The sequence below is a fragment of the Aeromonas sp. HMWF017 genome (genome assembly GCF_003061465.1).
In the GTDB taxonomy this organism is placed as follows: Bacteria; Pseudomonadota; Gammaproteobacteria; order Enterobacterales; family Aeromonadaceae; genus Aeromonas; species Aeromonas veronii.
On the sequence record NZ_QAJD01000105.1, the window covers coordinates 71,606 to 118,261 of the forward strand.

The 46,656-nt window shown below is 58.2% G+C and carries 33 protein-coding genes; 21 read left to right on the forward strand and 12 right to left on the reverse strand.

Annotation, left to right across the window (positions count from 1 at the left end):
• Nucleotides 1–1,799 (reverse strand): alpha-mannosidase (locus DBR30_RS10590; protein WP_258224391.1); only part of this gene is annotated, 1,799 nt, incomplete at its 3' end.
• Between the two features lie 87 nt (nucleotides 1,800–1,886).
• Complete coding sequence (gene mngA / locus DBR30_RS10595) at nucleotides 1,887–3,833, reverse strand: PTS 2-O-a-mannosyl-D-glycerate transporter subunit IIABC (RefSeq protein WP_108539607.1); 1,947 nt, start codon at nucleotides 3,831–3,833, stop codon at nucleotides 1,887–1,889.
• A 247-nt stretch (nucleotides 3,834–4,080) separates the two neighbouring features.
• On the opposite strand from mngA, the gene DBR30_RS10600 reads away from it, so the two are divergent.
• Entirely contained in the window at nucleotides 4,081–4,800 is a 720-nt protein-coding gene (locus DBR30_RS10600) for a GntR family transcriptional regulator (RefSeq protein ID WP_108539604.1), read from the forward strand.
• 127 nt (nucleotides 4,801–4,927) lie between these two features.
• On the opposite strand, the gene xseA is transcribed toward DBR30_RS10600, so the two are convergent.
• Nucleotides 4,928–6,307: an exodeoxyribonuclease VII large subunit gene (gene xseA / locus DBR30_RS10605; RefSeq protein WP_108588339.1), complete on the reverse strand. Its 1,380-nt coding sequence runs from the start codon at nucleotides 6,305–6,307 to the stop codon at nucleotides 4,928–4,930.
• 309 nt (nucleotides 6,308–6,616) lie between these two features.
• On the opposite strand from xseA, the gene DBR30_RS10610 reads away from it, so the two are divergent.
• The 7 genes from DBR30_RS10610 to DBR30_RS10645 all read left to right on the forward strand — a co-directional run bounded on the left by DBR30_RS10610 (nucleotide 6,617) and on the right by DBR30_RS10645 (nucleotide 16,979).
• Nucleotides 6,617–7,168, forward strand: a complete 552-nt coding sequence (locus DBR30_RS10610; protein WP_108539601.1) for a cytochrome b — start codon at nucleotides 6,617–6,619, stop codon at nucleotides 7,166–7,168.
• Nucleotides 7,169–7,612: 444 nt separating this feature from the next.
• Nucleotides 7,613–9,076, forward strand: coding sequence for an IMP dehydrogenase (guaB, locus tag DBR30_RS10615; protein ID WP_005360033.1), 1,464 nt, complete (start codon nucleotides 7,613–7,615; stop codon nucleotides 9,074–9,076).
• Between the two features lie 84 nt (nucleotides 9,077–9,160).
• Nucleotides 9,161–10,750: a glutamine-hydrolyzing GMP synthase gene (guaA, locus tag DBR30_RS10620; RefSeq protein ID WP_019445882.1), complete on the forward strand. Its 1,590-nt coding sequence runs from the start codon at nucleotides 9,161–9,163 to the stop codon at nucleotides 10,748–10,750.
• Between the two features lie 379 nt (nucleotides 10,751–11,129).
• Complete coding sequence (locus DBR30_RS10625) at nucleotides 11,130–11,402, forward strand: hypothetical protein (protein WP_042657913.1); 273 nt, start codon at nucleotides 11,130–11,132, stop codon at nucleotides 11,400–11,402.
• Nucleotides 11,403–12,035: 633 nt separating this feature from the next.
• Entirely contained in the window at nucleotides 12,036–14,357 is a 2,322-nt protein-coding gene (locus tag DBR30_RS10635; RefSeq protein ID WP_108539595.1) for a restriction endonuclease, read from the forward strand.
• Between the two features lie 296 nt (nucleotides 14,358–14,653).
• Nucleotides 14,654–16,048: a leucine-rich repeat-containing protein kinase family protein gene (locus DBR30_RS10640; RefSeq protein WP_108539592.1), complete on the forward strand. Its 1,395-nt coding sequence runs from the start codon at nucleotides 14,654–14,656 to the stop codon at nucleotides 16,046–16,048.
• 283 nt (nucleotides 16,049–16,331) lie between these two features.
• Nucleotides 16,332–16,979 (forward strand): thiopurine S-methyltransferase, encoded by a 648-nt coding sequence (locus DBR30_RS10645; RefSeq protein ID WP_005337003.1) that lies wholly within the window; start codon nucleotides 16,332–16,334, stop codon nucleotides 16,977–16,979.
• A gap of 319 nt (nucleotides 16,980–17,298) precedes the next feature.
• Here DBR30_RS10645 and DBR30_RS10650 read toward each other — a convergent pair whose 3' ends face one another.
• On the reverse strand, nucleotides 17,299–20,085 hold the full coding sequence (locus tag DBR30_RS10650; protein WP_108539589.1) for an insulinase family protein: 2,787 nt from the start codon (nucleotides 20,083–20,085) through the stop codon (nucleotides 17,299–17,301).
• Between the two features lie 162 nt (nucleotides 20,086–20,247).
• On the opposite strand from DBR30_RS10650, the gene sixA reads away from it, so the two are divergent.
• The 3 genes from sixA (at nucleotide 20,248) to DBR30_RS10665 (ending at nucleotide 22,137) form a co-directional block, all read left to right on the forward strand.
• A complete protein-coding gene (gene sixA / locus DBR30_RS10655; RefSeq protein WP_005336999.1) occupies nucleotides 20,248–20,715 on the forward strand; it encodes a phosphohistidine phosphatase SixA in 468 nt (155 codons plus the stop codon).
• 133 nt (nucleotides 20,716–20,848) lie between these two features.
• Nucleotides 20,849–21,055 (forward strand): DUF1107 domain-containing protein, encoded by a 207-nt coding sequence (locus DBR30_RS10660; RefSeq protein WP_005336998.1) that lies wholly within the window; start codon nucleotides 20,849–20,851, stop codon nucleotides 21,053–21,055.
• Between the two features lie 164 nt (nucleotides 21,056–21,219).
• Entirely contained in the window at nucleotides 21,220–22,137 is a 918-nt protein-coding gene (locus DBR30_RS10665) for a DMT family transporter (protein ID WP_108539586.1), read from the forward strand.
• Between the two features lie 103 nt (nucleotides 22,138–22,240).
• Here the strand turns inward: DBR30_RS10665 and DBR30_RS10670 are convergent, their stop codons facing one another.
• Entirely contained in the window at nucleotides 22,241–23,857 is a 1,617-nt protein-coding gene (locus DBR30_RS10670) for a peptide ABC transporter substrate-binding protein (RefSeq protein WP_108539583.1), read from the reverse strand.
• A gap of 382 nt (nucleotides 23,858–24,239) precedes the next feature.
• On the opposite strand from DBR30_RS10670, the gene fbp reads away from it, so the two are divergent.
• On the forward strand, nucleotides 24,240–25,274 hold the full coding sequence (fbp, locus tag DBR30_RS10675) for a class 1 fructose-bisphosphatase (RefSeq protein WP_005336993.1): 1,035 nt from the start codon (nucleotides 24,240–24,242) through the stop codon (nucleotides 25,272–25,274).
• A gap of 100 nt (nucleotides 25,275–25,374) precedes the next feature.
• Here the strand turns inward: fbp and mfd are convergent, their stop codons facing one another.
• Both mfd and DBR30_RS10685 read right to left on the reverse strand, forming a co-directional pair.
• Nucleotides 25,375–28,857 carry a transcription-repair coupling factor gene (mfd, locus tag DBR30_RS10680; protein WP_181363545.1) on the reverse strand — a complete coding sequence of 1,161 codons (3,483 nt, stop codon included), beginning with the start codon at nucleotides 28,855–28,857 and terminating at the stop codon, nucleotides 25,375–25,377.
• A gap of 34 nt (nucleotides 28,858–28,891) precedes the next feature.
• The gene (locus DBR30_RS10685; protein ID WP_064336238.1) at nucleotides 28,892–29,467 is read right to left on the reverse strand and encodes a hypothetical protein; all 576 of its coding nucleotides are present in this window, start codon (nucleotides 29,465–29,467) and stop codon (nucleotides 28,892–28,894) included.
• Nucleotides 29,468–29,543: 76 nt separating this feature from the next.
• Between DBR30_RS10685 and DBR30_RS10690 the strand changes: the two genes are divergently transcribed.
• The 3 genes from DBR30_RS10690 to lolE all read left to right on the forward strand — a co-directional run bounded on the left by DBR30_RS10690 (nucleotide 29,544) and on the right by lolE (nucleotide 32,807).
• On the forward strand, nucleotides 29,544–30,779 hold the full coding sequence (locus tag DBR30_RS10690) for a lipoprotein-releasing ABC transporter permease subunit (RefSeq protein WP_108539577.1): 1,236 nt from the start codon (nucleotides 29,544–29,546) through the stop codon (nucleotides 30,777–30,779).
• Between the two features lie 88 nt (nucleotides 30,780–30,867).
• Nucleotides 30,868–31,566: a lipoprotein-releasing ABC transporter ATP-binding protein LolD gene (lolD, locus tag DBR30_RS10695; protein ID WP_181363543.1), complete on the forward strand. Its 699-nt coding sequence runs from the start codon at nucleotides 30,868–30,870 to the stop codon at nucleotides 31,564–31,566.
• Nucleotides 31,566–32,807 (forward strand): lipoprotein-releasing ABC transporter permease subunit LolE, encoded by a 1,242-nt coding sequence (gene lolE, locus DBR30_RS10700; RefSeq protein WP_108539571.1) that lies wholly within the window; start codon nucleotides 31,566–31,568, stop codon nucleotides 32,805–32,807. Before lolD ends, lolE begins: the two co-directional genes overlap by 1 nt.
• 88 nt (nucleotides 32,808–32,895) lie before the next feature.
• Here lolE and yfbR read toward each other — a convergent pair whose 3' ends face one another.
• Nucleotides 32,896–33,486, reverse strand: coding sequence for a 5'-deoxynucleotidase (gene yfbR / locus DBR30_RS10705; RefSeq protein WP_047436789.1), 591 nt, complete (start codon nucleotides 33,484–33,486; stop codon nucleotides 32,896–32,898).
• 92 nt (nucleotides 33,487–33,578) lie between these two features.
• Nucleotides 33,579–34,013, reverse strand: coding sequence for a YccF domain-containing protein (locus DBR30_RS10710; protein WP_005336982.1), 435 nt, complete (start codon nucleotides 34,011–34,013; stop codon nucleotides 33,579–33,581).
• Between the two features lie 441 nt (nucleotides 34,014–34,454).
• Here DBR30_RS10710 and tig point away from each other — a divergent pair, with 441 nt between their 5' ends.
• The 6 genes from tig (at nucleotide 34,455) to ppiD (ending at nucleotide 42,893) form a co-directional block, all read left to right on the forward strand.
• Nucleotides 34,455–35,765 carry a trigger factor gene (gene tig / locus DBR30_RS10720; RefSeq protein WP_108539568.1) on the forward strand — a complete coding sequence of 437 codons (1,311 nt, stop codon included), beginning with the start codon at nucleotides 34,455–34,457 and terminating at the stop codon, nucleotides 35,763–35,765.
• Between the two features lie 86 nt (nucleotides 35,766–35,851).
• Nucleotides 35,852–36,475, forward strand: coding sequence for an ATP-dependent Clp endopeptidase proteolytic subunit ClpP (clpP, locus tag DBR30_RS10725; RefSeq protein WP_005336979.1), 624 nt, complete (start codon nucleotides 35,852–35,854; stop codon nucleotides 36,473–36,475).
• Nucleotides 36,476–36,545: 70 nt separating this feature from the next.
• Complete coding sequence (gene clpX / locus DBR30_RS10730) at nucleotides 36,546–37,820, forward strand: ATP-dependent protease ATP-binding subunit ClpX (protein ID WP_005336977.1); 1,275 nt, start codon at nucleotides 36,546–36,548, stop codon at nucleotides 37,818–37,820.
• A 141-nt stretch (nucleotides 37,821–37,961) separates the two neighbouring features.
• A complete protein-coding gene (gene lon / locus DBR30_RS10735; protein WP_108539565.1) occupies nucleotides 37,962–40,316 on the forward strand; it encodes an endopeptidase La in 2,355 nt (784 codons plus the stop codon).
• A gap of 240 nt (nucleotides 40,317–40,556) precedes the next feature.
• On the forward strand, nucleotides 40,557–40,829 hold the full coding sequence (hupB, locus tag DBR30_RS10740; protein WP_005315375.1) for a nucleoid-associated protein HU-beta: 273 nt from the start codon (nucleotides 40,557–40,559) through the stop codon (nucleotides 40,827–40,829).
• A 150-nt stretch (nucleotides 40,830–40,979) separates the two neighbouring features.
• Complete coding sequence (ppiD, locus tag DBR30_RS10745) at nucleotides 40,980–42,893, forward strand: peptidylprolyl isomerase (RefSeq protein WP_181363544.1); 1,914 nt, start codon at nucleotides 40,980–40,982, stop codon at nucleotides 42,891–42,893.
• Nucleotides 42,894–43,130: 237 nt separating this feature from the next.
• Here ppiD and DBR30_RS10750 read toward each other — a convergent pair whose 3' ends face one another.
• From DBR30_RS10750 to DBR30_RS22050, 3 genes are all read right to left on the reverse strand, one after another.
• Nucleotides 43,131–44,723 (reverse strand): ABC-F family ATPase, encoded by a 1,593-nt coding sequence (locus tag DBR30_RS10750; RefSeq protein ID WP_005336974.1) that lies wholly within the window; start codon nucleotides 44,721–44,723, stop codon nucleotides 43,131–43,133.
• A gap of 165 nt (nucleotides 44,724–44,888) precedes the next feature.
• Nucleotides 44,889–46,541, reverse strand: a complete 1,653-nt coding sequence (locus DBR30_RS10755; RefSeq protein ID WP_108541797.1) for a cation acetate symporter — start codon at nucleotides 46,539–46,541, stop codon at nucleotides 44,889–44,891.
• Nucleotides 46,538–46,656 (reverse strand): DUF485 domain-containing protein (locus DBR30_RS22050; protein WP_258224392.1); only part of this gene is annotated, 119 nt, incomplete at its 5' end. The genes DBR30_RS22050 and DBR30_RS10755, both read right to left, overlap by 4 nt.

Consider the following 46,656-nt stretch of genomic DNA (forward strand, 5'->3'; position numbering starts at 1 on the left):
AGCGTGATGCGGCAGGTGACATCAAGGTGGCCGCTGCACTGGCGGTTGGCCCGCTCGGCTAGGTTGGCAGGCAAGGCCATGCGAAGCTTGAGGGTGGCGATGCTCTGCCACGCCTGATGGGTGACCTCGCGGGTCACGGCAAACTCGGTGGAGTAGCGCAGCCACTCGTCCCGCGATGGCGAGTAGTCATACTCGTCGCCATCATCGGAGCCCTCTTCGAGAGTAAGCACCTGATCAAAGGTGGTGCCGCGCAGCTTGTCCAGGATCTGCAGGGTGCCGTTGGCGTTGAGGGCGATGCGGTAAAAATCGTTCTCCAGCAGCTCGCCGCTGGCAGTCACCGGCTGCTCCAGTCCCGGCTGGTTGCCCTCGATATGCAGAGTGCAGTAACCCATGGCCGGCAGCGGATGGCAGAGCTGGATGTCGTACTCCATAAAGGGGTCGTAGTTGCCGTAGTGCACGATCTGTCTGTCCACCAGACCCGGGTCAATCTCCCGTCTGGCGCGGATAAAGTAGGGGACCGATTGGCCCGCTTCATCGCGCAGGGCAAAGGATTGGGCGCGAATGCGGATGCTGGTGTTGATCACCTCCTGACGGGCAAAAGGCATCAGGTTGAACAGGCAGAGTTTGTCGGCCACCTGTACCCCGTCTTCGCACAGCGCCACCGGCATGTTGTCGACAATCTTGCGCATGTAGAAGCGGATCAGGTTCTCGGCCATGTCATCGGCCAGAATGAAGCGGGTCATCACCTCCTGATGCACCTTGTCGCTGCAGCAGCAGCCGATGCTGTCATGGGCGTGGTTCTTCATGATCTCCTTCCACATCTTCTCAAGCAGACCATGGTGGTACTCGAAGCCGAGCGCCCAGGCGATGCTTGCCAGCGGCTCGAGGATGTTGACGATCTTGTTCTCGATTGCGGCGTGGGCCAGCTTGATGTCCATCCGGGTGGAGGAGATGGTGCGGTGTACCCGCATGTATTTGCCGTCGTTGAACTCCCCCTTGAGGGTGGCCAGCTGGTCGCGGCACGCCTCGATGCGCTCGAAGACCTGCTCGAAGCGGCTCATGTGGAATTCACGCTGGGGGTAGATCTCGCGCAGCTTGTCTATGATGGCGAAGATGTTCTGTTGCAGCGGCATCTGGTCGTGGCCGTTGGGCAGCAGGATATCTTGGGTGACAGAGGCCTTCTCCAGTACCTCGAAGTAGGATTCGAGCCGCTTGCGCAGGCCCGCTTCATCTTCCGGCAGGTACTTGCCGATGGCGTAGCCGAGCGGCAGCACCTGGGCGGTCACCTCGCTGCCATCATTGCTCTGCCAGAGGAACTCGGTCTTGTCGGTGCCGTGGCGCTCGGAGCAGCCGCGCCAGAACATGGCTCGATCTATCCCGAAGCCGTTGAAGATGTGGGGCAGCTGGGAGGACATGCCGAACGAATCGGGCAGGTAACCGATCTTCATCGGCTCGCCAAGGCTAAGGCAGTCGCGCATCCCGTAGAGCAGGTTGCGCAGGATGGACTCGCCGCTCACCTGCATGGTGTCGGTCTGGGTGTACCAGGGGCCGATGATGAGCTTGCCCGCTTCCACCAGCGCCTTCACCCGGGCCTTGTTCTCGGGCTGGATGGCAAAGTAATCCTCCAGTACCGCGGTCTGGCCGTCGAGCACGTAGAACTTGTAGTCAGGGTCGGATTCAAGACGCGCCAGGATCTCCGCCATGTTGTTGACCAGCAGGATGCGGGACTCCTCGGTGGTGAAGTACCACTCCCGATCCCAGTGCATGTGCGGCGTGATGTGAACTCGTGAAACTGTCATGACAATGATCCTTTGCTGACGCACGGCGGCCCTTGCCTGCCGTGCGGAAAAAATAGTCTGTTGAAAAAGCGGTAGTGAAGATGAGCCTTACTCTGCGGCGACCACCTGATAGGTGCCGCGCTGCATGGCGTGACGGCGCCAGCCGATCAGCACCACAGTGGAGATGAGGGTGCCCAACAGTGCCGCACCGAGCCAGACGGCGGCTGCCATCAGGGCGCCGTGTCCGCCATCGTGGAGCAGGAAGAGGGAGAAGATGCCGGCCCCCGGGGTGGAGAGACCAATCCCCATGGCTCCCACCATGGCGCCGGTGACCACCGAGCCTGCGAGGAAGGAGCCGATCACCCGGATTGGATCTTCGATGGCCATCGGAATGGCACCCTCGGTGATCCCTGCCAGCCCCAGCAGCCAGGTGGACTTGCCGGTCTCGATCTCGAAGGTCTGGAACAGGCGCGGCGCCAGCAGGGTGGAGAAGGTGACGGTAAAGGCCGAGACCATCTTGACCGCGCCGAAGATGGCGTAGGGGCCGTAGACCCCGTTGGCCATGGCGCCGAGGCAGAAGGCGTAGGCCGCCTTGTTGACCGGGCCACCCAGGTCAAACGAGCACATAAAGCCGAGCAGGGCGCCCAGTACCAGCGCATTGGTGCCGGAGAGGCCATTGAGCCACTCGGTGAGGCTGTTGTTGAGCCAGGCTACCGGCTGGCCGATGACAAACAGCATCAGGCTGCCCGCCACCAGAGTGCCGATCACCGGATAGAGGTAAAAGGTAAGAAAGCCGTTGAAGTTGGGGCTAAGGCGTACATGCTGCTTGACCCAGCGCATCAGGTAACCGGCGATAAGACCGCCTACCACCCCGCCGAGAAAACCGGAGCCAATCATGTTGGCGGCCAGTCCCGCCGCAAAGCCCGGGCCCAGCGCCGGTTTGTCTGCCAGCGAATAGGCGGTATAGGCCGCCAGCACCGGCACCATCAGGGTGCCCAGCATGCCGCCGCCCAGCTTGCGGTACATCCAGAGCCAGGAGTTCTCGGTATCAAACAGATGCTGCAGGCCGAAGATCTGGGCCAGCAGCACAGAGACGGCGAGCACGGTACCGCCCGCCACGATCAGCGGCACGGCAAAGGAGATACCACTCAGCAGCGCCTGCTTGAGCTCGGTCTTGAGGCTCACCTTCTTGACGGTTGGCGCGTCGCTCTGGCTGAGGTTTGGTTTCGGGGCTGTGCGACCACTCTTGGCCGCTTCCAGCGCCTCATTGAGGATCCGCTCGGCATGGCGGATGGGCTCGGCCACCGGCGTCTCGATACGGGGGATGCCAGCGAAACGCTCCTGCTCCTTGATGGCCACCTCGGCGGCGAAGATGCAGGCCACCGCAGCATCGAGCGCCTCTTGCGGCAAGCGATCCTCGATGCCGTTGGCACCCTGCTTCTCGACCAGTACCCGAATACCCAGCTTGCGCCCCGCCTTTTCCAGATACTCGGCGGCCATATAGGTGTGGGCGATCCCCGCCGGGCAGGCGGTGACACAGACCACAGTGGGTTTATTTGTATTTAAATTGTCTTCTTTTTCTGGTTGCTTGCCGCCATCCCCTTCACCATCGAGCAGTGCCATCAACTGTTCGGCACTTTGAGCCGCCAGCACCGCCTCGCGGGTATTGTCATCCACCAGGGCGGTGGTGAGGGTGGTGAGCAGCTGCATATGGGTGGAGCCCGCCTGATCGGTCGGGATCGCCAGCATGAAGATCAGGTTGACCGGCTCGGGGCCGTCGATCCCCTCCCAGCCCAGCTCTTCGCTCAGGGTAGCGACGGCAAAGGCCGCTTCGCGCACCGCATCGCACTTGCCGTGGGGCACCGCCAGCCCTTCGCCAAGGGCGGTGGGGCCCTGTGCCTCGCGGGCCATGACCGCGGCCAGAAAGGCGGCCTTGTCGTGCAGCTTGCCGGCCTGATCGAGCCGATCAGCCAGGGCATGAATGGCCGCATCCCGATCGGCAAACCGGGTTTGCAGCGTGATGAGATGGGGGCCGGTAAGACTGGTCAGATTCATGATGATCCTCTGTCAGGTTGGCTTGCCAGCAAGCCGTCATGGTGAAAGTGACAGCGATGCTAACAAACCGGCCGACTGATTTTTGTGAGTGGTATCATACAATTCGTTATTTGTATTGTTTTTGTATTGTTTGGTCAAGGTGATTTGTTAGGTCAAATGAGGCTGAGCCGTTTTGTCTGCCGGGTAACTGGGGTAGAATGGCGCCTCTTCCATTTATCATGGTGCAGAGCCGACGAGGTGGCCTTTCGTGTCGAAAAAACCCATGTATCGCCAGATAGCCGACACCATCCAGCAGTGGATTGCGCAAGGGGAGCTGGCCCCCGGCGATGCCCTGCCCACCGAAGCCGAGTTGCGCGAGCAGTTCGGGGTGAGCCGGGTGACGGTGCGTCAGGCCCTCAAGCAGCTGACCGAACTCAACGTCATCGAGAGCATTCAGGGCAGCGGCAGCTACGTGCGGCAGGAGAAGGTGAACTACGACATCTATCAGCTCACCAGCCTCTACGAGAAGGTGACTGATCCGGCGGCCGAGACTCACAGCGACATTCTTGCCTTCGAGGTGATCAAGGCGAGCAGCGAGCTGGCCGAGCGGCTCAATCTGCTGGAAGGGGCGCTGGTCTACTACGTCAAGCGGGTGCGCTTTATTCGCCAGATCGCGGTAACGCTGGAGGAGACCTGGATGCCGCTCGCCCTCTTCCCCGACCTCAGCTATGCGGTGATGCAGGGCTCCAAGTACCACTACATCGAAGAGGTGAAGCAGCTGGTGATCGACCGCAGCGAGCAGGAGGTCATTCCGGTGCTCCCCTCGGCGCAGGTGGTGGAGGCGCTCGGTATCGACCCCGCCAAGCCCATTATCGAGAAGGTCTCCCGCGGCTTCCTGCAAGATGGCACAGTGTTCGAGTTCAGTCGCAATTTCTTCAAGAGCGATGACTACAAGTTCACCCTGGTCGCGCGCCGCGCCAAGGGTTGAGCGGTCGCCAGCTCCCGCGATAAAAAGGCCACCACCGTGTTTGCGGTGGTGGCCTTTTTGTTTGGTTGATTAACGGGCCAGCAGCCGGGCTGGATAGCCCGTTGGCTAACAGTTTGACTCGGCTGATCTACTGCGCAGAGTCCTTGACGATCCCCTCGACCCGCACCTGCAGGCTCCCTTGCGCCAGGGTGGTGATGAGCTGATCGCCACTGTTGACCTGATCGGCGCGGCTAATGACCTCGCCGCGCGGGGTGCGAGTGATGGAGTAGCCACGACCCAGGGTGGCGAGCGGGCTCACCCCGTCGAGGCGGGCGGTGAGCATGGCGAGGCGGTGGCTCGCCAGATCCTGGCGCTTGGCAATCAGGGCATGAAGCCGCTCCTCGGCCAGCTGGTGGCGGCGCTTGCCGGCGGCCAGCAAGCGCTCCGGGCTCTTGCCCTGCAGGCGCAGTTCTAGATTGGCGAGCCGCCGCTCTCCCTGATGCAGCCGCTGGCGAAGCAGCTGCTGCAAACGGGCAGAAAGTTCGTCTAGGCGCTGGGACTGCTGTTCCAGCCGCCGCTTTGGATCCTGATGGTCGAGCCGCTTTTGCAGCAGGATGAAATCGTGGCGGGCAGCGGTCTGCTGGCGACTCATCGCCTGCAGCAGTCGCTGCTTGAGGTGGGCGAGGCGCTGGATACGGGCCTGATTGTCCGGCGCCACCAGCTCGGCGGCGGCCGACGGGGTAGGGGCGCGCAAGTCGGCGGCAAAGTCGCTGATGGTGACATCCACCTCATGGCCCACCGCGCTGATAACCGGGATGGTGGAGTGGGCAATGGCGCGCGCCACCGCCTCTTCGTTAAAGCACCAGAGATCTTCGAGCGAGCCGCCGCCGCGGCCAACGATCAGCACATCCACCTCGGCGCGCTGGTTCGCTTTGGCGATCGCCGCGACGATCTGGCTGATGGCTGCGCTGCCTTGTACCTGAGTCGGGTAGATAAAGACCGGCAGATCCGGTGCTCGCCGTTTAAGCACGGTCAGCATATCGTGCAAAGCCGCGCCGGTGGCGGAGGTGATGAGGCCCACCGCGCGCGGTTCGCGGGGCAGCGGCCGCTTGCGGCTCTCGTCAAACAGCCCCTCGGCGCCGAGGCGGCGTTTGAGCTCTTCAAAACGCAGCGCCAACACGCCGTCGCCAGCGGGCTGCATCGACTCGATGATCAGCTGGTAGTCGCCGCGCGGCTCATAGAGGGAGACCCGCGCCTGCACCAGTACCTGCATGCCATCCTGCGGGCGGAAGGCCACCCGCCGGTTGTTGCCCTTGAACATGGCGCAGCGTACCTGCGCCGACATGTCCTTAAGCGAGAAGTACCAGTGGCCGGAGCTTGGCATCGCCAGATTGGAGAGCTCGCCGGTCAGCCACACCAGCCCCAGATCCTGCTCCAGGATCATGCGCACGGCGCTGTTGAGGCGGGTGACGGTAAAGACCTGCTGCTCGCGGCCGTTCGCCGCACTGGATGGGGTAAATCGGTTCAAAGGCGTACCTGTGGTCTGCTCCGGCAGCGCCGGGATAAAACGATAGCCGCTATCTTAACCCGAAACTGGGGGAGTGCGCTAAACAGGAGGTGCCTGCAGATCCCGGCACGCGAGCACAAAGGGATGAGTGGCCGGTCAGGGCCAGCAGCAGAAAAGCAAGATTGGAAACGCAGCCATTTATCCGGACAGGCAGTATGTCTCCCGACAAAAGCCCTCGCTATTGCCCGCATCGGGCCACTTTTTGCCGTTGATATTCAGGGTTCCGCGACCTTGACCACCTTTTACCCACCCCCCTGTTTGGAGTAGCTCATGAATTCCTCGATCCCGTTAAGTTTGACGACCCGCTTGCTGCACTGGTCGGTCGCCTTGCTGATGATTGGCTTGACCCTGCTGGGTTATCTGATGGTGAAATTTGAAATATGGGATCTCTACGCCCTGCATAAATCCCTGGGAGTCATTGCACTGGTCTTGATCCTGCCACGCGCCATTATCCGCCTTGGCAAAGGGTGGCCGACGCCAGTTCGCCAATATCCCGCTTACGAGGCATTGGCTGCCAAGGCGATACATTGGGGATTGCTTGTTTCAACCCTGCTTATTCCGGTTTCAGGTCTCTGCTATTCCGGCGCGGCCGGGCGTGGCGTTGCCCTGTTTGGCTGGTTTATTATCCCGATGAATCCAGATATCAATGATCCTGCCAATGTTATTCCATACAGTGAATCCATTCGGGATATTGCCCATGCCGTCCATGTTTACTTGCCCTATATCATGCTGGCCCTGTTGCTGGTGCATATTGTCGGGGCGTTGAAACATCATCTTCTGGATAAAGATAATACCTTACTGCGGATGGTGGGGCGAAAATAATAAAGAGAGGCAACCCTTGTTGTGCCGGGAAATATATATTGGCAGCGGGCGAAATTTATTATCCAGACCGAGCAAAGGACATTGAGAAGAGAATGATACCGGTGCGAGTGGTCGCCGCGAGGGCAAGAGACAATACAAGGACACAAGATAAGGGGAGGGTGGTCAGAGGCCGCTTGCCCCCTGAGCCCCTGTCGATCATCTCGTTGCATGGAGGTTGGGCTGCGTCGGCACCTACCGGTTTTGCATAAATCACCGGTTAGCCAACTCTTTTGCCCCGAAATGGCGCTTTTCGTACTGATAATCTTGGTTTTTTGGCGTTTTGGCCGCCTAAAAGAGGGCTATGCCATAAAAAATTCAAAAAACTTCTTTACCAGTGACCAATGCGTGAGTAAACTTCGTCGGCAATATTTTACACCCCCACTTCCTCAACGGTGAGATATTGCCATGCTCAGGATTGCCAAAGAAGCGTTAACCTTCGACGATGTACTGTTGGTTCCCGCCCACTCCGAAGTTCTTCCCAATACTGCCGATCTGCGTACCAAGCTGACCTCCGCCATCAGCTTGAACATTCCGATGATCTCCGCTGCCATGGACACAGTGACCGAAGCCCGTCTGGCTATCGCACTGGCCCAGGAAGGCGGTATCGGCTTTATCCACAAGAACATGTCCATCGAGCAGCAGGCTGCTGAAGTGCGGAAGGTCAAGAAGTACGAGAGCGGCGTGGTCACTGACCCTGTCACCGTGCGCCCTGACATGACCATCGCCCAAATCAAGGAGCTGAGCCACAAGAACGGCTTCGCCGGTTACCCCGTGGTGACTGACGGCAATCAGCTGGTCGGTATCATCACCGGCCGTGATGTGCGCTTCGTGATTGACCTCTCCCAGACCGTTGAACAGATCATGACCCAGAAAGATCGTCTGGTCACCGTGCGTGAAGGGGCCCCTCGTGAAGAGGTGGTTGCCCTGATGCAAAAGCACCGTATCGAAAAAGTGCTGGTGGTGAACGCCGACTTCAAACTCAAGGGCATGATCACCGTTAAAGATTTCCAGAAAGCCGAGCGCAAGCCGCACGCCTGTAAAGATGACAAGGGTCGTCTGCGGGTCGGTGCTGCGGTCGGTGCCGGTGCCGGTAACGAAGAGCGCGTTGCTGCGCTGGTGGAAGCCGGTGTTGACGTGCTGCTGATCGACTCCTCCCACGGCCACTCTCAGGGCGTACTGGATCGCATCAAGGCTACTCGCGACGCCTATCCGGATCTGCAGATTATCGGTGGCAACGTGGCGACCGCCGCGGGCGCCAAGGCGCTGGCTGCTGCCGGTGTCAACGCCGTCAAGGTCGGTATCGGCCCGGGCTCCATCTGTACTACCCGTATCGTGACCGGCGTGGGCGTGCCCCAGATCACCGCCATCTCCGACGCCGTTGACGCGCTGGAAGGCACCGGTATTCCGGTGATTGCCGATGGTGGTATCCGCTTCTCCGGCGACATCGCCAAGGCCATTGCCGCGGGCGCCAGCTGCGTCATGGTAGGTTCCATGTTCGCCGGTACTGAAGAAGCGCCGGGCGAGATCGAGCTCTATCAGGGTCGCTCCTTCAAATCCTACCGTGGTATGGGTTCCTTGGGCGCCATGTCCAAAGGCTCCAGCGACCGCTACTTCCAGACCGACAATGCCGCCGACAAGCTGGTGCCGGAAGGGATCGAAGGCCGCGTGCCGTACAAGGGTCGCCTCAAAGAGATCATCCACCAGCAGATGGGCGGCCTGCGCTCCTCCATGGGCCTGACCGGCAGCGCCACCATCGACGACATGCGCACCAAAGCTGAATTCGTGCGCATCTCCGGCGCCGGGATGAAAGAGTCCCACGTCCACGATGTGACCATTACCAAAGAAGCCCCCAACTATCGGATGGGCTGATAAAACGGGGCCCTGCGCCCCGTTTTTCCACCCTTTTTTTATCCCGTGCCCTTTGTGACAACATCAGCCTGATGCAGGAATAAAATGACTAAAGACATTCACCAGCACCGTATCCTTATCCTCGACTTCGGTTCCCAGTACACCCAGCTGATCGCCCGCCGCGTGCGCGAAATCGGCGTCTACTGCGAACTGTGGGCCTGGGACGTAACCGAAGAGCAGATCCGCGAATTCAATCCGAGCGGCATCATCCTCTCCGGCGGCCCCGAGTCCGTCACCGAAGCGGGCAGCCCGCGTGCCCCCGAGTATGTGTTCAACGCCGGTGTCCCTGTGTTCGGCATCTGCTATGGCATGCAGACCATGGCCGAGCAGCTGGGTGGCAAGGTGCAATCCTCTACCGAGCGTGAATTCGGTTACGCCAAGGTGGAAGTGCTGGGCGAAGCTGGCAAGAGCAGCGCCCTCTTGCGCAATATCGAAGATGCCATCGCCGACAACGGCAACGCCCTGCTGGATGTCTGGATGAGCCACGGTGACAAGGTCACCACCATTCCGGCCGACTTCACCACCATCGCCCAAACCCCGACCTGCCCCCACGCGGCCATGGCGTGTGAGGCCAAGCGCTTCTACGGCGTGCAGTTCCACCCGGAAGTGACCCACACCCGTCAGGGTGCCCGCATGCTGGAGCACTTCGTCAAAGACATCTGCGGCTGCGAATGCCTCTGGACCCCGGCCACCATCATCGACGACGCCGTCGCCCGTATCCGCGAGCAGGTGGGTGACGATGAAGTGATCCTCGGCCTCTCCGGCGGTGTCGACTCCTCCGTGGTTGCCATGCTGGTGCACCGCGCCATCGGCGATCGCCTCACCTGCGTCTTCGTGGACAACGGTCTGCTGCGTCTGAACGAAGGCGAGCAGGTGATGGAGATGTTTGGTGACCACTTTGGTCTCAACATCATCAAGGTTGAAGCCGAAGAGCGCTTCCTCTCTGCCCTGGCCGGTGTTGACGAGCCGGAAGCCAAGCGCAAGATCATCGGCCGCGTCTTCGTCGAAGTGTTTGATGATGAAGCGAAAAAGCTGAAAAATGCCAAGTGGCTGGCACAAGGCACCATCTATCCGGACGTTATCGAATCCGCTGCCAGCAAGACCGGCAAGGCCCACGTTATCAAGTCTCACCACAACGTCGGCGGCCTGCCGGAAGAGATGAAAATGGGTCTGGTCGAGCCGCTGCGCGAGCTGTTCAAAGATGAAGTGCGCCGCGTCGGCCTCGAGCTGGGTCTGCCCTACGACATGCTCTACCGTCACCCGTTCCCGGGCCCGGGTCTGGGCGTGCGCGTCCTTGGCGAAGTGAAGAAAGAGTACTGCGATATTCTGCGCCGCGCCGATGCGGTCTTTATCGAAGAGCTGCGCAAAGCCGACCTCTACAACCAGGTCAGCCAGGCGTTCGCCGTGTTCCTGCCGGTGCGCTCCGTTGGCGTGATGGGCGATGGTCGCAAATATGACTGGGTCATTGCGCTTCGCGCCGTCGAAACCATCGACTTTATGACCGCCCACTGGGCTCACCTGCCGTACGACTTCCTCGGTCACGTATCGAACCGCATCATCAACGAGATCAACGGTATCTCCCGCGTGGTGTACGACGTCTCCGGCAAGCCGCCCGCAACCATCGAATGGGAATAAGCGGCTCGCGCCCTTCTGCCCTTAGAGCATAAAAATGCAAAAAGACGCCCTTGAGGCGTCTTTTCTTTTCTCAATCGTTTGCGCCACATATCTTCTTTTTTCGAGCAGCTTTTTCGCCACCTTGCCCCTGTCATATGTGACAGGGGCATTTTTGCCATCCCGCACTAGGCTCTCTCATGCCAATTGAGCCCGCTGTCAACAGCGGCTTGTGGCAAGGGGGAGGGCTGATCCAGTTGCAGATAGCTGCGCAAATTTGCTCATCGTCATCGCGCCAACCGGCAGTGATGACACCCCGGTGGAGACCGGAAACCACTTGAATCAACGGGGCGCAGCCCGAACGGCCAAACGAGTCGGGATCATAGAGCACGGAGAGTTCGATATGTCAGAACAAGCAGTGTTGGTGGGTGGATGGACCGCATATCACAAGCTGACCGCCGAGGATCAGGCGGTATTTGATCAGGCGCTGAAAGGATTTGTCGGGGTGCAGTATGTACCCTTTGAAGTCGCCACCCAGGTGGTGGCTGGCACCAACTACCGCTTCAAGTGCAAGAGCACTGTACCGCTTGCCAAACCGATCCATGGCGAAGCCGTGGTACAGATCTTCAAATCACTGGACGGGGATGCCCATATCACCTCCATCACCCCGATCTGATAGGATTGCGGGCAGGGCGGGGAGGGGTAACGCTCACAACCGGTTTACCGCCAACCTCACTAATAAGAAAGACGCCCGAGGGCGTCTTTTCTTTCCACACCCAAGCACTAATGCCCCCCTGTTTTTATTTGCTCGTTCTAGCCAAAAAATGTAACTAATTTGTTGATCTTGAATGTGAAATTTCAATTTTCACTCTTCCCTATGCCGGTTTAGTTGTTAACATAACCACTTAGTAGCTATCTTGTCGAAGCCACGAATTTACTAGGCCAGAGTAAGGCCACAGGTGATGTGTCTACAGAATGAGAGTTGTAATTAAGGGGCAGTAGGTATGTCTGATGAGAGGATTAAACGAGTGGCTATACGTAACCAAAGATGGTGATTTTCCTAAGTTCTGCAGGAGTGATGCCTTCTCGATGCAGGATTCATTGCCAACCTTAATGAAGTCGGTTTGCCTTCAATCACCGTTGAGAGGTACAGCCCATGGGTGACCAAAGTGCAGATAAACATCGTTATTAAGGGTGAAGACCGTCGTAATCAGTTCAAGGCAGAGACCATCAATTTTGATGTCTTGGTAGCCGTAATCGTTGAGTTTAGAACTTCCGTTGGAGGACGTATTTTAATTGGCACAGCAGCATGAATTATGACTTCAGAAATCTATCCCCCGTAGATTTTGAAGATCTCGTTAGGGATCTTATTGGGGCAGAAGAGGGGCTTCGCTTCGAAGCATTTTGTGCGGGACCAGATAGTGGTATTGATGGCCGACACTCAAATGCCAATGGGAATGTAATTCTACAGGCGAAGCATTATGAGGGTTCACCGTTCAGTAAGCTGGCGGCCACCATGAAGCGTGAACGTTTGTCGATCAATAAGCTCAGTCCTTCTCGATATATTCTAGCGACCACTTGTAAATTCACTCCTGCCAGCAAGGGGAAGCTTTCTACGATCATAGGTTCAAGCTTGAAGTCCGAATCGGATATTTTTGGGCCAGAAGACATCAATGCCCTGCTTAGGAAGTATCCTGATATTCTCAAGTCGCATATCAAATTGTGGCTATCAGGTACGGCTATTCTGGAGCAAGTCATACGTGCGGCAGCATATACCTTTGCTTCATGTACGAGAGAAGAGATCGAGCAGAAAGTTCGGGTGTATGCATCAAATCCTAGTTTCGACGAGTCACTGGTTACGCTAGAAAAATATCGACTTCTTATCATTTCTGGGCCACCGGGTGTTGGCAAAACGACTTTGGCTGAAATGCTTTGCTACACCTTCCTAAGTGAACAGTGGGAGCTAGTTCCCATTCGTAGTCTGGAGGATGGCTTCGCCGCTATCACCGACAGCAAAAAACAGGTCTTTTTCTTTGATGACTTCCTTGGGAAGGTTGCACTCGATCGGCAAGCTTTATCTCATAAAGACTCCGATCTGGCACGTTTCATGAACCGTGTTCGTCGCTCACCGAATGCTCTTTTTATTCTGACGACGAGGGGCTATATATTTGAGGAGGCTCGAAGAGTCTCTGAATATCTCGGTGATCCGAACCTCGATGTAACTAAGTATGTACTAGATGTTGGCATTTATACCCGCCGTATAAAGGCTCGGATTTTATACAATCATCTTTTTGTGTCAGCGACACCGTTATCGCATATTAGTGCTTTGTTGGAAAGCAATAAACTAGCTGAGATTGTTGATCACAAAAACTATAATCCACGAGTCATTGAAGCTATGACCGATATATTACGTATCGGTGATATCGAACCCGCAAATTATCCCATGGCTTTTATAGGTGCCTTGAACAATCCCAGCCAGATTTGGGATACAGCCTTCCGCACGCACATTGATGATCGATGCAGGCACTTGCTGATAACGATGTTTTTCCTCACAGAATATGGAGTACCTCTCGCAACTCTTCGTTCATCTTACGATCATCTGCATAACGTAATGAGCGTCGCTTATGGTCAAGCTCACGGGCCTAAAGATTTCGAAGAAGCTCTTCGAATTTTGGAAGGTAGCTTCATCAGCATCGTTAATATCGGTGTACCGAGAGTCTTTTTTATCAATCCTTCACTCAAGGATTATCTTTCAACCTACCTGCAGGACCCCGGTCTTCTTGTTCGCCTTGTGCCCGCTGCGGCTTCAATTGATTGGCTGTCGCGACTTTGGGACTTCGTACATCCACATGGGCTCAGCGAAGGAGACCAAGCGAATATTGCCATAGCTTGTTTAGGTATGCTGGAGATGATAGAAACGCGTCAACACTGGCGTCCGAAAGCTGGGTATCCTCAAACTCTCGAATACAACGATGCCGCAAACTCCAAGCGGCTTCGAATTCTTATGGATTGGTGGCTGCTCACGAATGAACAGCGGTTTGCAGATAGCCTCATGAATATTGCCCGAAACCCTCAAAATGGCTTTGGAGCATGGTCGGATGGGGAGGCTCTGCTCGACCTCTTTTGTTGGTTGAGTGATAGAGGGGGTGACCGAGCGTTCATTTATAAAGCCGAATTACTAGAACTCATTGAAAAGGCGCTTATGGACACTATACGTTGGAGTTCAAGTGATATGCTCACCACGTTTGTCGATATGGTGGATGCAGCAAGTGGGATGCCTGTTAGCATTACTCTTGCCTTGCAGGACGCGGTTCTCGAAGAGTTCAAGGATAATGCAAGCCGTATTCGTGACGATGATAGTGAGTCCTCTCTGTCAGATAGGATTGATGCTCTGAAAAAGTTCGCACCACGCTTTGGAGTACCGGATAAGGTGTTGCATAGCGCGATTTCAGCTATAGAGGAGCGTATAGGAGAGATTGAAGACCTGAGTTGTCAGAGCACCTCTCCGAATTTCTCGTCTACGAACAAGCATGAAAGTGACACGTTTGATGACATTGCTCTTCGAGATCTTTTCGCTCCTCTCCTTGAGCGCTATGCAAAACTCATTTCGTACTTTTGGCTATTGCCGTAGCCGTAGCCGTAGCCGTAGCCGTAGGGTGCAATGAAATTGCACCGCTAATTTGGCGTCCAATCCCTCGTGCAAAAGCCGCGCTGCAAACGGTGCAATGCACTTATTGTACCCTACGTCTCTTCGTCAATTTGCTGAGGTGGTGTGGCTGAGCCCCGAGCTTCGCCAAAGCAACAAAAGGGGCGATCTGAGCCCCGAATTCTTTATAATGCCCCCCTTTAAAACCGCCGGACCCGGGTTCGGCGCGCGCTGGTGGCTGGCTAGGTCATCAGGCAGATCATCAGGATTGAGAAACGGTTATGCATACTCTGGAACAGCTGCGCGCAGGTGAACTGTGCGGTGCCCGCCATCTGAAGCTTTGTGAAAACCTGACGGAGTTCCCCACCGAGATTTTGAGCCTGAAAGAGACGCTGGAGGTGCTGGATCTCACCGGCAACCAGCTGAGCGCGCTCCCTGACGAGCTGGCCGGATTTGGCAAACTGCGCATCATCTTCTGCTCCGAAAACCGCTTTACCGAGCTGCCCGAGGTGCTAGGGCGCTGCCCGGCGCTTACTATGGTGGGCTTTAAGGCCAACCAGATCGTCACAGTTTCGGCCAAAGCGCTGCCTGCGGGTTTGCGCTGGTTGATCCTGACCGACAATGCGGTGGAACAGTTGCCGGATGAATTGGGCCAGTGCGATGCCCTGCAAAAGCTGATGCTGGCGGGCAACTGCCTGCGCGAGCTGCCGGTGAGCCTTGCCAACTGCCGCAATCTGGAGCTGCTGCGCATCGCCGCCAACCGCATCGAACGCTTCCCCGAGTGGCTGCTGGCGCTGCCGCTCCTTTCCTGGCTTGCCTACTCAGGCAACCCCTTTAGCGAAGGGGAGGAGGCGCGGGCCATCGATGATGCCCATGTCACGCCTCTTGCCTGGGAGACGCTGGCGCTGGGCGAGCTGCTGGGGCAGGGAGCATCCGGCGTTATCCATCGCGCCACTATTTTTGATGACATGGTTGGTGACATGGCTGATGAGAGCGCCGATGAGGTGATTCAGGCGAGCGACAGAGCTGATGCCAGTCAGGTGGCGGTCAAGCTGTTCAAGGGGGCGGTGACCAGCGATGGGCTGCCCCGCTGCGAGATGGCGGCATCGCTGGCGGCGGGCACTCATCCCAACCTTATCAAGGTGATAGGCAAGGTGGCGGATCACCCCTCCGGTATTCCGGCGCTGGTGATGGAGCTGATCGACCCGGCCTTTGCCAATCTGGCCGGGCCGCCGAGCCTGGACTCCTGCACCCGGGATATCTATCCCGAGGGGCTGCGCCTCTGTGTGCCGGATGCGCTGGCGATGGCCCACGGCATCGCCTCGGTGGCGGGCCATCTGCACCGCGCGGGCATCATGCACGGGGATCTCTACGGTCACAATATCCTGTTTGCCCGTGGGTCTGACGCACCGGCTCGCGCCCTGCTGGGGGATTTTGGCGCGGCTTCCTTATATGACCGCTGCGACCGCGAGCGGGCCGTGGGCCTTGAGCGACTGGAAGTGCGCGCCTTTGGTTGCCTGCTGGAGGAGCTGTTGGCCCATTGCGATACGCAAGACTCACCGCTTGATGGGTTGCATCAGCTCAAAGCGGCCTGCCTCTCGGAACTCCCCGCCGATCGTCCCGATTTTGCTTATATCGAGCGCCAGCTGGCGGCCGCTCGCGCCACACTGTCGTGATCTTTCTGGTGTTGGCAGGCACGAGTTGGCCTGCCAACGTCATTCCTTTTATTCATTCATCGCCATACACCCATGACGTTTTTGCATGGGTTGGTATGCCACTGCCCGTCATAAACGTACCCAATAGCGCCGATTGCGACAGCGAGGCGCAGGGCAAGGTGACGTCCCATCATTCGCCCGATAACACGCTGAGACTTCGCGGCAAAAAGGGGAGGGCAGAGGGTTGCGCGGTGCCGGTTAAGTTGTGATATTGAGGCATCTTTAGTACAGAAGGGTAATAACGATGGAAGCTGCGTTTTGGCATCAGCGTTGGGAAGAGAACCGTATTGGCTTTCATCAGGCGGACTTCAACCACTGGCTGCAATCCTGGTGGTCAGCCCAGCAAGCGGACGAGCCGGTGCTGGTTCCCCTGTGCGGCAAGTCCCGCGACATGCTCTGGCTGAGCGCTCAGGGCCATCCGGTCGACGGTTTCGAGCTATCGAGCCTTGCCGTCAGTCAGTTCTTCAGTGAAAACCAGCTCGCCGCGACCGTCAGCGAAGTGGGCCCTTATCAGTGCCATCAGGTGGACAGCCTGCGCATTTTTCAGGGGGATTTTTTCGCCGCCCCCAGTCTAGGTCGCCGTTACCGGCTGGTCTATGACCGCGCGGCTTTGATCGCCCTGCCGACCGCGATGCGCCGCCAGTATGCAGCCCTGATCAGTTCGCTGGTCGAGACCGGTGGCCAGATCCTGCTGGTGACCCTCGAATATCAGCCTGAGCAGCAGAGTCAGCCCCCCTTCTCGGTGGGTGAGATGGAGGTGCGAGCCCTGTTCGAGCGCGATTTTCGTATCGAGGTGCTGGGGCGCGCTGCTGAGGTGGATCACCCGCGGGTGCTGTCGGGTCAGCTCTCCTACTTCGATGAGGTGGCCTACCGGTTGGTTCGCCGTGGCTAACGGCAGGCAAAGGGTGATCTGCGCCGACAAATCGTCGGGCTACGCGCTCTTCGCTACCTCCTTTGACGTAGATCAACGTGATTGGCGGGGGGAGTGCCTAATATGAGGCTGTTTCTCAATCACTGTTGGCATTGCAAAGCGAGTATCGGGTCTTTCCCGCTTGCTGATCAGCAACTCAGTGTCTGATTTTCACGCTCATGTTCACTTTTGGCGGCTTTGGTCGCAATTGTTATGGTTTTTCCAGCCGACCCTGATGGGTCGGCTTTTTATTGCCTGCGATTTACCGTGGGCAGGAAAAACGGGGGAGTGCGAGGCCTGATCAGGCCTCGAAGGTGGCGGCATTGAGCCGAAATGCCCGTGGATCGTCGATAAACTGGCCGGTGATCCGCTCGTCATGTTCGTGCCCCTGACCATAGCTGCAGAGGATCAGCCGATCGGAGGTGCGCGAACGCAGTTGGGTGATAAAGCGCACCAGATCGGCGCGGCTCAACTTGCCCACCTCGTCGCAGACCCGCTCCCGCTGATCGAAACCCAGATCCTTGTTGCCGATGCTGACCCACAGCCGCTGGCCGCGACTGCGCAGATTGGCATCCCGCTCGCTCAGCTGGGCTTGCAGTCCCGCCTTGCTCTCCTGCCACTGCTGTTCGGTGAATTCGAGCATGGCGAGCGGGAAGAGGTCGATAAACTCCTCCACCGCATCGAGCAGGATCTGCGGCCCCGCCACCGGTGACTGGATATAGAAGATCAGGCCCGGATGGCGATTGAGGGGCAGGTTACCGGCGCCCACCACATACCCCAGTTGCTGACGGGTACGCAGCTCGTGGAAGAAGGTGGAGGACATGATGTGGTTCGCCAGAGTGAAGCAGGCGAGATCCCGCGCCCGGGTGGTGCGGGACTGGTAGTAGACCAGCAGTGCCGAGTCCTCGTGATCGCAACCCTGCTCGCGAATAAGGGTGCCCCTGTCCTGAATGGAGATGAGCGGGCGGCGTGTCTCGCCACTCGGCTTGCTGCTGGTGCCATTGATATCGCTCAGGTGGCGCTCCATCAGAGCGGCAAGCTCCAGCGCTTCGGCGGCAGTCCAGTCGCCATGTACCAGCGCCTCGACATGCACCTCGCCAAACAGTTGGGCCACGAAGCCGGGCATCTCCTCCAGCTCTACCGTGCGCAGGTGGCGCAGCAACTGCTCGAACGGCGGGTTGTTGGGTTGCAGCAAACTGGTGAGCTGGTTGAAGAGCTGGGAGATGGGGCGCGCCTTGGACTGGTTGTCCCAGTTGCGGATGAGCTGCTCCTTGATCTCGGCAAAGCGACCCGGATCCGGATACCCCAGGGTGCGGTTGCCGAGGATCATGTCGAGCAACAGCGGCTGCTTGTCGGCAAAGCCGCTCAGGTTGATGGTAAAGCCCCCCTGATGGGCATAGATCTGGTAACCCAGCCCCGCCAGCTCCGCCGGATAGGTGAGGGCGTTGAGGTGGTCTGCCAACAGCTCCACGGCGAGGCGCGCCATGGCGATATTGCGCGGATTTTTGACCGCATGTTCGCTGTCGATGGAGATATAGAGATTGCCCTTTGGCACGCTAAACAGGTGCTCATGGAGGTGCCAGAGGCGAAAACCGGGGCGATCGATAAGGCAGGCGGGCATGTCGGCGGCAAGCTCGGGCGTGCGAGGATCGAGTCGGCTGCTGATAAAGGGGTTGGGCTTGGGCAGCGCCAGCGCCGAGTCCGGCTCGCTCTGTTGCCAGCGAATTTTCTCGGCCTCGGTAATGGTCGCCACGCTGTAGGGGGTCTGATACCAGCGGGCCAGCCGATCGGTTGCCACTTCCGGCGCAGTGATGGTGATGCGCAGGTTGTGCGGGGTGAGCTTGGCGAGGAAGCGGCGGATCAGCCCCTCGTCATATTCGCGCATCATGTAGTCGCCGTAGAGCAGATCCTCAGGTTTGTAGCTAAAGAGGTTGAGCACTAGCCCCGACACCGTATCGAGGGGGCGGCCACGCTCTTGAAAGCGGAACGCCGACTCGAGTACGGTCCGTTTTTCGTCGTAGCGCCAGCTATGCAGCCCTTCGCTGCCAATCAGTTTCAGATAGCCAAACAGGGCGGCAAGGATGTCGTCCACATGCTCAAGGCCCAGAGGGGTCAGGCCGAAGTTGACGCCAAAATCCTTGAAGTTGGCGCCGCTGATGCCGCCGCCCGCCGAGAGCTGGTTGACCCAGCCTTTCGCCTTGAGCAGGGAGAGCAGGCTGCCATCCCCCTCGTAGCCAATCAGATGGCTCAGGAAGGTGAGCGGCTTTTTGTCGTAAAACTCGTCCACATTGGGCAGGGGGAAGCTCAGCGACAGCTTGCGGGTCTCCTTGACCGGATTGATGTGGATGCGCACGCCGAGATCATCGAGCCGATAGAGTGGCATGGTGAGGGCCGGGGTTCCCAAATTGCGATTCAAAATGGGAGCAAAATAGCGACAGCACCACTGCAACTGGGTATCGATGGATTGTGGCGAGATCATCACCAGCGCCATGCGATCCGCGCTGTAGTGGCTTTCGTAAAAACGGATAAGGTCGGAGCGCAGATCCCGCCCCGGCAGATCGGCCAGGGTATCGAGGTTGCCTACCGAGAATTTGGAGAAGGGGTGCGCCGGGTTGACCGTCTCTTTGTGCACCTGATAGCTGCGGCGCATGTCGTCCTGCAGCTTGAGGCGATACTCGGAGTCGACCGCGTTGCGCTCCTTGTCCACCCACTTCGGATCAAAGGTGGGGCAGATAAAGAACTGGGAGAAGCGATCCAACCCAGCTTCGAAGAAGCCGTTGTCGATCTCGAAGAAGAAGTTGGTGAATTCGGTGCCGGTCCAGGCGTTGTTGCTGCCGCCATGACGGCTCATAAATTGCTGGTACTCACCAGGCTTGGGGTAGGTGCAGGTGCCGAGAAACAGCATGTGCTCCAGAAAATGGGCCATTCCCTGCCGGTCGGCGGGATCGTCAAAATGGCCGGTATTGACTGCCAGAGAAGCGGCGGATTTGTCGGTGTCGGGATCACAAATCAACAAGACCCTGAGCCGGTTGGCCAGCTCCAGAAAATGGTATTGCCGATGGTCATTGGGACTGGCATATGGGCTCATTGGCGTGTGACTCACGTTGGATTTATTTGAATTTAAACATGATTATCGACCCCGCTATCCCGTCAGGCAAACCCTTTTCTGAGAGGTAGCGCAATTGTTTCCACACCCGTGGCGGGGTAAGATCCCCCGGCTATCAAAACAGGCCCGTTGGGCGAGGTTGTAATGAAGATCTATATCATGCGTCATGGCCAGGCTGGCATGAATGCGAAAACAGATGAACAGCGTCCATTGACCGAGCAGGGTATTGAAGAGTCTATCCAGATGGCCCGCTGGCTGGCGCCTCAGCTGATTGGCCCGCTGGATCGGGTGATCCACAGCAACTATCTGCGGGCACGCCAAACCTGGCAAGCCATATGCAGTGAATTGCCTGACGCAGCAGCCGTTGAAGAGAGTGGCGACATTACCCCTTACGGTGATCCCGCTTTTGTGGCCAGCTACCTCACCACTTTGGCTGAACAACATGACCAGATCCTGATGGTCAGCCATCTGCCGCTGGTGGGTTATCTGGTGCAAAGCCTCTGCCCGGCCGCAGGAGCACCCATGTTCGCCACCTCGGGGATCGCCTGTATCGAGTGGCTTGATGGCAAAGGAGCCTTGCTCTGGCTCGAAGGGCCGCATACAATAGGCTAAAAGTTAATAAAAAGTTATAGATTGAATTTTTTGGGAAGAGATGGGCGATTTTTCCGGATTTTTATAAATACTTTACGGAATTAATTCGCAGAAGCTGCTGTCATACGGATACAACTGCAAGAGGTTGCAAACGATGAGAGTGTTCAAGAAGTACCTGCCACTGATGGTGGCAAAGCATGTCAAAACCTTCTTTAAAGGTCGGATTTACATCCATGGTCGGGGGCGGTTTGATTTCCAATCTGGTTTGTTGCTGATGCCGAATCCGGCGGATATTCCCCACCGCCAGACAGTCACCGAGGTCAATGAGCTGATCTCAAGACTGCACATGGATGCCGCGTGATGCGCTTCTGAACCTGTTTCTGCACTGATATGCCCGCACTTTTGCGGGCATATTTGTTTCTGGCGACTGGCGTTCACCATTTGGCTGTTCAGGCCCACACCTTTGTTTCTCTCCCATCGCCCCCTATACTGGCCCGCTGTTGTCTCTTCGGTCTGGATCCTCTCATGCCCCTTGCCTTTCTGTTTCCCTTCTCCTGCATTGCCATCTGGGCTGGCAATGGCATCGTCAGCAAACTGGCGGTTGGTGTGTTGTCCCCGGCAGCCTTGGCCTGGTCGCGCTGGGTGGTGGCTGCGCTGGTATTAAGTCCGTTTCTGGCCCGTCGGGTATGGCGTGCGCGTGCCCGCATTCGTGCCGGCCTTTGGCAGATCGCCATGCTGGCTTCGCTGGGCATGGTGCTCAACCAGACTTTTGGTTACTACGCGGCGCAAACGCTGGGAGCCACCGAGATGGGGTTGATGATGGGACTGACGCCGCTGCTGACCGTGTTGTTCAGCATCTGGCTGCTGCGCGAGCGGCCCACCTGGGGCGCCGTGCTGGGGGCGCTGCTTTCCATCCTTGGCTTGTCTATCTTGCTGGGGCAGGGGGATCCGACCCGGCTGTTTACCCAAGGCATTCATATCGGCTCTGTCTATATGCTGATTTCGGCCGGTACTTATGCCCTTTACAGCGTGCTGCTCAAGAAGTGGGATCTGGGGCTCGACAACTGGTCGTTGCTCTACGGTCAGGTGATCTGCAGTGTGGTGATCCTGACCCCCTTCTTTTTGCTGGTGGATGGCCAGTGGCCAGATGGGCGGGCCCTGTGGCTGATCCTCTATGCCGGGATCCCCACTTCGGCGCTCTCACCCTGGCTCTGGATGCAGGGTATCGCCCTGCTCGGTGCCAACCGTACCGCCATCTTTATGAACCTGCTGCCGGTGATGACGGCTGGCCTTGCCATCACCCTGCTGGGTGAGCGGTTGACCAACTATCACCTGATCGGGGGTGGGCTGACCCTGCTGGGTGTTTTGCTGGCACAGTTGCTGGTGCGTCCGGTGGTGATGGGTCGTCGCCGGGTGGTGCTGGCTCCTTGTCCCGAAGAGTAATCTTGCGTGAAAGCGTAGAGGGGCCAAGTGGCCTGCTTGGCCTTCAATGAAAAGCGCCTGCAGCAATGCAGGCGCTTTTTTATGGTTACATCTTCCTAGCCGGTTACTGGGCAACCAGATAGAGCTCCTTGCTGTAGACCACATCCTGCGGGTTAAGGTGGGGGTAGCCTTTCACGAAAGGCTTGAGCAACCTGGATTTGACCGAGAAATAGATGGGGGCGATGGGGGCATCCGCATCAATGAGTGCCTCTGCCTGTTGATACAGGGCATTGCGTTCAGCGGGATCCAGCGAGTCGTGGGCCTTGGCCAGCAGGGCGTCGTACTCCTTGTTGAACCACTTGCCGCTGTTGGCACTGCTGCTGGAGGTCATGATATCGAGGAAGGTGGAGGCGTCGTTATAATCCCCGTTCCAGCCATAGCGGCTAACGCCAAAATCCCCCTCGTTCAGTGCCGAGACCATGGTCTTCCACTCCATGTTGTTGAGGGTGGCAGTGACCCCCAGGTTGTGTTTCCACATGGAGGAGACGGCCAGCGCAATCTTTTTGTGGCTCTCGTTGGTGTTGTAGAGAATGTCCACTGTGAGTGGCTTGTCCGGGCCATAACCTGCTTCGGTCAGCAGGGCTTTGGCCTGCTTGATCCGCTCCTCTTTGCTCTGCAGCTGGCTAGCCGGTTTTTTCAATTCAAAACCGTCCACAATGGGGGGCGTGAAGCTATATGCGGCAATTTGTCCCTGTCCCAGGATCTTGTCGGTGATGGTCTCCCGGTCGATGGCGAGCGAGAGCGCCTTGCGTACTTTCGGGTCATCGAACGGTTTGCGCTGGGTATTGAAGACATAGTAATAGCTGGCCAGCGTGGGGACGCTGACCAGTTCTTCCGGGCTCTGGCTCTTGAGCTGTTTGTACTGCTCCAGCGGATAAGTGGTGTAGTGCAGTTCACCGGTGCGATAGCGGTTGTAGGCGGCGGTTTCCGAGACGATCTCCAGATAGACCACCTTGTTCAGGACGGTATGCTGGTTGTTCCAGTAGTGGGTATTGCGCTCGGCACTCAGCCGCTCGTTGGGGGTCCACTCCTTGAGTACAAAGGCACCGTTGGAGACGATATTGCCCGGTTTGACCCAATCCTTGCCGTATTTTTCAATGGTGGCCTTGGGGGCCGGGAACGTGGTGTAGTGGGCCAGCGTCTTCAGGAAGAAGGGGACCGGATTTTTCAGGGTGACCTGCAGGGTGTGGTCATCGAGCGCCTTGATCCCGAGCTCTGACGGGCTCTTCTTGCCCTGTGTCACCTCGCTTGCATTGACCACACCGGTCAACTCGATAAACCAGGCGTAGTTGGAGGCCGTCTTGGGGTCGGCCGCCCGTTGCCAGCCGTAGACATAATCGGCGGCGGTGACTGGTTCACCGTTTGACCACTTGGCCTCGGGCCTCAGCTTGAAGGTGTAGACGGTACCTGTCTTGTCGACCTCGTAGCTGACGGCGCCTGCTGGTTTAATCTTGCCGGTATTATCCAGCTCATAGAGCCCTTCAAACAGATCGTTGACGATGGCACTACCGGCGGTCTCTTCTACCAGCTGGGGGTCGATGGTGGTGGGTTCGGTGCCGATATTGGTCACGTAGATTTGTTGGGCATCCGGCCGCAGCTTGGTACCGGCAGGCACCTGGGCAGCCCAGGCGGGAAGGGCAAACAGTCCGGCTACCATGCCGGCAATGAGAGTCTTGTTCATTGATAATCCTTGAGTTTTATTTGCTTCCAAAGCGAAATCAGTGTGCTGGATTGGCGATCGGATCTCAAGAGGCAATGGCTGAGGTAATGGCAGGCCCATCAGACTCCATTTTTAATGGCTCAAGGCCAGTCAGCTCATGGCTTGTCGCAGGTTATTGCCACGAATTAAGGGTCCGAAAGTTATCGATTGAAACCGAATAAAACGCGCCTTTTACCATAACGTGAGGCGAAATAGCCTATTTATTAGGCCGCTTAATTCGCTGCAAAAACAAAAAACAGACGTTACATTAGGTTACAAATCAAGGCCGCCGGTGATCGGCATTTTTTTTGCCGACGCCTGCAAACGTTTTCAATGCCAACGGATGCGATCTAAAGGAACAAAAATGCGAAACATGATCACCATGGGTGAGTTCATCGTCAAAAAGCAGGCGGATTATCCTACCGCGACCGGCGAGCTGACTTCGTTGCTCAGCTCGATCCGCCTTGCTGCCAAGGTGGTGAACCGGGAGATCAACAAGGCGGGACTGGCGGATATCATCGGTTCCATGGGCGCTGAAAACGTACAGGGCGAGGTGCAGCAGAAGCTGGATGTCTACGCCAACGAACGCTTCAAGGCGGCGCTGGAAGCGCGCGGCGAGGTGTGCGGCATGGCCTCGGAAGAGGAAGAGGACTTCGTGGCCTTTGACTCACCGCTCTCCAAAAACTCCAAGTATGTGGTGCTGATCGACCCGCTCGATGGCTCTTCCAATATCGACGTCAACGTCTCGGTCGGGACCATCTTCTCCATCTACCGCCGTTTGAGCCCGCAGGGTTCGCCGGTGACCCTGGAGGACTTCCTGCAGCCGGGCAACCGTCAGGTCGCCGCCGGTTATGTGGTCTACGGTTCTTCCACCATGCTGGTCTACACCACCGGCTTTGGCGTTAACGGCTTTACCTATGACCCTTCCATCGGCTGCTTCTGCCTCTCCCACGAGAACATCCGCATTCCGGAAGAGGGCAAGATCTACTCCATCAACGAGGGCAACTACATCAAGTTCCCGGACGGGGTGAAGAAGTACCTGAAATATTGCCAGGAGCGCGACGAGGCGACCCACAGACCCTACACCTCCCGCTATATCGGCTCCCTGGTCTCCGATTTCCATCGCAACCTGCTCAAGGGCGGTATCTACATCTATCCGTCCGGCACCAACTCCCCGAACGGCAAACTGCGCCTGCTCTATGAGTGCAACCCGATGGCGTTTCTGGTGGAGCAGGCCGGTGGCAAGGCCTCCGACGGTTTTGGCCGGATCATGGATATCCAGCCCACTGCGCTGCACCAGCGTACCCCTTACTTTGTTGGCTCGACCAAGATGGTGGAGCGCGCCGAGGCCTTTATGCGTGAATTCTCCGCCCATGAGGATCCAGCTAACCAGGGCTGATAGTACGCAGCTGACTGATAGCGAATAAAAAACGGGAGCCGATATGGCTCCCGTTTTAGTTGGCATTATCTCTCTGGCTCGCCGCCAGCGTTGCAGATATTCACAGGCTGTTGTTGGCCAGATCAGCCAGCAAACCATCCACCAGTTTCAGGCGCATCGCACGATCCTGGGTTGGCACCTGGAAGCGCAGCCGGGTCGGCCCGTCCATCTTGTAGACCCGTGGCTGGCTGGAGAGCAGTTTGACCAGATAGGCCGGATTGACCTTGGTCTCCTGGGTGAAGTCGAGATAGCCACCGCGCTCGCTCATCTCCACCCGGCGAATGCCAAGGGCGGTGGCACGCTGGCGGAAGGCAGCCAGCTCCAGCAGGGTTTTGGTCGCCTCCGGCAAGAGGCCAAAGCGGTCGATCAGCTCCACTTTCAGCTCGCGCAGCTCCTGCTCGTCCGCCGCACTGGCGATCCGCTTGTACATGGAGAGGCGCATGTTGACGTCCGGAATATAGTCATCCGGCAGCAGTGCAGGCAGGCGCAGTTCTACCTCGGTGTGCTGGCTCATCAGCTGCTCCAGCGATGGCTCCTTACCATTTTTCAGCGCCTCGACCGCCTGCTCCAGCATCTCCATATAGAGGGTGAAGCCGACCGATTCGATCTGGCCGCTCTGATCGTCGCCGAGCAGTTCGCCTGCGCCACGGATCTCCAGATCGTGGGTCGCCAGCGCAAAACCAGCGCCGAGATCTTCAAGCGAGGCGATCGCCTCCAGCCGCTTGGCCGCATCCTTGGTCATCAGCTTGGGATGGGGGGTGAGCAGGTAGGCATAGGCCTGATGGTGGGAGCGGCCAACCCGGCCACGCAGCTGGTGCAACTGGGCCAGACCCAGGTGATCCGCCCGATCCATGATGATGGTGTTGGCGCTCGGCACATCGATGCCGGTTTCGATGATGGTGGTGCAGACCAAGAGGTTGAAGCGCTGGTGGTAGAAGTCGGACATGATCCGCTCAAGGTCACGTTCGCGCATCTGGCCGTGGGCGATGCCGATGCGGGCCTCCGGCACCAGTTCGGCAAGGTCTGCCGCGCACTTCTCGATGCTCTCGACATCGTTGTGCAGGTAGTAGACCTGACCACCACGTTTGAGTTCACGCAGCACCGCCTCGCGCACCACAGCCGGTTCGTGCTGGCGCACGAAGGTCTTGATGGCGAGCCGCTTGGCGGGCGGAGTGGCGATGATGGAGAGATCCCGCATGCCGGACATCGCCATGTTGAGGGTGCGCGGAATAGGGGTGGCGGTGAGGGTGAGGATATCCACATCGGCCCGCAGCGCCTTGATCTTCTCCTTCTGGCGCACCCCGAATCTGTGCTCCTCATCGACGATGAGCAGTCCCAGATCCTTGAAGGTGAGTTCGGAGCCGAGCAGCTTGTGGGTGCCGATGATGATATCCACCTTGCCCTCCGCCAATTCCTTCATCACAGAGCTCTGCTCCTTGGCTGAGCGGAAGCGGCTCAGCACCTCGACCCGCACCGGCCAGTTGGCAAAGCGATCGCGGAAGTTATCGTAGTGCTGTTGCGCCAGCAGGGTGGTGGGCACCAGCACGGCGACCTGCTTGCCGCCGTGGACGGCCACAAATGCCGCCCGCATCGCCACCTCGGTCTTGCCGAAACCCACGTCGCCGCACACCAGTCTGTCCATGCTCTTGGCCTGACACATGTCCCCCAGCACCGCATTGATGGCGTTGAGCTGATCGTCGGTCTCCTCGAACGGGAAGCTGGCGGCAAACTGGCGATAGGCCTCTTTGTCGTGCTTGAAGGCAAACCCGGCGCGAGCGGCGCGGTGGGCATAGACATCGAGCAGCTCGGCTGCCACGTCGCGCACCTTCTCCGCCGCCTTGCGCCGCGCCTTGCTCCAGGCTTCACCGCCGAGCTTGTGGCTGGGCGGGTTATCAGAACCGGTGTAGCGGCTGATAAGGTGCAAACTGGTAACCGGCACGAACAGCTTGTCGCCGCCGGCATATTCGAGGGTCAAAAACTCGGTGGGCAGGCCACCGGCATCGATGGTCTCCAGCCCCAGATAGCGGCCGACCCCGTGATCCAGATGGACCACCGGCTGGCCCTGGGTCAGCTCACCCAGGTTTCTGATCACCGCATCGGAGCTCAGGTTCTTGCTCTTCTCCCGTGCTCGCTTGCTGCGCACTTTGCCGCCCAGCAGCTCGGTCTCGGTGATCAGCGCCAGTGGATCCTGACCAGCCTCCTGCCAAAGGAAGCCACGCTCAAGCGGTGCAACCAGCAGGCCGTGGCGATCCGGGCTTGCCATAAAGGCGTCGAGAGAGGGGAACTCTTTGGGTTGCAGCGAGATACGCGCCAGCAGATCGCCGAGCACCTCCCGTCGCCCTTCGGATTCCACCGCAAACAGGGTGCGCCCGGCAAAGCCTTGCAGGAACTGGTTGAGCGCCAGCAAGGGTTGCTCCTTGCTGTGATCGAGTTGCAGATCTGGTAGCGCCGAGATGGGCAGCTCGTGCTGACCGGCATCGCCCGCAGTGGCTGCCTCTTGCAGCCGCACCGCGCCATATTGGCCGAGGGAGGCAAAGAGCTGCTCCACCGGCAGATAGAGCTGGGCCGGGGGTAGCAGGGGGCGAGTGTGGTCCCAGCGTCTGTCTTCATAGCGCTGGCCGATATCGTTCCAGAAACGCTGGGCGGCGGGGTAGATATCCCCCACGGTGAGCAGCAGGGTCTCTTCCGGCAGGTAGTCAAACAGGCTGGCGGTCTGGTTGAAGAAGAGCGGCAGATAATACTCGATGCCGGCGGGCCAGCGTCCCTTGCTCACCTCCTGATAGACGGAACCCTCGGCCCGCGACAGCTCGAACTGCTCGCGGAACTGGCCGCGAAACAGTTCGATGGCCGCCTCGTCGGTAGGGTATTCCCGGGCGGGCAGCAGGCTGACCGTCTTGACCGGTTCGCTGGAGCGCTGGGTTTCGGGATCGAACGGGCGGATGGAGTCCACTTCATCGTCGAAGAAGTCGATGCGATAGGGGCTGCTGCTGCCCATGGGAAAGAGATCGAGCAGGGAGCCGCGGGCGGCAAATTCGCCATGTTCCAGCACCTGATCTACCGCCACGTAACCCGCCTCGGCCAGCCGTCCGCGCAGCTGTTGCAGGTTGAGGCGCTGGCCGGCCTTCACCATCAGGCTGTATTTGTCGAGATAGACCCGGGGGGCGCAGCGCAACATCAGGGTGGAGATGGGGACAATGAGTACCCCCTTGCTCATCTGCGGCAGCTTGTAGAGAGTCTCGAGCCGCTGGGAGATGATGTCCTGATGGGGGGAAAAGGTGTCGTAGGGCAGGGTCTCCCAATCGGGGAACAGCAATACCGGCGCAGACTGATCGGCTAGCTGCTTGTCTGCCAGCAGCTTGTTTGTCAGCAAATACTGCAGCTCCTGCTCCAAGCGCAGGGCGCTCGGGGTATCGGCAGTGATAAGCAGTACCGGCCCTTTGGCTTCATTGGTGAGACGGGCTGCAATCAGCGAGAGGCTGCTGCCGACCAGCTGGCCGAGCGTGATCTTTTGGCCCGCTTTGGCGGGCAAGGCGGGGAGTTTCATTGGCATGGTTCGATTCTTTTAACGTTGACGTTATCTATCGCTGACGTTCTTGGGCGCGCAGCTTGAGCTGCTTCGATTGCACGTGGAGGCTGGCACGAACCAGCAGTTCACGGTCATCTTCGCGGATCCGCACATAGTCGAGCTGCACATGGGTGCCATGTTCACCGCCGTCGAGCTGTTTGACCTGGCCATAGCAGTAGATGGCGGCCGCCTCTTCCCGCAGGAAGATCTTGAGACGCACGATCTGGTGCAGGTGCGGCGCATCCCCGTGACCATGATAGGGGTGCAGGTAGGTGAGTTGACCAGCCCCGAAGCGTAGGGTGTGAAAGCGCTGCTCCGGATGGTCCTGCAGGGAGAGCACATAGCCCATGATCATGTCGATCTTGCGGGACTGTTGATTGACGATCTCGATCAGATCGTGCATCGACTCGTTCTGGTTGCGCAGCAGGCGAGTGGTCACCAGATCGATGGAGGTAATGGCCGAAGAGATCCGAAAGGGCTCCGGCAGCTCAGCGTCCAGCTCCTCCAGCGAGGGGAGGTGGAAGTCGGCCGGCATGGGGATCACATTGACCGGCGTGGCATGAGTGACGCTGAAGAACTGTTCCTGCATGGAGGCTATCCCTTGTTGTCATGGACGGTTTCCCTTTATTATCCGGTATCTTATTTTGTTGGCAACGTACATATCCTTGAAGACCGGACTTTTTCAGCCCCTTTCGCTGGCCATCGGCCTGCGTTATGCAGGCTCGAAGCGCAGCAATCGCTTCGTCTCATTTATCTCCCTGTTCTCTACCTTTGGCATCGCCATCGGGGTCGCCGCCCTGATGGTGGTCATTTCGGTGATGAACGGTTTCGAAGGGCAGCTCAAAGGGCGCATCCTCGGGGTGATCCCCCATGTGGTGGTGACCAATCAGGCTGGCCGTATTGATGCAGACCCGCAAGGCTTGCCGGATCTGGCCAAATTACCCCATGTGGTCGCCTCGGCCCCCATGCTCGACAGCGAAGGGATGCTGCAAAGCCCCGGCCAGCTGACCGGGGTGAGCGTGCAGGGGATCGACCCTGCAAAGTGGCCCAAGGATGACATCCTCCACAGCCAGATGCTGGGGGGGCGCCTTGATACCCTGCAGGCCGGCCACTACCGCATCGTGCTGGGGCAGGGGGTGGCACGCCGCCTCAATGTCTCCATCGGCGATCAGGTTCGCCTGATCCTGACCGAGGGGACCCGCTTTACCCCGTTTGGCCGGGTACCGGCCCAGCGCCTCTTTACCGTCTCCGGTATCTTCGGGGTCGGCGCAGATGTGGATAACCAGATTGCGTTGATCGCCCTGGGGGATGCCCAGCGCTTGCTGCGTCTGCCGACAGAAACCGTCGGTGGCATTCGCCTTTGGCTCGATGACCCGTTTGCGGCCGATGAGGTGATCAAGACGCCGTTGCCTGACGGATTGGTCTGGCAGGATTGGCGCCGCGAGCGGGGCGAGCTGTTCCAGGCGGTCGCCATGGAAAAACGGATGATGGGGCTGATGCTGGTGCTGATCATCGCCGTCGCCACCTTCAACATCCTCTCCGCGCTGGTGATGGTGGTGACGGACAAGGAGGGCGAAGTGGCCATCCTGCGCACCATGGGCATGAGTGAATCGGGGATCGTCAAAATCTTCATGGTGCTTGGCGCCTCCAGCGGGGTGATTGGTGCCCTGTTTGGCGGACTGGCGGGCCTTGTGCTCTCCCTGGGTCTCAACCCTCTGCTCAATGCGGTGGGGCTCAACCTCTATATGGCGGCGGGCGGCAGTGGCCTGCCGGTCATTGTCGAGCCGGCTCAGGTCATCACCATTTTGCTGGGCGCCGTGCTGCTGAGCTTCAGTGCCACCCTCTATCCGGCGGCCCGCGCTGCGCGGGTGAAACCGGCCGAGGCGCTGCGTTATGAGTAATGCCGTGAATAATGCATCTTCTGTTGTGACTGGTGCCCCCGTAGTTGCGGGTGCCAGCGTTGTTACCGAGGCAAGTGGAGTCCCTGTTATGAATGAAGCCGTATCCCGTGAACCTCTGCTGCGCTGCCAGGCGCTTAATCATGTCTATAAAGAGGGGGAACTGGAGACTCAGGTGCTCAAGGGGATCGATCTCTGTGTCGCGCCCGGTGAAATGCTGGCGGTGGTGGGGAGCTCCGGCTCCGGCAAGACCACTCTGCTGCATCTGATGGGGGCCCTCGACAACCCCTCCAGTGGCGTCGTGCTGTTCAAGGGGGAGGATATCCACCATTGGGATAGCCGCACCCAGGCCCGTTTTCGCAACCGCGAGCTGGGCTTTGTCTACCAGTTCCACCACCTGCTCTCCGAGTTCAGTGCGCTGGAAAATGCGGCCATGCCGCTGCTGATCGCCGGTGAGTCGGTGGCGGTTGCCACCGAAAAGGCAACCAAGATGCTGGGGCGGGTGGGGCTCTCCCATCGCTTGAATCACCGTCCCTCCGAGCTTTCTGGTGGCGAACGTCAGCGGGTGGCGATCGCCCGAGCGCTGGTCAACGAACCGAGTCTGGTATTGGCGGACGAACCCACCGGCAATCTGGATCACGCCAGTGCCACCGCGGTGTACGAACTGCTGTGCGAACTGAATCGTGAACTGGGCACTGCGTTTGTGGTGGTGACCCACGACCTGAGCTTGGCGGCCAAGCTCCATCGCCGGGTGAACCTGGTGAGCGGCGTGATGGCGGAGGTTGCCTGATGTTCAAACCGCTGCCCCTCTTTCTGGGCCTGCGTTACAGCCGCTCCCGCCGTCGCAACGGGTTTATCGCCTTTATTTCTGCCTCTTCCCTGATCGGTATTGCCCTCGGGGTGATGGCGCTGATCCTGGGCCTCTCCGCCATGAACGGTTTCGAGCGGGAGCTTAAAGATCGGGTGCTCTCGGTCGTGCCGCAAGGTGAGCTGGACGCCGTCGAGCGGCCGCTGCCGGATTGGCCACGTCTGCGCGACTACCTGCTGGCTCAGCCGGGCGTTGAGGCGGCAGCGCCGGTCATTCGCCTCAATGGCCTGCTGGAGCATGGCTCTGCCCTCAAGGGGGTGCAACTGCGCGCCGTGCTGCCCGATCTGGAAGCCAATCTGTCGGATGCCGGCAAATACATGACGGGCCGTGGTCTGCGTGAGCTGCAACCGGGTGAACGTGGCGTGATCCTTGGCAAGACCATCGCCGACAAACTGGGCGTCAAGGTGGGGGATTCTGTTGCCCTGCTGCTGCCGCAAGGGGGCGATCAGGCGGGGATCAAGAATCCCCGCCGCGAAGCCCTGACCGTGGTGGGGCTGCTGGAGATCGGCGGTCAGCTCGACGGTCTGCTCGGCTTTATGCATCTGGCCGATGCGCAAGCGATCACCGGCATGGGCAGCGGCGTGGAGGGCTTCAGCCTGCGGGTGAGCGATGTGCTCAAGGCGCAATCCATCACCGTAGCCGCCGCGCAGCAGTTCCCTCATCACGTCTATATCCGCAGCTGGATGAACAGCCAGGGCTACCTCTATCAGGACATCCAGATGGTGCGTACCGTCATGTATGTGGTGATGCTGATGGTGGTGGCCGTCGCCTGCTTCAACATCGTTTCCACCTTGGTGATGGCGGTGAACGAGAAGCGCAGCGAAATCGCCATCCTGAAAACCATGGGGGCGAGCCCCGGCCAGATCCGGCTCACCTTCGTCATTCAGGGGATGGTCAACGGCGTGGCCGGTGCCCTGCTCGGTGCCCTGCTGGGCGGGCTGCTTTCGAGCAAGCTGACCCAGATCCTGAGCGTTGTCGAAAAGCTCATCGGCCACCGCTTCCTCAATCCGGATATCTATTTCATCGACTTCTTGCCGACCGAGTTGCATATACAGGATCTGCTTATCGTGACGGGCGCCGCCATCCTGATGAGCCTGGTGGCGACCCTCTATCCCGCCTGGCGGGCGAGCGGTCTGGTGCCATCTCGCGAGCTGGGTCACTGAGGCGCAGCATCTGATCCGACGATAAAGAACGAAGGGCCCGTCGGTGCAAACCGGCGGGCCCTGCTGTTTTCAGGTCGTGTGGACTGGCTTAGTGAGCGTTAAGCTCATCGAGCGGCAGAGAGAAGCTGGCTACGAAGGTGTCGATAAAGTAGCGCATCTCATCGCTCATCCGCGCTGCCAGCATGGCCTCGAGGCGCTTGCGAGCCGGTTCGAACTCCCGGTTGCCCGCGTTGATCTCCTCCAGACACTTGGTATAGGCGCAGAGGGTGTCGGCATCCTTGACCAGTCTGGCCAGCTCGTCATCCTGGGCTGCCGAATCGAGCAGGGGGCGAAAGTCCTCCACCAGTTCCGGCGGCAGCATGCCAAGTAGACGCTGCTCGGCGGCCAGTTCTATCTTCTTGTACTCGCGGGCAATTTCGGGGTTGAAGTATTTGACCGGGGTAGGCAGATCGCCGGTCAGCACCTCGCTACTGTCGTGGTAGAGGGCCATCACGGCGGCGCGGTCGGCATTCACGCTGCCGCCAAACAGCCGGTTTTTGATGATGCCGAGGGCATGGGCCACCATGGCCACCTGCAGGCTGTGCTCGGCAATGTTTTCCGGCTGGATGTTGCGCATCAGGGGCCAGCGGTAGATGAGTTTCATGCGGGCGAGATTGGCGAAAAAGTGGCTGGGTAACATGATGGCCTCAACAAAAGAGAATAAAAAAGGGCAGACCCTAGTCTGCCCTTTTTTTCGTTGCAAGGCAGCGTCTGCCCGCGCATTTCCAGTGTTTAGCGGATATAGCGGCCCGATTCCGCCTCCTGGTTGGTCACAATCATCTGGCCGATAGGAGCCAGGCTGATCAGCGCCAGCTTGAGGTGCTGGATACCGAATGGAATACCGATAATGGTCACGAAGCATGCCAGCGCGGAAGCGATGTGGCCGATGGCCAGCCACACGCCGATCAGCACGAACCAGAGGATATTGCCAATCAGCCCCAGAGTGCCGGTGCCGATATCGCTCTGGCCAGTCATGGTCTTGCGATTGACCGCCTGCTTGCCAAACGGGAAGAAGGTAAAGGTGCCGATCACGAAGCAGGCACGTCCCCAGGGGATGCCGACCAGCGAGATAAAGCAGACAAGACCGGCCAGCCACCAGGCCAGGCCCATAAAGACACCTCCCAGTACAAACCAGAGCAGATTGAACAAGAAGCGGAAAAAGGCCATGTGAGTGACTCCAGATCATCAATTTGGTTGTCACCATAACGAGGGAGGGGTAGGGACGCAATGGTTGATTGGTCCAATCGCCATTTGGCTGGTCAAATTGAGTCGCCGCCCGCAACGGTGGGCTGTTTTTCGGCGAAAGATGGGTAATAAAGCGGCGTTCGGATGAAAAAAGGTGAACAAACGCAAAATTATTGCCATCGGATAGTTGAAGTCGGGCTCCTCTCTCCCCATATAAAGGGCAGTTTTGCACGAATTGTGCTTGCACGCCGCTCAATGTGGGGGATGTGTGGCTCGACTCGACCAAAGTGCGCCGCTATAATGCCGCGTCATATTTTCTCATCACAAAGACATATCGTTGTCTTTATAAACAGGAAGACTCCGGGCTTTGCCCAGGGGCAATAAAGGGTCAGCACACAGTGCTGAGTTGAACGAGGTAGAAGAATGCAAGTTTCTGTAGAGACAACCCAGGGTCTGGAACGCCGTCTTACCATCACTGTACCGGCCGCTACCGTAGACGCCGCTGTGCGTAAAGAATTGAATGGCCTGGCCAAAACTCGTCGCATCGACGGTTTCCGTCCTGGCAAGGCTCCGGTTGCCATCATCAAGAAGATGTTCGGCGCCATGGCTCACGCCCGCGTTGCTGATGAAATGATGCAGAGCAACTTCATCAAAGCCATCATCGAAAACAAACTGAGCCCGGCCGGTGCCCCGACCATGGATCCGAAAGAGATCAAAGAAGGTCAGGATTTCGAATTCACCGCCACTTTCGAAGTGTATCCGGAGTTCGAAGTTGCAGGTCTCGAGACCATCAAGGTCGAGAAGCCGGTTGCTACCGTGAAGGATGAAGATCTGGCCAACATGATCGACACCCTGCGCAAGCAGCACGCTACCTGGGCTGATGCCGATGTTGCCGCTGCCAATGGCATGCGTGTGACCATGGACTTCGTCGGTTCCATCGACGGTGAAGAGTTCGACGGCGGCAAAGCTGAAGGCTTCAACCTGGTGCTGGGCGCTGGCCGCATGATCCCGGGCTTCGAAGACGCCATCCTGGGCAAGAAAGCGGGCGACGAGTTCACCATCGAAGTGACCTTCCCGGCTGACTACCACGCTGAAAACCTGAAAGGCAAAGAGGCCAAGTTCGCTTCCAAGCTGATCAAGGTTGAAGAGCAGATCCTGCCTGAGCTGACCGAAGAGTTCGTGAAGCGTTTCGGTATCGAAAGCGGTTCTGTTGAAGAGCTGAAAGCCGAAGTGCGCAAGAACATGGAGCGCGAACTGGCTCAAGCCCTGAAAAACAGCGTGAAAGAGCAGGTTCTGAACGGTCTGGTTGAAGCCAACCAAATCGACCTGCCGAAAGCAGCTGTTGCTCAAGAGATCGACGCACTGCGTCAGCAGGCTCTGCAGCGCTTCGGTGGCTTCCAGGGCGGCAACGCTCCCGAGCTGCCGGCTGAACTGTTCCAGGCTCAAGCCGAGCGTCGTGTACGCGTAGGCCTGCTGCTGGGTGACGTGATTCGTACCAACGAGATCAAGGCTGACGATGCCCGCGTAACCAGCATCATCGAGTCCATGGCGACTGCCTACGAAGATCCGAAGGAAGTGATCGAGTACTACCAGAAGAACGAACAGATGCTGAACGGCGTTCGTAACCTGGCAGTAGAAGATCAAGCTATCGACCTGATCCTGTCCAAAGCGCAAGTGACCGAAAAAGAAGTTGCCTTTGACGACGTGATCAACAAGTCTGGCGCCGCTGCCTAAGAACATTTGACTTAAGGTCAAGACTGTTAAGTATAATGGCTCGTGTGATCTCCACTCGGGCCATTTTATTTTAGGGACAATGCCTTATGTACAAGAACTATAACGATATGACCGATTCTCCCAGCAATGCGCTGGTCCCCATTGTGGTCGAACAGACTGCCAAGGGTGAACGTTCCTACGATATTTACTCCCGTCTGCTGAAAGAGCGGGTGATCTTCCTGACTGGTCAGGTTGAAGATCACATGGCCAATCTGGTGGTTGCCCAGCTGCTGTTCCTCGAGTCCGAGAATCCGGACAAGGACATCTATATCTACATCAACTCGCCGGGTGGTTCGGTGACTGCGGGCATGTCCATCTACGACACCATGCAGTTCATCAAGCCGGATGTCAGCACCGTCTGCATGGGGCAGGCCTGCTCCATGGGGGCCTTCCTGCTGGCCGGTGGCGCCAAGGGCAAGCGTTTCTGCCTGCCTAACGCCCGTGTGATGATCCACCAGCCGCTGGGTGGCTTCCAGGGTCAGGCATCTGATATCCAGATCCACGCCCAGGAGATCCTGAAGATCAAAAATACCCTGAACGAGCGCCTGGCGTTCCACACCGGTCAGGACATGGCTACCATCGAGCGTGACACCGATCGTGACAACTTCATGTCCGCCGAGCAGGCCGTGGCCTATGGTCTGGTTGACGGTGTCCTGAGCCAGCGTAGCTGAGCAGGGTGTCCCGGTCTGTTGTAAACTCAACAGGCCGATCCATCCTCTATTGATAAAACGAGGTTGCTGAATGACAGAGAAACGCAAGGGTGAGGGTGATAAGCTGCTCTACTGCTCTTTTTGCGGCAAAAGCCAGCATGAAGTGCGCAAGCTGATCGCTGGCCCTTCCGTCTACATATGTGATGAGTGCGTCGAGCTGTGCAACGACATCATCCGCGAAGAGATCCGCGAGATCTCGCCCAAGCGCGATGGTAACGAGCTGCCGACCCCTCATCAGATCCGCGCTCATCTCGATGACTATGTGATAGGGCAGGAGTACGCCAAGAAGGTGTTGGCCGTTGCCGTCTACAACCACTACAAGCGTCTGCGCAACAGCGGCGAAAACAGTGGTGTGGAGCTCGGCAAATCCAACATCCTGCTGATTGGCCCGACCGGTAGCGGTAAAACCCTGCTGGCCGAGACTCTGGCTCGTCTGCTGGATGTGCCGTTCACCATGGCCGATGCGACCACCCTGACCGAAGCCGGTTATGTGGGCGAGGACGTGGAGAACATCATCCAGAAGCTGCTGCAAAAGTGCGACTACGACGTAGAGAAGGCCCAGCGTGGCATCGTCTATATCGACGAGATCGACAAGATCTCCCGCAAGTCGGACAACCCCTCCATCACCCGCGATGTCTCCGGGGAAGGGGTACAGCAGGCACTGCTCAAGCTGATCGAAGGGACCATCGCTTCCGTGCCGCCGCAAGGTGGTCGCAAGCATCCGCAGCAGGAGTTCTTGCAGGTTGATACCTCCAAGATCCTCTTCATCTGTGGCGGTGCCTTTGCTGGTCTGGACAAGGTGATCGAGCAGCGTTCCGTGAAGGGAACCGGTATCGGTTTTGGCGCCGAGGTGAAATCCAAGGATGCCAAGGCCACCCTGAGCGAGACCTTCGCCAAGGTAGAGCCGGAAGATCTGATCAAGTATGGTCTGATCCCCGAGTTCATCGGCCGTCTGCCGGTGGTCGCGACCCTGACCGAGCTGGACGAGTCTGCCCTTATCCAGATCCTGAAAGAGCCGAAAAACGCGCTGACCAAACAGTACGCTGCGTTGTTCGATCTGGAAGGGGTTGAACTGGAGTTTCGTGACGATGCGCTCAACGCCATTGCCCGCAAGGCGATGGAGCGTAAAACCGGTGCTCGTGGTCTGCGTTCCATTGTGGAAGCCGTGCTGCTGGATACCATGTATGACCTGCCTTCTCTGGAAGGGGTCAGCAAGGTGGTGATCGACGAGACCGTGATCAAAGGGGACTCTGCGCCCTTGATGATCTACGAGAATCCCGAGACTCAGGCTGCTGCATCAGAGTAAATGTCTGATTTTTAATCAAATGGAAGGGGCTTTTTGCCCCTTTCATGCTTTTTACGGTTTCGGCGATTGAATCTCATCTCAGCGCCCCCATATACTCAGCCAAGCGCTTTGCCAACGGTATAACAAGCCGAGAGGACATATATGAACCTAGAGCGTTCAGAACGCATCGAGATTCCCGTCCTGCCTCTTCGTGACGTGGTGGTTTATCCCCACATGGTCATTCCACTCTTTGTGGGGCGGGAAAAATCCATTCGCTGTCTGGAAGCGGCCATGGAGCAGGACAAGAAAGTTCTGCTGGTGGCCCAGAAGGATGCGTCAACCGATGAGCCAACGGTGGAGGAGATCTTCACCGTCGGGACAGTGGCCAATATTCTGCAGATGCTCAAGCTGCCGGACGGCACCGTCAAGGTGCTGGTAGAGGGGGGGCAGCGTGCCCGCCTGGAGCGGATGATCGACGACAAGGATTTCTTTGTCTGCGAGGCCCAGTACATCCCCTCCCAAGCCATTGAGGAGAAGGATCAGGAAGTACTGGTTCGCTCCGCCATCGGCCAGTTTGAAGGCTATATCAAGCTCAACAAGAAGATCCCGCCTGAGGTACTGACCTCGATCTCGGCGATCGACGATGCTGCGCGTCTGGCTGACACCATGGCGGCCCACATGCCGCTCAAGCTGGAAGACAAGCAGAAGGTGCTGGAGATCGTCTCGGTCTCCGAGCGCATCGAATTCCTGATGGCGATGATGGAGTCGGAGATTGACCTGCTGCAGGTCGAGAAGCGCATCCGTACTCGCGTCAAGAAGCAGATGGAAAAGAGCCAGCGCGAGTATTACCTCAACGAGCAGATGAAGGCCATCCAGAAAGAGCTGGGTGAACTGGAAGATAGCCCGGATGAATTTGAAGCCCTCAATCGCAAGATTGAAGAGGCTGGCATGCCGGAAGATGCCCGTGAAAAGGCCCAGGCCGAGCTTGCCAAGCTGAAGATGATGTCTCCAATGTCCGCCGAGGCTACCGTGGTTCGCAGCTATGTGGACTGGATGGTACAGGTGCCGTGGAAGGCGCGCTCCAAGGTCAAGAAAGACCTTGGCAAGGCGCAAGAGGTGCTGGATGCCGATCACTATGGCCTCGAGAAGGTCAAGGATCGCATCCTCGAATATCTGGCGGTACAGGCACGGGTGAACAAGCTCAAGGGCCCTATCCTCTGTCTGGTTGGGCCTCCCGGTGTAGGCAAGACCTCGCTGGGCCAATCCATCGCCAAGGCGACAGGCCGCAAATATGTGCGGATGGCCCTGGGTGGGGTGCGTGACGAAGCGGAGATCCGCGGTCACCGCCGTACCTATATCGGTTCCATGCCCGGCAAGCTCATCCAGAAGATGGCGAAAGTCGGCGTGAAGAACCCGCTGTTCCTGCTCGACGAGATCGACAAGATGAGCTCGGACATGCGTGGCGATCCCGCATCCGCCTTGCTGGAAGTGCTGGATCCGGAACAGAACAACAGCTTCAACGATCACTACCTGGAAGTGGATTATGACCTGTCGGACGTGATGTTCGTGGCTACCTCCAACTCCATGAACATCCCGGGCCCCTTGCTGGACCGGATGGAAGTGATCCGTCTCTCCGGTTACACCGAAGATGAGAAGCTCAACATTGCCAAGCAGCATCTGGTTGCCAAGCAGATCCAGCGCAACGGCTTGAAAGAGTTCGAGATCACCATCGAAGATTCTGCCCTGGTCGGAGTGATCCGCTACTACACCCGTGAGGCGGGTGTGCGGAGTCTGGAGCGCGAGATCTCCAAGATTTGTCGCAAGGCGGTCAAGCGTATCCTGCTGGACAAGAGTATCAAGCACGTTCAGGTCAATCAGGAGAACCTCAAGGAGTTCCTCGGGGTGCAGCGTTTCGATTACGGCAAGGCCACCGACCAGAACCAGGTGGGTCAGGTGTGTGGTCTGGCGTGGACCGAAGTGGGGGGCGATCTGCTCACCATCGAGACCACCAACATGCCGGGCAAGGGCAAGCTCACTTATACCGGTTCTCTCGGTGACGTGATGCAGGAGTCCATCCAGGCGGCCATGACGGTCGTACGGGCCCGTGCCGAGAAGCTGCGCATCAACGCCGACTTCTACGAGAAGCGCGATATCCACGTGCACGTACCGGAAGGGGCTACCCCGAAAGATGGTCCGAGCGCCGGTATCGCCATGTGTACTGCCCTGGTCTCCAGCTTGACCGGTAATCCGGTTCGTGCTGATGTGGCGATGACAGGGGAGATCACCTTGCGCGGCGAAGTGCTGCCCATCGGTGGTCTCAAGGAGAAGTTGCTGGCAGCCCACCGTGGCGGCATCAAGCGAGTGCTTATTCCGAAAGAGAACGAGCGTGACCTTGAGGAGATCCCGGCAAACGTCAAACAAGACCTTGAAATTTATCCGGTTCGCTGGATTGACGAGGTGCTGGAATTGGCGTTGCAGGACAATCCACAGGGGTTTGAGCGCGTTTCTGTCGTGTAAATGTTGATGCGCCGCAAATTTGGCGCATTCGGCGGGTGGTTAAGGCTTGCATGCGCCCGATAACGGAAGTAGCCTTGACCACCGATCGGGTACTCGTGATGAGTCGCAATGCGTTGTGTGGCGCGGGTTTGCGCCAGATTGTCACTTGCAACTGATCAGGAGGCTTGCTATAAAACCTCCACTTGTTGTGGCCAGGGAAATCAGCGCCGCAGCGGTGTTTGATAAAAGGGGAATATAAGAGTGAATAAATCTCAACTGATTGACAAGATTGCAGACGGTGCTGATATCTCCAAAGCTGCCGCTGGCCGTGCGTTGGATGCCTTCATTGATGCTGTTGGTGAAGCGCTGAAAGAGGGTGACCAGGTTGCTCTGGTTGGTTTCGGTACTTTCGCTGTACGCGAGCGTGCTGCCCGTTCAGGCCGTAACCCGCAGACTGGCGCGACCATCGAAATCGCTGCTGGTAAAGTTCCTGCCTTCAAAGCCGGTAAGGCCCTGAAAGACGCTGTTAACTAAGTCGGTCGCTGATATCCGTCGGCTACCGTCCTTGGTCGCAGACCAGACAAGTTAGAGAGTCTTCTCTCATACTGATTGACCAAGGCGCATCGCAATCGGTGCGCCTTTTTATTGTTTACGCCCATCGAGTTCGGGAGCATAAGTACAAACATGATGTTGGATAAACTACGCGAAGGGGCGCAGGGCAAGGTAGCCAAGGTTATCTTGGGCCTGATCATCCTCTCCTTTGCCTTGGCTGGTGTAGGTAGTTACCTGAACGGCCCGGCCCGTACCGCCCCCGCCACCGTCAATGGCACCGAGATCAGTGCTGCGGCACTGGAAAATGCCTACCGTAACGAGCGCGCCCGCATGGAATCCCAGATGGGAGAGGCATTCAGCCAGTTGGCCGCGAACCCCGATTACATGAAACAGTTCCGCCGTGGAGTGCTGGATCGGCTGATCGATCAGGCGCTGCTGGACAGCAAGGCCCGTGAACTGGGTCTGCGTATCAGCGATGAACAGATCAAGCAAGCCATCGTGGCCATGCCGGAATTTGCCGAGAACGGCAAGTTCAACAATGACCGCTATCTGCAGCTGATCCGTCGTGCCGGCATGACTCCTGAAATGTTCCGTGACTCCCTGCGTCAGGACATGGTGCGTCAACAGTTGATGAGCGCTCTGCTGGGTACCGAATTCTCCCTCAAGGGTGAAGCGGAGCAGCTCGACAAGCTCTACAACCAGACTCGCGATCTGCGTCTGGTGCGTCTGGCTGCTGCCAACTACATGGCTGACGTTCAGGTCTCCGACAACGAGCTGGAGCAGTACTACAAGACCAATGGCGCCCGTTTCATGAACGACGAGCAGGTCAAGGTTGACTATCTGCTGCTGGACGCTGCCAACCTCGCCAAGGATATCAAGGTCACCGAGCAGGATGCCCAGGATTACTACGATCAGCACCAAGATCTGTTCCAGCGTGCCGAGCGTCGCCACGTGGCTCACATCCTGATCCCGTTTGGCAAGGACGAGAAAGCGGCCGAGCAGAAAGCTGAAGCCGTGCTGGCCAAAGCCAAGGCGGGCGATGATTTCGCTGCGCTGGCCAAGGCTGACTCTTCCGATACCTTCTCTGCCAAAAAAGGCGGCGAGCTGGACTGGTTCGAGAAAGGGGTGATGGATCCGGCCTTCGAGAAAGCCGCGTTTGCCCTGAACAAGGCTGGCGATCTCTCCGGCGTGGTGAAGAGCCCGTTCGGTTTCCACATCATCAAGCTGCTGGGGGTTGAAGCAGCACAGACCAAGCCGTTTGCCGATGTGAAAGAAGAGACCATTACTCGTCTGCAAGCTGACAAGGCCAAGGAGAAGTTCTTCGCCGAGCAGCAGAAGATGGCTGACAACAGCTTCGAAAACCCGGACTCGCTGGATCTGACCGCTGATGCCATGGGGATGAAGGTTCAATCTTCCGATTTCTTCACCCAGGCGACTGCTCCGGCTCCGCTGAACGATCCCAAGGTGCTCTCCGTGGCATTTTCCGAACAGCTGCGCGATGACAACACCAACTCCGACGTGATCGAGCTGGCTGACGGCAAGGCGCTGGTGCTGCACATCACTGGTCACAAGCCCAAAGCGGTCAAGCCGCTGGCAGAGGTGAAAGAGCAGGTGATTGCCGCCATCAAGCATGACAAGGCTAGCGAAGTGGCCCGTGGCAAGGCCCAGGGCCTGCTGGACAAGCTGAAAGTCGGTGAGAGCATCACAGCCGATCTGACTGCACTCGGTCTGAAAGTGGAGACCCACAAAGGGGTTGCCCGCTTCGATCGCGAGTTGGATCAGAACCTGATTGCCCAAGCGTTCACACTGCCTCATCCGGTCGACGGCAAGCCGAGCGTGGCTCTGGTTGCCGAGACCAATGGTGACCGCGTTGTAGTTGCGCTGGACAAGGTCAACGTCCCTGCCGCCGCATCCGGCATGGCCGCCATGCTGCAAGCTCAGCTGGGTCAGGGCAAAGCCCAGGTGGATTACAAGTCTCTGATCGACGAGCTGCGCAAAGCTGCCAAGATCGAGTACTTCACCAGTGTGGAAGCAACCGTCGAGTAATCGGCACTGCGCAATCCATTGAAAACGGCTCCGTGATGGAGCCGTCTTTTTATCTGTGGGCAAGAGGGGGGAGACTCAAGCTCTGTGCTCTGTGCTCTGTGCTCTGTGCTCTGTGCTCTGTTCTGTGGCGTGTATTCACACCGCGGTTATACGCCATCTCAGTCGTCTAAAAACGGGATATAAAAAAACCGGCACCTGAGTGCCAGTTTTGCATTGCGCACTTGCGCAGGAGCGGGGTTATACCACGCCCTGGGTGCGCAGGTAATCCTCGTAGGTGCCGCCGAAGTCGCGGATACCATCTTCGCTCAGCTCCAGAATGCGGGTCGCCAGAGAGGAGACGAATTCGCGGTCGTGGGAGACGAAGATCAGGGTGCCCTTGTACATCTCGAGTGCCAGGTTCAAGGATTCGATAGATTCCATGTCCAGGTGGTTGGTCGGCTCATCCATGATCAGGATGTTGGGGCGCTGCATCATCAGCTTGCCGAACAGCATGCGGCCCTGTTCACCACCGGAGAGTACCTTGACCGGCTTCTTGATGTCGTCCTGGGAGAAGAGTAGACGGCCCAATACGGAGCGCACAGCCTGCTCGTCTTCGTTATCCTGTTTCCACTGGGCCATCCAGTCGAACACGTTGAGGTCGGTATCGAAATCTTCGGCGTGATCCTGAGCGTAGTAACCGATCTGGGCGTTTTCGGACCACTTGATGGTACCGGTATCCGGTGCCAGATCCCCGACCAGCGTCTTGATCAGGGTCGATTTACCGATACCGTTGGTACCCAGAATGGCGACCTTCTCACCCACTTCCAGCATCATGTTGAGGCCCTTGAACAGGGGCGCCTCGCCATAACCTTTGGACAGGCCTTCGATCTCCAGAATGTTGCGGTAGAGCTTCTTCTCCTGCTCGAAGCGGATGAAGGGGTTCTGACGGCTGGATACCTTCACTTCCTCAATCTTGATCTTGTCGATCTGCTTGAGGCGGGAGGTCGCCTGGCTGGACTTGGAGGCGTTGGCACTGAAACGGGAGACGAAGGATTGCAGATCGGCGATCTGGGCCTTCTTCTTGGCGTTGTCTGCCAGCAGACGCTCGCGCGCCTGAGTGGCGGCCAGCATGTAGTCATCGTAGTTGCCCGGGTAGACGCGCAGCTCGCCGTAGTCCAGATCCGCCATGTGGGTACAGACGGAGTTCAGGAAGTGACGGTCGTGAGAGATGATGATCATGGTGCTTTCACGTTCGTTGAGCACCTGCTCCAGCCAGCGAATGGTGTTGATATCCAGGTTGTTGGTCGGTTCGTCCAGCAGCAGGATATCGGGGTTGGAGAAGAGCGCCTGGGCCAGCAGCACCCGCAGTTTCCAGCCCGGGGCCACTTCGCTCATCGGACCGTTGTGCTGCTCGATGGGAATACCGGCACCCAGCAGCAGTTCACCTGCGCGAGATTCGGCGGTATAGCCGTCATACTCGGCGACCAGACCTTCCAGCTCGGCGGCCTTCATGTAGTCGTCGTCGGTCGCTTCGAGGTTAGCGTAGATGGCATCGCGCTCGGCGATGGCCGCCCACAGCTCGGTGTGACCCATCATGACCACGTCCAGTACGCGCATATCTTCGTAGGCGAACTGATCCTGACGCAGCTTACCGATACGCTCGTTGACGTCCAGGCTCACATTACCGCCAGTGGGCTCCAGATCACCGCCGAGGATCTTCATAAAGGTGGACTTGCCACAGCCGTTGGCGCCGATAAGGCCATAGCGGTTGCCGCCGCCAAACTTGACGTTGATGTTCTCAAACAGCGGCTTGGCGCCGAACTGCATGGTGATGTTGTTGCTACTTAACAAGGTATGTGTCCCGATTGGTCTGTCAAATGGCGCGCATTATGGCACAGATCCCCCGAAAGTTTTAGCGAGAAGTGTGATCTTGATCGGGGCAAGCGGGACGTGCAGCCGATTGATGGGCAATAAAAAAAGCCGGCACGAGGCCGGCTTGGTAGAGTGATTGACTCATCAGTGGGAGGTGGCGCCAGAGGCACCCAGCCCGGTTTGGGAGCGAACGAACTGCGGCAGGAACTTGGCGTGTTCGTCGGCGGCGTTCTGGGAGCTGTCGGTGATGGAGAAGAACCAGATCCCGACGAAGGCCAACCCCATAGAGAAGAGGGCAGGGTATTCGTAGGGGAAGATGGCCTGGGCATGGCCCAACACTTTCACCCACACGGTCGGGCCCAGGATCATCAGGGTTACTGCGCTCACCAGCCCCAGCCAGCCACCGTATACGGCGCCACGGGTGGTCAGGCGTGACCAGAACATGGAGAGGAACAGCACCGGGAAGTTGCAGCTGGCGGCGATGGAGAAAGCCAGACCCACCATGAAGGCGATGTTCTGCTTCTCGAACAGGATCCCCAGACCAATGGCAACTACGCCCAGCACCAGAGTCGTCATCTTGGAGACACGCAGTTCATCGGTCTCGTTAGCCTTGCCCTTCTTCAACACGCTGGCATAGAGGTCATGGGAGACCGCAGAGGCACCGGCCAGGGTCAATCCGGCGACTACCGCCAGAATGGTGGCAAATGCCACGGCAGAGATGAAGCCGAGGAACAGACTTCCACCCACTGCATCAGCCAGGTGGACGGCTGCCATGTTGGTGCCGCCCAGCAGGGCGCCGGTGGCATCCTTGAAGGCCGGATTGGTGCTGACCAGCAGGATGGCGCCAAAACCGATGATGAAGGTGAGAATGTAGAAGTAACCGATAAAGCCAGTGGCGTAGAACACCGATTTACGTGCCTCTTTGGCATCGCTCACAGTGAAGAAGCGCATCAGGATGTGGGGCAGGCCGGCGGTACCGAACATCAATGCCAGACCGAGCGAGATGGCGGAGATGGGGTCGGAGACCAGCCCGCCCGGGCTCATGATGGCGGAGCCTTTCTCGTGCACTTTGACCGCTTCGCTAAACAGGGCGCCGATGTCGAAGTTGACTGACTTCATCACCATGATGGCCATAAAGCTAGCACCGGAGAGCAGCATCACTGCCTTGATGATCTGCACCCAGGTGGTGGCCAGCATGCCGCCAAACAGCACGTAGAGCACCATCAGGATACCGACCAGCACCACGGCCACATGGTATTGCAGGCCAAACAGCAGCTCGATCAGTTTGCCGGCACCGACCATCTGGGCGATCAGATAGAGGGCGACCACCACCAGCGAACCACAGGCGGAGAGGGTACGCACTTCAGTCTGCTTGAGACGATAGGAGGCGACATCGGCAAAGGTGTATTTGCCGAGGTTGCGCAGCCGTTCGGCGATCAGGAACAGAATGATGGGCCAGCCCACCAGAAAACCTATGGAGTAAATCAGGCCATCGTAGCCGGAGGTGTAGACCAGCGCGGAGATCCCGAGGAAGGAGGCGGCGGACATATAGTCACCGGCGATGGCCAGACCGTTCTGGAAGCCGGTGATACGGCCACCGGCCGCATAGTAGTCGGAAGCCGAGCGGTTGCGCTTGGAGGCCCAGTAGGTGATGAACAGGGTAGCGGCCACAAACACCAGAAACATCACGATGGCGGCGACATTAAGGGGCTGACGCTCCACGGCGCCAGAGATTGCATCGGCCGCCAGCAGGGGAGAGGAGGCCAGTGAGGTCAACAGCAGCAACTTGCCTTTCATGATTGCACCCCTTTGAGGATCTTCTGGTTCAGTTCATCAAACTCGCCGTTGGCGCGAAAGACATAGACGCCGGTCAACACGAAGGAGGAGAGGATCAATCCTACCCCGACAGGAA

Excerpts from the sequence above, each read along its gene's own strand:
- mngA (WP_108539607.1), bottom strand. The coding sequence starts at position 3,833 with ATGAATCTGACCAGTCTTACCGGCCCCCATCTCATCACGCTGCAAACC.
- DBR30_RS10610 (WP_108539601.1), top strand. The coding sequence starts at position 6,617 with ATGAATTCCTCGATCCCGTTAAGTTTGACGACCCGCTTGCTGCACTGG.
- guaB (WP_005360033.1), top strand. The coding sequence starts at position 7,613 with ATGCTCAGGATTGCCAAAGAAGCGTTAACCTTCGACGATGTACTGTTG.
- guaA (WP_019445882.1), top strand. The coding sequence starts at position 9,161 with ATGACTAAAGACATTCACCAGCACCGTATCCTTATCCTCGACTTCGGT.
- DBR30_RS10625 (WP_042657913.1), top strand. The coding sequence starts at position 11,130 with ATGTCAGAACAAGCAGTGTTGGTGGGTGGATGGACCGCATATCACAAG.
- DBR30_RS10635 (WP_108539595.1), top strand. The coding sequence starts at position 12,036 with ATGAATTATGACTTCAGAAATCTATCCCCCGTAGATTTTGAAGATCTC.
- DBR30_RS10640 (WP_108539592.1), top strand. The coding sequence starts at position 14,654 with ATGCATACTCTGGAACAGCTGCGCGCAGGTGAACTGTGCGGTGCCCGC.
- DBR30_RS10645 (WP_005337003.1), top strand. The coding sequence starts at position 16,332 with ATGGAAGCTGCGTTTTGGCATCAGCGTTGGGAAGAGAACCGTATTGGC.
- DBR30_RS10650 (WP_108539589.1), bottom strand. The coding sequence starts at position 20,085 with ATGAGCCCATATGCCAGTCCCAATGACCATCGGCAATACCATTTTCTG.
- sixA (WP_005336999.1), top strand. The coding sequence starts at position 20,248 with ATGAAGATCTATATCATGCGTCATGGCCAGGCTGGCATGAATGCGAAA.
- DBR30_RS10660 (WP_005336998.1), top strand. The coding sequence starts at position 20,849 with ATGAGAGTGTTCAAGAAGTACCTGCCACTGATGGTGGCAAAGCATGTC.
- DBR30_RS10665 (WP_108539586.1), top strand. The coding sequence starts at position 21,220 with ATGCCCCTTGCCTTTCTGTTTCCCTTCTCCTGCATTGCCATCTGGGCT.
- DBR30_RS10670 (WP_108539583.1), bottom strand. The coding sequence starts at position 23,857 with ATGAACAAGACTCTCATTGCCGGCATGGTAGCCGGACTGTTTGCCCTT.
- fbp (WP_005336993.1), top strand. The coding sequence starts at position 24,240 with ATGCGAAACATGATCACCATGGGTGAGTTCATCGTCAAAAAGCAGGCG.
- mfd (WP_181363545.1), bottom strand. The coding sequence starts at position 28,857 with ATGAAACTCCCCGCCTTGCCCGCCAAAGCGGGCCAAAAGATCACGCTC.
- DBR30_RS10685 (WP_064336238.1), bottom strand. The coding sequence starts at position 29,467 with ATGCAGGAACAGTTCTTCAGCGTCACTCATGCCACGCCGGTCAATGTG.
- lolD (WP_181363543.1), top strand. The coding sequence starts at position 30,868 with ATGAATGAAGCCGTATCCCGTGAACCTCTGCTGCGCTGCCAGGCGCTT.
- lolE (WP_108539571.1), top strand. The coding sequence starts at position 31,566 with ATGTTCAAACCGCTGCCCCTCTTTCTGGGCCTGCGTTACAGCCGCTCC.
- yfbR (WP_047436789.1), bottom strand. The coding sequence starts at position 33,486 with ATGTTACCCAGCCACTTTTTCGCCAATCTCGCCCGCATGAAACTCATC.
- DBR30_RS10710 (WP_005336982.1), bottom strand. The coding sequence starts at position 34,013 with ATGGCCTTTTTCCGCTTCTTGTTCAATCTGCTCTGGTTTGTACTGGGA.
- tig (WP_108539568.1), top strand. The coding sequence starts at position 34,455 with ATGCAAGTTTCTGTAGAGACAACCCAGGGTCTGGAACGCCGTCTTACC.
- clpP (WP_005336979.1), top strand. The coding sequence starts at position 35,852 with ATGTACAAGAACTATAACGATATGACCGATTCTCCCAGCAATGCGCTG.
- clpX (WP_005336977.1), top strand. The coding sequence starts at position 36,546 with ATGACAGAGAAACGCAAGGGTGAGGGTGATAAGCTGCTCTACTGCTCT.
- lon (WP_108539565.1), top strand. The coding sequence starts at position 37,962 with ATGAACCTAGAGCGTTCAGAACGCATCGAGATTCCCGTCCTGCCTCTT.
- ppiD (WP_181363544.1), top strand. The coding sequence starts at position 40,980 with ATGATGTTGGATAAACTACGCGAAGGGGCGCAGGGCAAGGTAGCCAAG.
- DBR30_RS10755 (WP_108541797.1), bottom strand. The coding sequence starts at position 46,541 with ATGAAAGGCAAGTTGCTGCTGTTGACCTCACTGGCCTCCTCTCCCCTG.